This is a genomic window from Polynucleobacter sp. JS-Fieb-80-E5, from assembly GCF_018882015.1.
Taxonomy (GTDB): domain Bacteria; phylum Pseudomonadota; class Gammaproteobacteria; order Burkholderiales; family Burkholderiaceae; genus Polynucleobacter.
This window is the reverse complement of record NZ_JACVPH010000001.1, coordinates 57672-115342: the sequence shown is the minus strand read 5'-3', so window position 1 is coordinate 115342 and position 57671 is coordinate 57672. Positions and strand designations below refer to the sequence as shown.

Here is a 57671-nt window from a genome sequence, read left to right as displayed (position 1 = left end):
CAAGTAGATGCTTTCCCTCACAAACCCCCGAATAAAGCGATGGTCTCTGCGTTTGGCGGGACTTTTTATTCTGTTAGCCGCCTTTTTTTGGTTGGGAAGCCATTTGTTGCTGCCTGGGTTAATTAAAAAGTCCCTAACTGAATATGGCAACAAGATTGGTTATGAGATCTCCTATCAAGACCTCAGTCTTTCTCCATTGCGGTTGAGGGTGGAGCTTGATGGCCTTCACTTGGCAAAAGAGGGTAGTTCTAAATTACTGGAATTTAAAAAGCTGGCAATTACCCTCAAGTGGACAAAGCTGGCTAAAGGGGAGCTGGGCTTTGATGAGATTTTGCTGGAAGAGCCTAAGGTGTTGGTCGAGAAAAGTCTACCTAAGGGCATGCATACAGGGTCCTGGAATTGGCAGGAATTAATTGCTGCCGTTGAAAAGGCGATGCCTCCTTCAGAACCCAAAGCAATTAAGAAGCCTCTCAAAATATCGATCGATGAATTTATCGTCAGTTCAGCTTCTTTAAGTTTGGTGGATGATTCGAGCAAATTAAAAGAATCACTCAACCCGTTTACGATGAAGTTGCTTGATGTAGCCAATTACGATAAGAATGGTTTGGTAACCGGGGTCCGTGGTCAATACGACTTTAATCTTGGTGCCTTGCAGTTATTAATACCTGGAATCAATAAAACTATTGCGTATCGCCATGTTGCTATTACAGGTGGATTGGATAATCCTCAGCCAGGTAACTTAGGCGCGCAGCTCAACTTGAGGTTGGATGAGGGTGAGATACGATCACACTGGGATTTCAATACCGGCTCGAAGTCAGTTAACGGGAAGTTAGAAATTCACAGTCTTGCAACCGCGCCAATCGTCGCTCTATTGCCGGCTAATAAAGAGCTCATCGGTACCAGTGGCTTGATGAATGCCGATCTAGTCGTGAAAATAGGTGGTGAGACCGATTCGGTTGCGGGCGACATTCATATTGCAGACTTAGCAATACTGGAGAAAGGTCAAAAAAATCCACTGATTGTTTGGAAGATGGCGGATATTCGTCAGTTTGACTATAAATCCGTTAAGTCAAAACAGGGCTCCAACAATAGTCTCGCAATAGATGAGTTGGCTATTGATGCGCCAACCCTGCAATTTGAAATTAATGAAGAAGGGTTCTCAAACTTTAGAAGGTTATTTGCTAAGTCAACAACAGAATTAAAGTCCGAGCCTGTAGCTGGGTCTAAGGTAAGCACTCCCTCCACATTTAATTTAGATATTCGATCCACTCTTCTGAAGAATGGGGAAGTGTACTTTTCGGATATGGCGATGCGTCCTAATTTCAGGGTGGATGTGAAGAAGTTCAATGCCATTCTTTTGGGGGTCAGCAATACTCCTGGTCGATTTGCCACTGTGGCGATGGATGGTGTTGTTGCTGGCTCGGGAGGTATGCGAGTAAAGGGTCAAGCATCATTTGATGATCCACGACGCAATCATGACATCTTGATGAGTTTTAGAAACCTTCCGCTGACCGCCTTCAATCCAGCAGTGATGACATTCGCAGGCTATCAAATTGCTAGCGGCCGACTCAACCTCAATCTCAATTACAAAGCCAAAGATGGCGAACTTAATGGAAGCAACCAGATCATCATTAAGAAAGTGGTGCTGGGTGATGAGGTGCCAGACTTTACTGGCAAAAAATTACCGCTAGGCTTAGCAATTGCTTTATTAGAAGACTCTGATGACACGATTGACGTCACGGTTCGTATCGCAGGCAATGTCGACTCTCCAGAATTTAGTGCCAGCGGTTTGGTATGGCAGGCCATTAGCAATGTTCTAACAAACGTAGCAACAGCGCCATTTAGAGCCCTTGCATCTATCTTAGGAATGGGTGGTGAAGAGGGTGTTAATGCCGTACCTGGAGAGGCAGTCTTCTTGGTTGCAGATCAAGATCGCCTAGAAAAGTTTGGTGGGTATTTAGTGAAGCGACCTAACTCGAGCTTGGAGATCATTGGTACTTACGACCCCGAACAGGATAAACAAGCGCTTGCCCGAGCTAAAGCCGATGCTGCGATATTGATTGATGCTGGATTTAAGTTGACTCCAGGCGAGCCAGTGCCTACCCCATCATTTACAGACCCAAAAGTTCAGTCCGGCTTAAAAGCGGCATATGCGCAATACATTGGCCGCATCAAACTGGGTCAACGTCTTTTGACGCTTCCAGATGGCGAGAAGCGCAATGAGCAACTGCATGAGGAATTGATCGCTGGAATAGAGATCACTGATACTGAGCTTAAGGAATTGGCAAAAAATAGGGCAAAGACGGCCTTTGGTTTCATGGTTAAGGCTGACCCCAGCCTTAAGGAGCGTATTCAGCTGGGAGATGTGAAGACAGTAGAGGCGGGAAAAGAGGGTATTCCTCTCGATGTTGAGATCAGAATCAAGTAGACTCGTGGTCATGAATTCAACAAAATTGCGCATTATTTCTGTCGCCTCATTGATTGCTAGCCTTGGCCTAGTGGGTTGCGGCTCCATTGAATCAGCGGCTCAGGACGACTGTACTTCGATTGGCTGGCAAATCGGAAGTAAGGGCTATCAAGATTGCTACAAAGCCAGACTGTATGAGCGCAAGCTGGACTACTCGCTGCCTCCTGGTGACCAGCCTTCACCATCACTCCTGTAATAGGGTAAACCCTTAGTTAAAGTCCTTGAGCGCCGTCAAGGACATAGGGCCTTAAATAACCCAAAATAAAGTGTTATTTTGCGTATTGATGACCGGCTAAGTATTTGGCTTAGCAGAGTTTTTTATGTGCAAAGTGAGATAAGGCTCTGCATTGGTGTTGAGCACAAAATAGCAATAAATAGAAAATTAGAGACTACGAACTATGAATCATCCAAAGCCTTCTGGAGAAGTCAAAGCAGTTGCCGTTGCAACCGCAGATGATTTGAGGGAAACCATTCGCCGTAAGAGTAAGTTAAAAGGACGTCAAGCAGACGACGTTTCAGTTGCCGAAGTTCGCCAACTCATTGGTAATGCGCCACATCGTCGTGATCTATTAATTGAAAATCTACACAAACTAAATGATGAATACCGTGCTTTGCATGATCGTCATTTAGTCGCGCTTGCTAAGGAAATGAATCTGCCAATGGCGGAGGTGTATGAAGTAGCCACTTTCTATCACCACTTTGAAGTAGTGCGTGGCAACGATCCGGTAGCGGATATTCTGATTCGTGTTTGTGATGGCATCGCCTGTGAGTTAGCTGGTGCGCAAAATCTATTGGCTAAGTTGCCGAGCATCTTAGGTAATCCGAATATCAAAGTCGCCGCAGCTCCATGCGTAGGACGTTGTGAGCAAGCGCCTGTAGCAGTAGTTCATCAATATCCAGTTCTGTTTGCAACAACAGACAAAGTGCAAGCTGCCGTTAAGAACAAGCTGACCACTCAGCCAATGGCTAAAGATGATGCCGTCTTTGATCCTGCAGCCTTAGCAGAGCAGGGAGTTTCTCCTCAGGGTGAAATGCAGGCTGTTTCTCCTGACTATGTTGGTTACGAGTCTTATCGTGCTCAAGGCGGTTACGCTTTGGCTAAAGAAATTTTCGAAGGCAAGAAGGACGCTGAAAGCATCATCAAGGCAATGGAAAGCTCTGGCTTACGTGGCTTAGGTGGTGCAGGATTCCCGGCGGGTCGCAAATGGCGCATTGTGAAAGATCAAGTAGCACCTAAATTGATGGCAGTGAACATCGACGAAGGTGAACCAGGAACATTTAAAGATCGCACTTACTTAGAGCGCGATCCACATCGCTTCTTAGAAGGCCTGTTAATTGCAGCCAGCGTGGTTGGTATTGATGCTTGCTATATCTATTTGCGTGATGAGTACCACGGCTGCCGTGAGTTACTTGAAGCTGAATTAGCAAAACTCAAAGCTAATCCGCCTTTTGCATTGCCGAATATTGAATTACGTCGTGGTGCTGGTGCTTATATTTGCGGTGAAGAATCTGCCATGATTGAAAGTATCGAAGGTAAACGTGGTGAGCCGCGTATGCGCCCTCCATATATTGCACAAGTCGGTTTGTTTGGACGCCCAACCCTAGAGCACAACTTTGAGACGCTGTACTGGGTGCGCGATATCGTTCAGCGAGGGCCTGAGTGGTTTAGCTCATTTGGTCGTCATGATCGCAAAGGCTTGCGTAGCTTCAGCGTGAGCGGACGTGTGAACAAACCTGGCGTGAAGTTGGCTCCAGCCGGCATCACGATTCAAGAATTGATTGATGAGTATTGTGGCGGCATGCAAGATGGCCACAAGTTCTACGGTTATTTACCTGGTGGCGCATCGGGCGGTATTTTGCCGGCGACCATGAATGACATTCCACTCGACTTTGACACCTTGCAACCTTATGGATGCTTTATTGGTTCTGCCGCAGTGATGGTGTTCAGCGACAAAGACAAAGCGCGCGACATGGCATTAAACGTGATGCATTTCTTTGAGCACGAGAGTTGCGGTCAATGTACGCCTTGCCGAGTAGGTACAGGCAAAGCTGCTAAGTTGATGCAAACCAAATCTTGGGATCAAGAAACCTTAGAGGATCTAGCAACGGTGATGGTGGATGCTTCTATTTGCGGTCTAGGTCAAGCTGCACCAAACCCTATTCGTTGTATTCATAAATATTTCCCAGAAGAAGTGAAATAAGCCACTTATAAAAAATAGGGAATAACGAGACAAACATGAACGCACCCACAAATCCTAAAGAACTCGAACTACAAACCGTTGAGTTCAAGCTAGACGGCAAGACGATCGTTTCCTACGAAGGCGAAACGATTCTCAAGGCTGCTAAACGACACGGTATTGATATTCCACATCTGTGCTTTAAGGATGGTTACCGTCCAGACGGCAACTGCCGTGCTTGCGTAGTAGAAATCAATGGCGAGCGTACTTTGGCGCCTAGTTGCTGCAGAAGCGCTACGCCTGGCATGGAAGTGAAGGCTAATAGTGAGCGCGCTGTAAAGAGTCAAAAGTTAGTTCTCGAGATGTTGCTCTCTGATATGCCTGATGAAGGTTTTAAGTGGGTAGGCGATAGCAAAGAAGAAGAGCAACAGAATCAACATGGTGAGCTCAGCACTTGGGCTGCCCGCATGGATGTGACTGTGCGTCCAGAACTCAAAGCGTTGCGTCGCGACAAGGTCAGCAGTGATATCTCCCATCCAGCAATGGCTGTGAACCTCGATGCTTGTATTCAATGTAATCGTTGCGTACGTGCTTGTCGTGAAGAGCAGGTCAATGACGTCATTGGTTACGCCATGCGTGGCGGTCATAGTGAGATCGTATTTGATCTGAATGATCCAATGGGCGAGAGTACTTGCGTGGCTTGTGGCGAGTGTGTACAAGCTTGTCCAACTGGTGCTCTAATGCCAAAAGGTTTGATTGGTTCGCAAACGGTGGATCGCAAGGTGGATTCCGTTTGTCCATTCTGTGGCGTTGGTTGCCAAATTACTTACAACGTCAAAGACGAAAAAATTGTGAGTGTTGAAGGTCGTGATGGCCCAGCAAACCACAATCGTTTATGTGTTAAAGGTCGCTTTGGTATGGATTACATCCATAATCCACAACGCCTTACTAAACCATTAATTCGTAAAGCGGGTGTTGCTAAAGATGAGTCTATGCTTGAAGGCAAGCAAGACTGGTCTAACATCTTCCGTGAAGCTACTTGGGAAGAGGCATTAGAAGTTGCCGGTGGCGGGCTGAAGAAACTCAAAGATCAATACGGCAATAAAGTATTGGCTGGCTTTGGCTCTGCAAAGGGCAGTAACGAAGAAGCTTACTTATTCCAGAAACTGGTTCGTACTGGTTTTGGTAGCAATAACGTAGACCATTGCACACGCCTTTGCCATGCTTCGTCTGTAGCAGCGCTTCTTGAGGGTGTTGGTTCTGGTGCAGTAAGCAACCAAGTGAATGATGTTGAGCACTCAAGCATGATTTTCTTGATTGGATCCAATCCAACCGCTAATCATCCTGTTGCTGCTACCTGGTTCAAGAATGCTGCTAAACGTGGCGCAAAAATTGTGTTGTGCGATCCTCGTAAGACCGAGATTAGTAAACATGCTTGGCGCACAATGCAGTTCAAGCCGGATACCGATGTGGCGATGCTCAATGCCATGATCTTCACAATCATTGAGGAAGGTTTGGTCGATAAAGAATTTATTAAAGACCGCTCTAATAACTTCGAGGCTCTCAAAGAAAACATCAAAGGCTATAGTCCTGAAGCGATGGCACCAATCTGCGGCATTTCGGCAGAGACATTGCGTGAGGTGGCAAGAGAGTTCGCTACCACCAAGTCGGCCATGATTTTGTGGGGCATGGGCGTAAGTCAGCACGTGCATGGCACGGATAATGCGCGCTGCTTAATCGCTTTGGTCAGTATCACAGGCCAAATTGGTAAGCCTGGCTCTGGATTGCATCCATTGCGTGGTCAGAATAACGTGCAGGGCGCTAGTGATGCTGGTTTGATTCCGATGATGTTCCCGAACTATCAGCGCGTTGATAATCCAGAGGCGCATGCTTGGTTTGAAAAGTTCTGGGATATGCCATTGGATAAGAAGCCTGGTTATACCGTTGTGGAGATCATGCATAAGATCACTGCACCTGATTCTGATCCAGACAAGATTCGCGGCATGTTCGTCGAGGGTGAAAATCCTGCGATGAGTGATCCGGATTTAAATCATGCGCGTCACGCATTAGCGGCCCTTGAGCACTTAGTTGTACAAGATATCTTCATGACTGAGACAGCATTGCTTGCTGACGTAGTCTTGCCTGCAAGTGCTTGGCCTGAGAAGGTTGGTACCGCTAGCAATACTGACCGCATGGTTCAGATGGGCAAGAAAGCAATCAATCCTCCAGGTGATGCAAAACCTGACTTGTGGATTATTCAGCAAATCGCTAAGGGCATGGGCTTGAACTGGAATTACCAAGGCCCTGATGCTGGTGTTGCTGAGGTTTATGACGAAATGCGTCAAGCAATGCATGGCGCAATCAACGGCATTACTTGGGAGCGCCTAGAAAAAGAATCTAGCGTCACCTATCCATGTTTATCTGCCGAAGATCCAGGTCGCCCAATTGTGTTTAATGACAAGTTTGATACCAAGGATGGCAGAGTGAAGTTAGTGCCAGCCGATATCATTCCGGCTAACGAGCGCCCAGACACTGAGTATCCATTTGTATTGATTACTGGACGTCAGTTAGAGCACTGGCATACCGGCAGTATGACGCGCCGTGCCACTGTGCTGGATGCGATTGAGCCTATGGCTACCGTATCGATGAACGGTGAGGATATGACCCAGTTAGGCGTATCTGCTGGCGATGTCATTACAGTTCAGTCTCGTCGTGGCGAGGTTGGTATTCACGTCAGAAGGGATGATGGCACACCAAGAGGCGTAATCTTTATTCCGTTTGCCTACTATGAGGCTGCGGCTAACTTGATCACCAATTCAGCGTTAGATCCATTTGGCAAGATTCCAGAATTTAAGTATTGCGCTGTGAAGCTAGCTAAAGGCGGTGAAGTGGCCAAGATCATGGGATATGGTACGAATGCTCCAGGCGGATCTAAGGAAATGTCTAACGTTTAATTTGAACAGCCCCCTAAAACCCCGTCCTTGTGGCGGGGTTTTTCTTTTTGGCTTGCTTGAATTGGGTGATGTAGATACAATGTAGATACATTAAGAGGGATTCATATGCAAACAATTATTAAAAAGTGGGGCAACAGTCCGGCTTTGCGTTTAAATGCTGCGGTGATGAAGTCCGCCCAATTGAATATTGATCAACTTGTTTCTGTAAAAGTGCAAAAGGGTCGAATTGTGATTGAGCCAATGACTAAACAAGAGTATCCACTGGATGAGCTATTGTCCGGAATTACCGCTAAGAATTTGCATGGTGAGGCCGACTTTGGTGGGCCCGTTGGCAAAGAGCTTCTCTAATGGTTAGGGCTTATGTGCCAGAGGCTGGTGATGTAGTCTGGCTAGTGTTTGACCCTCAGGCGGGAAGAGAGCAGGCTGGTCGTCGACCTGCTGTTGTGTTGACCCCAGAGGGTTACAACAAAAAAACAAATTTATTGGTTTGCTGCCCATTAACAACCCAGATTAAAGGCTACCCCTTTGAGGTGTTGGTTGAGATCGATGGGGTGCAATCTGCTATCTTGTCTGACCAAGTGAAGTCTCTGGATTGGAAAATAAGAAAAGCAAAGTATAAAAATACAGTGAATCCAAGGACCCTCAGTGAAGTAAGGGCTAAGGTGAAGTCTTTGCTCTCAATCGGTTAGGCAGCAAGTACCCAATGTTAGAGCGGAATTTATGTAGTTACGTGAAGACCATCACTGCTGAGAACGGTTATTCCAAGGAAGAGCAGGCTCAATTCTTGGCGCGATTGGAGCGTGCGTGCATAGATAATCCAGAGCTACCACCCACCTTTGTAGCTAACTGTCTTCTATCGCTTTCTGAGTCTAAGTTTGACGAATTGCTTCCTTTTGCGTCGTACGACAAAGGAATTTAACGGCAACCCCTATTTCTAATGCCAGTTAGAATGAACCCCCTATGGCCAGTTCCAAACCCTCCTTAAATACCACTGCAAACGCCGATCTTCCTGTCCTTATTATTGGGGCTGGATTAGCCGGCTTAACCGTTGCCCTCCATATGGCTGAATCTCAGCCAGTGATTTTGATGGCTAAACGGGGCTTAGGAGAAGCTGCTACAGCTTGGGCACAAGGCGGCATTGTTGGGGTCGTTGATAAAGAACATGACAGTATTGATTCTCATGTGGCCGATACCTTAGACGCAGGTGCAGGACTTGTAGTGGAATCCACTGCACGCTATATCGCCGAAGAAAGCGCTGATGCAATTCGTTGGTTGGTAGATCAAGGCGTTCCATTCACAGAAGATAAATCCGGTCCAATGGGTTTGCACTTAACGCGTGAGGGCGGGCATAGTCATCGCCGTATTGCTCATGCCGCGGATGCTACTGGTAAAGCCATTCATGAAGTGCTGTTGGATAAAGCCAAAGAGCATAAAAATATTCAGATCTTGGAGCATTGGATTGCCCTCGATCTCATTACCAATCGTCAGCTAGATGCTAAGACGCAACGAACTAAACCAAATCGTTGTTATGGTGTGTATGCACTCGACATTAAAAACAATCGTGTAGAAACCATCGAAGCAAAGTCAGTGGTATTGGCTACAGGTGGCGTTGGTAAGGTCTATCGCTACACCAGCAACCCCGACACTGCGACTGGTGATGGTATTGCCATGGCTTGGCGTGCAGGTTGCCGCGTGGGCAATATGGAATTTATTCAATTTCATCCGACATGCCTCTATCACCCAAGCGATCGTACCTTCCTCATTACTGAGGCCATGCGCGGCGAGGGCGGATTGCTGAAGTTGCCTGATGGCACGCGTTTCATGCCAGAGCATGATGACCGTAATGAATTAGCTCCACGTGACATTGTTGCTAGGGCCATCGACTTTGAAATGAAGAAGCACGGCTTGGACTATGTCCATCTAGATGCTACACATTTAGGCGAAGCTTTTATTAAAGAACATTTCCCGATGATCTATGCGCGTTGCATGAGCCTTGGTTTAGATATCACAAAAGAGCCTATTCCGGTGGTGCCTGCTGCGCATTACACCTGTGGTGGAGTAGTCACAGACCTCAAAGGGCGCACTGATTTACCAGGATTGTATGCGGTTGGCGAAGCAACCTATACCGGCCTACATGGCGCTAATCGTTTGGCTAGCAACTCCTTATTGGAGTGTGTAGTGATCGGTAAGGCAGCCGCAGAAGACATATCCAATCTCAAGACCCCAGCGATGCCTGCTCTTCCTTTATGGGATGAGAGCCAGGTTGAAGATGCCGATGAACAAGTCGTTATTGCCCATAACTGGGATGAGCTGCGTTCACTCATGTGGAACTACGTAGGTATCGTGAGAACCAATCGCCGTCTTGAGCGGGCCTTACATCGCATTAAGCTGCTGCGCTACGAGGTTCAAGAGTATTACGCCAACTTCAAAGTAACACGCGATTTAATTGAGCTGCGTAACCTACTGGAATGTGCTGAGCTCATCGTGCGCTCAGCTTTAATGCGCAGAGAAAGTCGTGGACTGCATTACAGCCGCGACTACCCAGGTACTTGGGCGGTTTCTTATCCGACCATCTTGACCCCTCAAGCCGAGGGCTCTGAGAGCGATTCAACCACATAAAAGCCCATTTCAACTGCTAAAAACAGGGTTTTTGATGATAAGCTAGCCATATCTTAAGAGGATTTTCATGGCCAGTTTTAAAGAAGAAGTCAGCGAACATATCTCTGCTGTTTACCAAACGGCAGCAGATGAAATCAAGAATTGGTTTAGTGCTTTAAGAGAAGTCTGGCCACTTGTTTTCTTATTAATTCTTGCCTTATCTATCCTGGTTTGGTATGCAAAGCCTGCGCCACCGAACAAAGTATTAATGGCGACCGGTACCGGTGGCTCCTACAAAGTATTGGGTGAAAAATATAAGACCTATTTTGAGAAAAAAGGTATTGAACTTAAATTAGTAGAAACCCACGGATCGAAAGAGAATCTCCAACATCTCATGGATCGCAAAGATCCAATTCAAGCAGCCCTGGTTCAGGGCGGAATGATTGCTGTAGATAATCTCTCTGGTGTCGAATCCCTTGGTAGTGTTGACTATGAACCATTTTGGATGTTTTATCGTAAGAATGCCTTCAATGAAAGTATTCACGTATCCGATAGAGATATTGCCAAACTCAAAATCAATATTGGCCCGGTGGGGAGTGGAACGCGTACGCAGGCTCTCGGAATATTTAAACTTAATGGCTTAAATGGTGATGCCCCTAATTTACTTAGTCTTGGGAATGCCGAAGGTGTAAGCGCTTTGGAGCGTGGCGAAATTGATGCCGTGATTTTGGTAGATGGTTTTGATTCACCAAATGTACAGAGACTCATTAAAAATCCAGCAATTAAGCTAACTTCATTTACGCGTGCAGACGCCTATACCCGTTTATTGCCTTACTTCGAGGAAGTGACTGTGCCCATGGGCGGCTTTGATCTTGGGAAAAATATTCCCGATCACCCCATACAGTTGATTTCGACTACAACTAATCTTTTAATAGATAACCGCCTCCACCCAGCAATCCAAGTTTTATTCCTCGAGGCTGCCCGAGAAATTAACGGTAACAAATCCTATTTTTCTAAAGCGGGAGAGTTTCCAGCCTATATGAATACCGAAGCGCCATTGAGTGATGAGGCAAAGTTCTTCTATGAAAAAGGCACTCCGACATTAATGAAGTATTTGCCATTTTGGCTCGCAGAGTTCTTAGAGCGCATGTTCTTCCTTTTGCTTCCTTTTGCAGCTTTTGCTTACCCAGTCATTAAGTCAATACCGACTTACAGAACTAATCTTGCTAAGAAGCAAATTAACTCAATTTATAAAGAGCTGGATAAATTTGAGCAGAACACGATTCAAACCTTTGACCCTAATCGTCGCAGTGAATATATTGAGGTACTTAATGAGATGGAGCGAAGGGTGCTTGGCTCGAAGGCGGCCAAGCTAGCAACTGCGGATTGTTATAGCCTGCGAAACAATATTGAATTTATTCGCAACGCCCTGGAGAAGCAGGTTATATATAAGGGTAGGGAAGGGTAATTTAGTGCGTTTGCTCGCAAGCGTAAGTAATGTATTAAATCCCAGGGCACCCTGGCCCATTGGGTTTCAGGATTGTGTCTTGGGCTCTAGCTATATCGTCCAAAGCCCTTGCTATAAATTCAACATCTCCATTTGATTCCTCAATGCATGCTTGAAGATAGAGGGCCATCTCCTGGGGTGTGCGCAAATGTTCTGCCACATCATAGGGGCTTGTAGTTTTGTTTTTCATCTTCCCTCTCGCGTTGTAGATGCCAGGCTTCTCACATGACGCGCATAGCTTGTGTCATTTAACTCTATAGATTTGCGCGTAATTCTTCTATAAATGCCGGTTACTTGCAACCCTAATCCATTGTCGGATACAATGTTATAGCACTGAGTGCTATATATTAAAATCTCGACTATGAAAATAGTCTTAAAAACAAAAACATTCGATCGTTGGGCAAGAAAAATTATTGGTGCTATAGAGCTTTGTAATGCTGCTAGAGAGATAGAGCGGGGAGTTTATGAGGCTGACTTAGGTGGTGGGGTATGTAAAAAGAGAATCCCACTTCCAGGTCAGGGCAAAAGTGGGGGCATTCGCACTATTGTTGCCAAGAAAAATAAGGAAGCAATTATTTTTATCGTTGGCAGGGAAAAGAGTTATCCCGGCTCTGACTTTAGTAATGTGGAGCAAGAGGCGGCAACGATTATTGCTAAGTCATTCGAAAAGGCGGATAGAAATAGATTGCGGGTACTAGTTAGGGCTGGGATATTGAAGGAGCTAAATTGAAATGAGTAAAAAATTAAAATCTGAAGATAGAAGGGTGCTTGACGAGCTATTGGAAATGGCGCAGGCATTGGAGGAGCACGGTCTTTTAACTAAGCATGATTATGCAAAAATGAAGACCCTTTGCTTAGAAAAGCCACCTTTATTTACACCTAAAAAAGTGACGGATATACGCATTCATCAAGCAAGAATGAGTCAATCCATTTTTGCCTCACTACTAAATGTAAGTGTCTCTACAGTTCAAAAATGGGAGTCGACAGGTTCTGGAAAACACCCTAGCGGTGCCGCTGCCAAGCTACTTCAGCTAATTGAAACTAAGGGTATTCAAGTGCTATTGGTATAGCCAAATTGCTACAAAATGCGCATCGAGAAATCAACCGCATTCACATCCTTGGTGAGTTTTCCAAGGGAGATGCGATCAACGCCAGTGCTTGCAATGGCGCGCATTTGATCTAGGTTGATACCACCAGAGGCTTCCAGCAAAGCACGTCCAGCGGTAATGGCAACAGCTTGCTTCATTTGATCGGTATTGAAGTTATCAATCAAAATACTTTTCGCACCCGCAGCTAAAGCTTCTTCAAGTTCGGCAAAGTTTTCTACTTCAATCTGAATATCCACTCCAGCATTAAGTGCTTGAGCATTCTTTAAGGCTGCCGTAACACTGCCAGCAGCAGCAATATGATTCTCTTTAATCAAAATGCCGTGCCACAGTGCTAAACGTTGATTTTTCCCGCCACCAACGAGCACTGCATACTTCTGAGCCTGACGTAATCCCGGAACGGTTTTACGTGTATCCAATACCGCGCAGCCCTTTGGATTCGGGCTAGCACCTGCAATTGCATCAACGTGCTGACGTGTAATGCTAGCTGTCCAAGAAAGCGTTTGCAAGAAGTTAATACAGGTACGTTCGGCAGATAGGAGTGCTTGTGAGTCAGCTTCAATATCGCAAACCTTGGTATCGGGCTTCATCATGTCGCCCTCTAGGTAATGCCAAGTTACTTTGGAGTTGGGATCAAGCTTCTTCAATGTGCCTTCAAACCAATCCACACCACAAAGAACGGCTTCTTGGCGAACGATTAACTGAGCTTTAACAGGTTTACTGGGAACAAGCTTAGCAGTCCAATCACCAGTGCCAATATCTTCCATGAGCGCATCATGAATATTTCGTTGGCGTGCTTGCTCTAAGGTTTCGTTGTAATTAAACATATATAAATATAAAAATTAAGCGGCGCCAATATTTTTTACAAAGCCATGCTGCGCTTTAGTTAAAAGGTCAGGATGGTTTTTGGTGAAGTCGAGCATACGCTCAATGCAACCTAAAGCCTCAACACGAATAGGTTCTTCGATGAAGATTTCGCCAGAAGCATTTCCTAGGCAATTCAATATTCCTTGTAAGCCATTCATGGCCATCCATGGGCAGTGAGCGCAACTTTTACAGGTTGCACTATTGCCAGCAGTTGGCGCTTCAATCAGTTTCTTATTGGGGGCTAGTTGGCGCATGCGATGCAAGATGCCGTTATCAGTAGCCACAATGTACTCAGTAGCAGCGCCTTCAACCACGGCCTTAATCATGGCAGAGGTAGAGCCCACAACGTCTGCAAGGTCAACGACTGCTTGCGGTGACTCTGGATGAACCAAGATCATTGCGTTGGGGTGGGCGGCCTTTAAAAGTTCAAGCTCAACAGCTTTAAATTCATCATGAACAATGCAAGCGCCATTCCATAGCAACATATCCGCGCCAGTTTGCTCTTGAATGTAGCGACCCAAATGACGATCGGGTGCCCACAAGATTTTTTTACCTTCAACTTTGAGTTGATGCACGATCGCTAATGCACAAGAGCTGGTCACCATCCAATCGGCTTGGGCTTTTACTGCCGCTGAGGTATTTGCATAGACCACGACAACACGATCAGGATGTGCGGCTCTAAATGCAGCAAAGTCCGCAGCATCGCAACCAAGATCAAGCGAGCAGGTTGCATCGAGGTCGGGCATGAACACGCGTTTTTCTGGGCTAAGAATCTTTGCAGACTCGCCCATGAAGCGAACGCCGGCAACAATCAGATTTTTTGCTGAATGATTTTTACCAAAACGTGCCATCTCTAGTGAGTCAGCAACATAGCCGCCAGTCTCCATTGCTAAATCCTGAATATCGCCGTCGACATAGTAGTGGGCGACTAAAGCAGCATCTTTCTCAACCAATAATTGTTTAATGCGGGCAATGACGGCAGCCTTTTCGGCGCCATGAAGCTGGGGAGGGGTTTTTGCCCAAGCTTGGGCGGTACAGGTGGCGCCAGCAGCATTTTGCTGGGGGTAATCAAAGGCAATAGGTGAGCTCATAAGCAATTTTAGCGTGCATAAAGAATTGGCAAATATATTCAAAATGCCGAGTTTTTGCGGAAATTTGCACCAATGGGTCGGTCATTCTTCCCGCTCTCATCAGCCTGGAAATGAGGCCAAAAAAGTTCTAAAAATAGCCCCTTTTGGAGACTTTTTCCTGCCTAATTATTAAGCATCCACAAAAACTATATAAATCAATGAGTTATAACGTTATCAGGGTGCTATTTTTAATGACCGGATAGCCCTTTAAAGTGTCAAAAATGGCGTTTTTAAAGTAAAATCACGCAATTGCGTGAACATGCCGCTTGGGGTGAGGTTCCCCAAGTTCAAGATGTTTCTGTTGGAGCTGGGGATACTCATGCTCCTGGCAAGCCGCTAGTTCACTAGAGCCCTAGTAGCCATGGAAAAGACGATCAATAGCGGCTATAACAACATGCTGTTGATCCCTTAAGTTTCCGATTTCTTTTGTTAGATACTTAGAGGGAATTGCCGCCATTTTTGGGGTATCCAGAATAAAGTCTCTTCCCTGAATGCTAAAACGAGGCATTAGGTCTTGCGTTGTGTTTAAGTGTTGATATCGGTCGCTATTGCGAAGTGGTATTACGACACGCGTATTGAGATCGCTCAAAAGATCGGTTTGCACATCAAGAACGTAGGGGGTGGTTTTGGTGTGATCGTCCGTATTTTTATAAATGCTAAATCTTGCCATTAAAAAGTTCTCCACTTATCCAGTGGAAGACCTTCTTCTTCGGTGATTTGATTGTATTCGCTGATAAATTTTGCATTCTCTAATTTCCAAAGTCGCTCTTTTTCTTGCTTTACAAGCGACTCTAAAAAGGCATCACATGCCTTAGAAATGTTGATGCCCAATTTCTTCGCTTCTGCCAAGACTTCGGTATTGAGCGTTAGATTGGTTGCCTTTTTAGGGGCTTTATCTTTGTTGTATGTGCGGATATTGTCATGAATGATCATGACTAAATTATAGGCATAATTTATACGCAGTCAATATGCGCATAAATTATGTGGGTATTGCAATTAGAGGCTAAAACGGCAGCTTTGCACCCGGCTTGGCTGCCAATAGTACGGCCTTAAACTCGGCCTGAATGCGGGCAATCGCCTCTTCACTATCAGCCTCAAAGCGCATCACGACCACTGGAGTCGTATTGGACGGTCTAGCCAAGCCAAAGCCATCGGCGTATTCCACGCGCACACCATCAATCGTATTGATGGATTCAGAAGTGGGGAACTTGGCATTTGCTTTAATGGTTTCTAGCAAAGCAAATGGCTCACCTTCGGCACAAGCTAATTGCAGTTCAGGAGTGCAAATGGCATTTGGTAAGTCATTAAGCGTTTGATTTGGATCTTTTTCTTTAGAGAGGATCTCAAGCAAGCGTGCACCTGTGTACAGGCCATCATCAAAACCAAACCAACGGTCTTTAAAGAAGATATGGCCGCTCATCTCACCGGCGAGTGGTGCGCCAGTTTCTTTAAGCTTTGCCTTAACTAAAGAATGACCCGTTTTCCACATCAAAGGCTCACCACCATGTTTCTTTACAAAAGTCGCTAGATTACGCGTGCATTTGACGTCATAAATAATCTGTCCGCCCGGATTGCGTGAGAGCACATCTTTAGCAAAGAGCATCATTTGGCGGTCTGGGAAAATCACCTGACCATCTTTAGTAACTACGCCCAAACGATCGGCATCACCGTCAAAGGCCAGACCTAATTCATTATCAGTAGTTTGCAGGTTTTTGATGAGATCTTGTAGATTTTCAATATGCGCAGGATCTGGATGGTGATTCGGAAAATGACCATCAACCTCACAGAAGAGCTCTTGTACTTCGCAGCCTAAGGCCCTGAAAAGTTTTCCAGCAAAAGCACCACCAACACCATTGCCGCAATCCACCACAATCTTCATAGGACGAGCTAACTTAACGTCGCTCACAATACGCTCTAAGTACATTGGAAATATGTCAAAGGTAGATCTAGTTCCTTGGCCCGTAGCGAATTTCTTATCTTCAATACGCTTACGCAATGCCTGAATTTGATCGCCATAGATTGCAGCGCCACCCAGAACCATCTTGAAGCCGTTGTAATTCGGTGGGTTATGGCTACCGGTAATCATGATGCCGGACTTTGGTTTCTTGCCATTGAGTACCTGGTTGGCACCAAAGTAAACCATTGGCGTAGCAACCATTCCTAGATCAATCACATTAATACCGGTAGACAGCAACCCTTCAGTCAAAGCCTCAATCAAGCTAGGACCTGATAAACGACCGTCACGTCCGATCACAATTTCTGTTTCACCGAGCTCACACATCTCCGTACCAAATGCCTGGCCAATGAGTTTGGCAATTGAGGGATCTACAGTCTCATCAATAATGCCGCGAATGTCATAAGCTTTGAAAATGGATGGAGAGAGTTGCATGAGTCTTCTTTCGATGTCTAGGCTAATGCTAGATCTATATAGCTAGTAATAAGCTATTGATCAGCTATTGATTAAATAAGTTAATACGAGCGGCTGTCACTTCATCAATGCCAGCTTCAGCTTGTACCGTGCCACCATTCTTTAGGGCAGCTTCGATTGGTTTAGCCAAGACTTTGCCGAGCTCTACACCGGGTTGGTCAAAGCTATTGATATTCCACAGGGCGCCTAATGCAGCTGTACGATTCTCATACAACGCCAAGAGTGCGCCCAGATAGAAGGCATTGAGCTTAGGCAGAATCAGCAGGTTGCTAGGGCGTTTGCCTGGATAAGTATTGTTCGGGTTTTCAGTCTTTTTGCCATTGGCCAAAGCTTGCGCTTGTGCCAGGCAGTTGGACAACAGAATGCGGTGATGCGCCTTTGCCTCAGGCAAATTGCTCATCGGCTCACGTACTGCGATGAAATCAATCGGAATGATTTCGGTACCTTGATGCAATAACTGGAAGTAAGAATGCTGCGCATTACTGCCGGAGCTACCAAACACTACAGGACAAGAAAACTTGACTGGCTTGCCATCGCGGTCGACGCTCTTGCCATTACTTTCCATATCCAGCTGTTGTAACCACTTCGGAAACCAATCCAATGCATCCGCATACGGAATAACAGCATACGACTTGATGTTGTTTTTCTCTTGCTGATAAAGAAGGCTCAGCGCCATGATGACCGGGAGGTTTTCTTCAAGAGGAGCAGACTTAAAGTGCTGATCCATTGCTTGAGCGCCAGCTAAGAACTGCTTGAAGGTATCAAAGCCATACTGCAGGGCAATTGGTAAACCTACGGCAGACCATACAGAGTAACGGCCGCCGACCCAATCCCAAAACGGATAGATATGGTCTTGATTAATGCCAAATTCTTCAGCTGCAGGCACGTTTGCTGTAACCGCAAAGAGTGATTTGCTTACTTGACTATAGGTAAGGCCATTATTTTTAAGCCATTTCACTACCGCTTTGGCGTTCATGCCGGTCTCAAGCGTCGTAAATGACTTCGAAACAATAATGACTTTAGTGCTATGCGGTAAAGCGCGTTGCAATATGCGAGCCAAATCAGCGGTATCGATATTCGCCAAGAAATGCATCCGCATGCCACGACTTTCAATATCGGGAACATGAGCCAAGGCTTCGATGGCGAGGCGCGGACCAAAGTCGGATCCACCAATACCAATGTGAATGACATCGGTGACGCCGACCCACTTATTGCATAGAGCTTCAATGCGGTGCCAAACTTGAGCAACGTCTGGCATGACATCTTTGCCATTTACCAATACGGGAGATTGGTCAAGGTTGCGCAGAGCAGAGTGCAGGGCAGGACGATTTTCGGAGTTATTCACTGACTTGCCAGCGAAAAGATCGGCAATAAATTGTTCTAAATGAGCAGCTTTTGCCTGCTTAAAGAGGGATTTCCAGCTGGTAGCATCAATGCCTTGATACGCGCTATCTAGAACGATATCTTGGGCGCTAAATAGGGTTTTCAGCTTATCTGCAGCAGGTTTTGAAGACATTGATAGATTTTATCAAGAACTACCCCAAAACCCACTAAAACACTGAAAATGTTACGATTTCAGGATGCAGAGAACAATAATTCAAGGCTTGGGCAGATAGATGGATCAAGTCGACTGTGTCGTCATCGGCGCTGGGGTGGTTGGTCTGGCCGTTGCAAGAGAAATGGCCCTGCAGGGTCGCGAAACAATTTTGCTCGAGCGGGAAAGCGCATTTGGCACGATTAGCAGTGCGCGTAATAGCGAAGTCATTCATGCCGGTATTTATTATCCCAAGGATTCGCTTAAAGCCAAGCTGTGTGTCGAGGGTAATCGCATGCTCTATGAGTATTGCCGCACCCACCATGTTGCCACGCAACCTTACGGAAAATTGATCGTTGCCAGTGATGAGTCCCAATTAGACGATCTGCAGGCAATTCTCTATAAAGCGCAGCAAAATAATGTTCCTGAAATCAAAATGATTACTGGTGAGCAGGCGAAACTCATGGAGCCTGAACTTCACTGTGCCGCAGCAGTGTTCTCAGCAACAACAGGCATTGTCGATAGCCATGGTTTTATGTTGTCTTTGCTTGGCGGGTTCGAGGACGCTGGCGGCATGATTGCCTATCAATCCCCGCTCATCAGTGCAAAACCGATTGGCGAAAATGCTAAGGACGGATTTGAATTAGTAATCGGTGGCGCAGATGGTATGAAGATTCAAACGAAACTGCTGATTAATTGCACGGGTATGAGTGCTCCAGCAATTGCGCAAAAAATAGAAGGTCTGCCACAGCAGCAAATTCCGAAAGCGTATTTCGCTAAAGGCAATTATTTTTCTCTTTCTGGAAAATCACCGTTCAAGCATTTGATTTATCCAATTCCTGAACCTGGTGGGCTAGGTGTACATCTAACGTTAGATATGGGCGGGCAGGCCAAGTTTGGGCCTGACGTCGAATGGCTTGAAATCGATGAGGAAAGCCAAATCGATTACACGGTAAATCCCAAGCGTGGTGAAGGCTTTTATGCGGCTGTCAGACGCTATTGGCCAGGCCTTAAGGACAATGCATTGCAGCCCGATTACTCCGGCGTAAGGGCAAAGATAGTCCCACCAAATGCCCCTGCAGGCGACTTTTGCTTCAATACGCCCAAGGACCATGGCCTGGAAGGACTCTTTAATCTATATGGCTTTGAGTCCCCAGGATTAACCTCCAGCCTAGCTATTGCCAAGCATTTAGAAGGTTTAATTAAGAGGTCTTAATCTACTTGAGCTCGATATTCGAATGGGTTCAGTAAATTAATTTTAAATCGTTTGAAGTCTTTTATATTTCTACTGACCACAATGAGTTTCTGATCAATAGCTGTCGCTGCGATCATGGCATCTTCCCAAACGGTATTACTTTCTTTATGCATGAGCTTTGCCCACAATCTAAAGGTTGATCCCGTCATCGGTAAGACATGATGTGCATTTGAAACTTGTTGCAACCAACTCTCCAAAGACTCTGCTTTATTTTTATCTTGCTCACGAGTCAACTCAATGCCTGCTTGAATTTCACCGATCGAGACTGCGGAAATATAAAGATCATTATCTGAAATGTTCTCATACCACTCTAATACTGCTCCATGCGGTTTTGGTTTACGTAGTTCTGAAATAATATTGGTGTCTAGTAAGTACATGAGCAGTCTTACAGTTTGATGGATTTTCGAAATACACCTTGGCCACGCTTTGGCAGCACTAGGTCACCCTTGGCTTGCTCTGAAAGCAAAAGCGATTTAAGAGAAGGTTTAGCTAACTTTTTCAATGTATTCCACTCCTGGATGGTGATTAATACGGCTGCTTCATGCCCCCGCTTAGTAACCACTTGTGGACCTTCTTCAAGGCAGGCGTTTAGTAACTCGCTAAATTTTGCTTTGGCATCTTGAACTGCCCAGTGCTTATTCATCACCCGTACTCCTGACTAGTTATCTGACTAGTTTATCAGAGAAAAGGCTATATCGGTTGGTGCACATAGAGTATTTAAGCCAATGGAAGCAATCTTTAGAAGGGGGCTTATTGCATTTTTAAGTAGTGGCTCACCGAATTCCTTATAATCTAGGACTGAAATCGCAAAGGAAGAGTGGCAGAGCGGTTGAATGCACCAGTCTTGAAAACTGGCGAGGATGAAAGTCCTCCGTGAGTTCGAATCTCACCTCTTCCGCCATATACGACAGCAGAGCCTCTAACCATGGGGCTCTATGTTTTTGGGGCTCCTCTACCCACCACTCTACCCACCACACAAACAGCGTCTCAATTTGGACCTAATTAGATCCCTTTAGGTTATGTATTTGCGAGCTACGTTCAGCAAGGTATTCGTAGACATCAAAAGAGCGTAGATTCTCGGCGCCACTGATGGTTGGGACATCGCCGTGATACAGAAAGTCAGCAACTAGCTGGTTAGCACTTTCGGCCACATTTACGCGAGAACTCAAAAAATCATCAACTACCTTTTTGCAGCTATTGATGGCTTGGTTCAAATCTTCGAATTCACCTATGTGCAGCCAAGGACTTTCACTTAGAGGGCGCCGTTCGCTAAACACATCTACTGAAAATTTTTGAGAGCAATTGGATGAAGAGTATGTAGTCATACCTCCATTATCCAATTACCAACCCCCTGAGAATCCTCAGAGGTTATGAACCCCTAAGAATTGCCCGTCCTTTCACGCAAGTAAGCTTGAACCTGCTCAATCGTCCAAAAAGATGATCTGCCTATCTTGATGGGCTTCGGAAACTCACCTTTCTGAACCATCAGCCAGAACTTAGATTTTGAAACTGGCATCACCTTTAGTATTTGCGGAATTCTCATCAGGGTTATTGGCGGCGTTTGTGGATTCGTATTACTCACAGTTACCCCCATTTCGGGCGCGCTTCATATTTTTTCGATACACCTGCAAAGCCATCTTCGCAGAACTCATTTTTGTATATCCATAAGAGCGATACAAGCTGTATAACCGAATTGCCACCATTAAATTCATCTCCTGTTGTGTGTTGTTGTAAGCGAATCTGTGTGCTACTGAGTTGCAATGTAGTCAATGAAATTTTGGTGGTCAATCAAAAATCAATACCCACTTTATAAACACAAATTAATTTTTGACTACAAAAAATATTTATTCATAGAAGTACCAAAAGCCAATTAAATAAAGCACTACAGCCCAGTCAGTAAATTCTGATAGAGCTAAGAGAGCAGTGGACACGCGTAGATCAATTAAGACTTCGACTCAAGAAATAAATTCCCACGAATTTTTCAAAATGGGATTACAGACATTTGTTATATAAATAAATTAAAAATAAATTCAGAAAAAACGCGTTTGACGATACGCTTTCCGATTGTTAGATTCATCTCTTGCATAAATTATTTCATGCAAGAAAAGAACAACGCGGAGACAGTATTAAATGAACTACTACGAGCATCACATTGGAGATTACGCAGAAGCCACTGCACATTTGACCTTTATCGAAGACGCTACTTATAGCCGTTTAATTAGAAAGTATTACGCCACAGAAAAACCATTGCCGATTGATGTAAAGCTAGTGCAACGATTGATCAATGCACGATCAAAAGAAGAAAAAAATTCAGTTGTCTCCGTCCTAAATGAATTTTTTACTCTCACCGAAGATGGCTGGAGACAAGAGCGCTGTGATCATGAAATAGCTCGCTTTAAAGACAAGCAAATCAAAGCCAGGCGCAGTGCTGAAGGCCGTTGGCAAGCATTTCAGTCAGATGATTTGCGCCAAGAAAATGACCCTCACAATGCATGCGTTCGCATTGCGACCGCATTGCGAACGCAATGCTCACCAGACACCAAACACCAGACACCAGTCACCAATCTCCATACACCAGACAAACAAAACAATGGGGGTGAAATCGAAAAAGTTTTACAGGGCGATGGTGAAAGGAAAAAACAAATTAAAACTCTTTTTGAAAAGGAGGTTTTAAATATTGGAGAAGACGATGAGCGTATTGCCCAGTTGATTCAACAAGGCCTAACCGTTGAAGATGTTGAGGTGGCTATTGCCCAGGCAAAGGAAATGCGAAGGAGGGCATCAAGCTCTACCCCGATCAATGCTGGATTTGTTCTGGCCATTCTCAAAGGGATACGTAGGAAAGCCCTAGATTCTTCCGAAGATACCTGGTGGAAATCGAATGAGGGAATCGACCTTAAAGGACGAGAACTCGGAATGCGAGCTCAAGGCTCGGAGAGTTATGACTCTTTCAAAACCAGAATCTTTGCTGAACTGCGAAAAAGAAAAGAGATCCCAACTACAACGGAGGCTTCCCATGCAAGCTAACCCATGTATAGCCGGAATCATTGATCGACCCGATATGGAGGATTTCCCAATTGGATCGATCGTTAAAACTCCAAGTGGCCGCGTAGGCACAGTTGTAAAGCATCGCGGGGCTCAAAGTCGTCATGATCTGTTCCAGAGAATCATCATTGAGTTTGATGAGCCCTTTGGCGATTCAGTAGCATTGCAACCTCATCTTTTGAAGATGATCAGAAGACCAGAAGCATCATCATGATTGAAAACAATCAAAAGAAATCAAAGCCAACAGCAAAGCCGGCAAATAAAGGAGGAGCTAGGCCAGGAGCAGGGCGTAAAGAGGGCAGCCTCACCAAGAGGACTCGTGAAATCGCAGAGGTAGCTGCTGCACAAGGCATCACACCCTTAGAAGTCATGATGAGCACCATGATGGCGCTTTACAAGGAGGCAGAAAACTACAACAAGCATGATGATCATGCTCATGAAGGTGTTGGTCATGACCATAACATCATGATCACCGAGAGTCGAATCAAACTCCTGAACATGGCTGCCACCATCGCAAGACACGCTGCCCCCTATGTTCACCCGCGCCTATCTGCAATCGAGCATACGGGTAAGGATGGGGCGCCACTACAAAGTGGCGTCTTGGTAGTGCCAAGCGCCATGAGTATGGATGATTGGGAGCAGGCCGCCCAAGCAAAACACTAGTCCATGAAAACCATCTGGGCACCATTGCCCGGTAGTCAGACTTTGTTTCTGACTTGCCCAGTGTATGAAGTATTGCTAGAGGGCACCCGAGGAGGGGGTAAGACCGATACCTTGCTCATGAGCTATGCACAGCACGTAGGCAGAGGATTTGGCGATCATTGGCGCGGTACATTATTTCGCTTAACTTACCCGCAACTAGCTGACGTAGTAGCCAAGAGTAAGCGCTGGTTCTATCAAATCTTCCCTGGTGCCAAGTTCAATGAATCTGACTATGTCTGGAAGTGGCCCACAGGGGAAATGCTGTACTTTCGTTATGGAGCTAACGAAGACGACTACTGGAATTACCATGGCCATGAATACCCTTGGCTAGGATTTGAAGAGTTAACTAACTGGCGCAACCTCTCGTTCTACGAGGCAATGCATTCCACCTGCAGGTCATCCCATCCTGGGATGCCAAGAATGGTAAGGGCAACATGCAATCCATTTGGAGTGGGACACGCATCAGTAAAGGAAAGATTTCAGATTGGGGCAATACCGGCAGGACAGATCATTAAGCAAGAAGGCGCATTACCCAGGGTCCGAATACATTCGACGATTTATGAGAACACTCACCTACTCAGAAATGACCCCAACTACCTCATGAGCTTAGAGTCACTAAGCGATCCAAATAGGCGTAGGGCATGGTTAGAAGGTGACTGGGATATCCATGTGGGAAGTTTCTTGGAAGGCGTATGGCAGCCCTCTAAACACGTTGTAGAACCCTTCGCAATTCCACCAACATGGAAAGTATGGCGCTCAATGGATTGGGGTTATGCCAGGCCATATGCCGTCTATTGGTTTGCACTATCCAATGATGGAGTCTATTACCTATGGAGAGAGCTCTATGGATATGGCGATAAAGAAAACACCGGCACTAGAGAGGATGCGACAGTAGTTGCTGAAAAAATTAAGAAGATCGAGATCCACGACCAGCGACTTGGATACGAATACCGCATGAACCTAGCCGACCCATCCATCTTTTCCAAGATAGGAGCGGAGAGATCCATAGGGCAAATCTTCAGGGATAAAGGCGTGAAATGGACGGAAGCCTACAACGCTCCCAGAAGCAGAGTAAACGGCGCTCAAGAAATCATCCGGCTGCTAGCTGAAGACAGGCTCAAGATTTTCTCAACCTGTAAGCACTGGTTAAGAACTATTCCTCAACTACCCCCAGATTCATTAAACCCCGAAGACGTAGATACCGATGCTGAGGATCATGCTTGGGATGCAACTAGGTATGGAGTGATGAGGGCCAGACGAACGCCTGAAATTGATTTACTCCATGGATCGAGGGGTTAACAGTATTTCTTGGTTTTGGAAAGCTCAAGGTGACGATATTTATATTGGTGGGGTCGGGCTGGTGAGATTCGTACTCGCGACCAACGGATTAAAAGAAGTCGTGGCTCTTTAAAACTCTATATAAATCAATGGTCTTAGGGGTCAAAAAATGACTGTGCGATTGACTGTGCGATTGAATAATCAAATTAATCTCTTTGCAACACATTTTTATAAGCAAAAAATGCATGTCTATATAGGTGCTCGTAATACTCTCTACCCGTTAGATTTGCATCTTGAAGTGATTGGCTGGCTTCAGGGTGGACTCTAAGATAGTCATATAAGAATGCAGCTGAATTTCTGGCAATTTTCGTTTTTGGTGGATGCATCACTCTTTCATCATCTAGGTGGGCTATAAATTTATCTCTATATGTCCGTACCGCTTGGATATAAGTGGAGAACTCTTCAGGAGTGATTTTTAAGAAATTAAGTAATTCTGATTCAAAATTTTGATGATCTCGGATTACCTTGTGCCAATGATGATTGCCTTTTAGATCTGCAAAGAGCTTGCACCATTCCAGGTACCCTATATCTATAAATCCGCTATTTGCCGTACTAAGGAATTGTGTTTTAGCTTGTAGGTGAAATCCTTTCCATCCTGCCCGATAGAAGGCAAAATTGCGGAAGCAATGAGTGCAAAGAAGCGCAACTCTCCTGATGCGTTCTTGAGGTGACAAGGGGGTATTCATTGGCTTAGTCTAACCAATTTGTTTCGCCAACCGTTACTTACGTAACACTTAGAATATCTATATGGGCACCAATGACCTTGAAATCGTCGGAACGATGAATCCCCAGCGATTAACTTCACTGGAAGAGGATCGCAAGAAGGATCAGGCGGAGATTATTGCTGATCAAGCACATTGGAAGAAGCACGGCACCAATAGGCGTAATGGCGCTAGCAAACCTGAAATCATGGAAGAATTAAGTCGTGAAAGATTCCCCTTGGAAGAGTAAGCCTGCGGTAGAGTTACCGCTAAATGACAATCGAGTCATTACAGGCGAGAAGCTGATTGAGTGCGATAGATTGGTGAAAAAAGAGGCTGAAGCTAAAATCTCTATTCAACCAAAAGACAACGGAGTTACCAAGTGGAATTAATGAATCAACTGCTGTTTGGAATATTCGGACTAATCCTATTTGGAATATTCTTGACCGTGCAAGTTGATAATCAACTCCATAACTCCTTAGAATCCTCTCTATTCTGGCGATATACAGTTTTGCTGAGAAGCATTGCTTATTTTTTTTGGTTTTTGGTTCCGTTTTTTGGTTCCGTTTGTTTACTTCCTGCAAACTATTTATACATAGCATCTGTTGTGTTGCTTGCTCTCTTCTTAAGCAGTTGGAATGCTCCTATTAAGAGGTCGGTGATGTATATCCTAGCTATTGGCTATGTAATATTTTGCTTTGTGTTCCTTCATTTTTTTCTAAAGGAGAATAGCTTTGTTGCTCGCGTAAATACGGTGGCAGGCACACAAATTCCATTGATGATTTGGGAGTTTTTTTCCATTGCATACTACCTACGGAAAAAAAGAGATTACGTTGTTGGCGTGTTAATTTTCTTCTTGGCTTTACAAGTTACCGCCTACTCATTCAGAATAATTACGGTTAATCGGAGCCCTCACTTAAATATACAAAATATCGTAAACGCTGATCTATTGTCCAGCATGATGTCATGGACATCAAATGGGATTAACGTGATAGTTTATATATTGATCAACGCTTACCTTTACCGCAGACTGTGGAAAAAAGAGCGTGAATCAACCTATAAGTATGACATTGCATCAAAAGAGCGGACGAGAATACAAGAGCTTTTAGTTGAGCGCGAAAAATTAGTCTCTTATCTACTGAAGTCCAACAAGACTGCTAGCACCGGCGCTTTAGCTGCATCATTAGCGCACGAGTTAAGTCAACCACTTGGCGCATCTCTTTTAAATGCGCAGCATCTTAAATCCCTAATGGACAGAAATGTAGTTAAACTCGATCTAGAAAAGGATATCGTCAATTCTATTGAGGCTGATACAAGAAGAGCGGGACAAATCATTCGCTCACTGCGCGCACTGTTCTCCGGTGATGCGATTACGTTAGAGAGAATTGATTTGATTGGGCTCGTCTATTCAATAGCCCAATTGGTAGAGCCAGAGTGCAGAGGCTCGAATATTGAATTATTAATTGAGATGCCAGAGCGGTGCTACATCAATGCTAATTCGATTGAGATTCATCAGACCATTCTCAATGTTTTAAATAACGCTATTCAGTCCCTGAAAAGTAAGAACAATATAGAGAAAAAACATATCCTTATTGCCATCAATCTTCAGGGCGAACAAGTCACAATCAATATTAGCGATAACGGTCCGGGTGTTCCTATTGAAAGAGAGCATTCATTATTTGAGTTACTAGACTCACAGAAAGAATCGGGCATGGGCTTGGGCCTTTGGTTGTGCAAACACATCATGACTAGACATGGCGGAGATATTTTTTATAAGCGCGGGTCAAATGCTGGCGCAACTTTTAGCCTCGTCTTCCCCCCCCCAATCCCAGTCGATGATTTGAGGATTTAGCGTATCCCGCGATCGAGGGATATTGATGGGCAGTATGTTTGTCATAATCCGAGAGAGTAATTTTTGGGCAACAAGTAACAATGACCGGTAAAGCTGCAATCCATGATGTTTTGAAACATGTCTTCTTAATAGAGGACGATGCTTCGATGCGAGCTACTTTAACGAGTCTTTTGGAGTTTCTTGGATACCGGGTTTACCCCTTTGCTTCTGCTATAGAGTTTTTAAAGATTCCACTTCACGTTGCGCCAGCAGTAGTTATTACTGATATGCGCATGCCGGATATGACTGGGGTAGAACTACAGGCGGAGTTGATAAAGCGTGGTCGTGAGGTGCCAATTATCTTTATTAGCGCCGAAAGCACTGTTGCACAATCGATTACAGCAATGAAGCAGGGCGCTATTGAATTTTTAGTCAAACCATTTGAGCGAGACGCCCTTTTGGATGCGGTAATCAAGGCTTTAGATATAGATGCTAACAATATGCGCAGCTATGTTGAGCAAAAAGCTTTTGAGGAGCACGTTAAGGCCTTGGCTCCACGGGAGCTTGAGGTGCTTGAATTGCTTGCTTTAGGGTTTAGTAATGCAGAAATTCAAGAAAAACTACAGATTTCACTGTACACGGCCAAGCAGTACAAGGCGCAGGTCATGCGTAAACTGCACTTGCGCTCGCTAGCCCAGCTCATTGCTTTCAAAAAACGAGCTAAATAAGTCGGTCAGTTAGCCGTAAGGCTATCCCTCATTCGAGGGATTTTCAGCTTCTAGATTTAGCGTTTTAATGTCTGCTCAATTATTAGAGACGACAAGATGCACCCTCACATTCGCCATTCCATTCAATCTGGCACTGCCGTAAAGCATTCACCATTTAGCGCCCCTGCTTCTGCACGTCGTGCAATTGCATTAGCGGCAGGTTTTTTGGTCTTGAGTGGTTCGGCATATTCACAAGTTGGCCCTGATGCTGGTGCATTACAGCAACAATTACAACGTGAGGTTGACCGCGATCGCCAAAATGTTGCGCCGGATAACCTCATTAAGAAGCCCACAAAACCAAGTAGGCCAAAATCAGGTGACAAAACAATTGAGGTGAGCTCCTTTAAGGTGGTTGGTATTACGCTGATTACGCAAGAGCAAGCACAGGAAGCTCTCAAGCCTTTTACTAATCGCCAGTTAACTTTGGATCAAATCAAAGAGGCTGGAGATGCATTAACTAATCTTTACGCTCAGATGGGAAGAATGGCCCAAGCCGTCATCCCACCTCAAGACGTTGTTAATGGCGTTATCACCATCAAGATTATTGAAGGCAAGGTAGGCAATGTCATTATTGAACTCAATAAAGAATCACCAAGTCGCCTCAAGTCTGAAGTTATTCAAAAGTTCATTACCAACAGCAACGAGCCTGGCAACCTTATTGACCTGAAGGGTTTGGAGCGAAGTTTAGCCATCCTCAATGAAACGCCAGGTAATGAAGTTAGCGGAGAGTTAGCGCAGGGTGACAAGGAAGAGACAACGAATATCTTGGTCAATGCCAAAGATACGGGTTTATTTGCAGGTAGGGTAGATCTATCAAACTATGGCGCAGCCAATACAGGGCCTGCACAAGCAACGGCTAGCTTAAGCTTGAACAACCCTAGTGGTAATGGCGACCAAGCCACTTTAGATGTGATTGGCTCACAAGGCTCTGTCTATGGGCAGCTTAGATACGGTTTGCCAGTGGGTTATGATGGCTGGAGAGTATCTGCAGGCGTTAGCGCCTTGGATTACAAAAGCTTATCAAGTTACTCAACAACGATTTCACAAGGTACAGCACAAACCTACGGAATTTACTCAATCTATGCGCTAGAGCGCACTGCACGTTCCACTAAGAATGTGATCATCAACTTTGAAAATAAGAACTACAACAACCAAACTAACGGTATCGAGAGCAGTAACTATCAGCTCAATGATTTAAGTCTTGGCATCAACGGCACTAACTTTATTGGTCAAGCTTATGCAAGCTGGGGCGCTACAGCTACCTTGGGCTCTTTAAGTATTAATAACACCAATCAAGCTAATAACGACGCACAGGGTGCCGCAACAAAAGGTACTTTTGCAAAGCTGGGCTTTAATGGCTCGATTACACAGCCACTGCCGATTGATAAAACCAATTTAGTGGCTTCTATCTACGGTCAATTGGCTAATAAGAACCTCAATAGTGCCGAGCAGATCTATATGGGTGGCCCTTATGGTGTACGTGCTTACCCTGTAGCCCAGGGAGGTGGTGCACAAGGAGCAATTGCTTCTGTAGAAATTAACCATAACTTGATTCAAGACTTGCAAGTTGGTGTTTTTTTTGATGCTGGACTAGTTCAGCAATATGTAAGCACTTATAACAACTGGCAAGGGCAGACCAACGCTAACAATACCTATTCTTTATACGCAACAGGTTTGTCAGCAAAGTATCAGTACGAAAAAGTTCAACTTTCTGGTTCATTGGCATGGCGCGTAGGCAACAATCCGCTCTATACACAAAGTGGCCAACAGTTAAATACAGACAACATGTACAGATCGGTACAAGGTTGGATCAAGGGCACAATCTTTTTTTAAGAATGTATAAGAAATTGCAAAAATATTTACAAACTCCCACGATCGAGGGATTTTTTTATTAGAGAAATTTCGTTAAATTCTCTAGCACTTAAGTGAAATACCAAGTTTGATACCTAAAATTACGCAACCATCGCATAGAAAGAGCTGTGAATCACAGTTCAAAGCCGCTAAGTTATTAGCGGCTTTAGCTATTGCTGGTCTGGCTGGACAGGCGCTAGCTGCCCCTCCCGCCGCTAATGCGTTGCCAACAGGCGGGAAAGTTGTTGCTGGTACAGCAGCCATCTCCCAGGCGGGTAACACTATGAATATCAATCAATCCAGTCAACGTGCTGTGATTAATTGGAATAGTTTTGATGTAGGTTCAAAGGCAACTGTGAACTTTAATCAACCCAATTCCTCTGCATCAACCCTCAATTACGTCAATAGTGCTTCAAAATCGATGATCAATGGCGCAGTCAACGCCAATGGTCAGGTGATTTTTGTAAATAACAATGGCGTGGTGTTCGGTAAGGGCGCTGAAGTGAATGTGGGTGGCATGGTGGCAACCACCATGAACATCTCTGCAACAGAATTTATGTCTGGTAAGGACACTCAGGTTTATGAGGGTGGCACTACTGGCAAAATTATCAATAAAGGCCATATTACTGGCAATAATATTAATAGTTATATTGCATTAATGGCGCCACAAGTAGTTAATACTGGCGTTATTACTGCAACAATGAGTGGTAATAATGCGATTGCATTAGTTGCCGGTCAAAAAGTGACTTTGAAATTTTCTGGCAGTCAATTTGTCAGCGTTTCAGTTGATGCTTCAGTAGTAAATGCATTAATTTCAAATAAATTATTAATTAATGCAGGTAGTGGTCAAGTAATTATTGGCGCAAATGCTGCACAGAATTTAATGGGCTCACTCATTAAAAATACCGGCACTATTTCTGCATCCGATATTAATACTTCTGGTGGAAAAATCTCATTAACTGCCGACACAATCGAGCAAAGTGGTGTGATTGAAGCCAATTCTGCACAAGCAACGGGTGGCAATATTAGCCTTAAAGGTAATAACATTACTTTAGCAAGCGGTTCAAAAACCACTGCCACTGGTGCAGCAGCCGGCGGAACTATTAATGTTGGCGTAAACAACGCAAACAATCAATCAGTTCAAGACGCTATACAAAACAATTCCTTAGCAAACACAGTTTCCGTACAAACTAACGCAACTGTAGATGCATCTGCTACCCAAAACGGTAACGGTGGAACCATCAATATTTGGTCTCAAATCAAGACCTTAATTGCTGGAAACCTCTTCGCAAAGGGTGGGGCACAAGGCGGTAATGGTGGCTTCATCGAGACTAGCTCTAAGGGCAACGTCTCCATTGCAGCTAGCTCAATCATTGATACATCTGCCCCAAAAGGCAAAACTGGCATGTGGACAATAGATCCGCAAGCCTTAATTATTGATAGCGCAGCAGCATCCGCTATCAGCAATGCCTTGAATAGCACCAGCGTGACATTAGATGCAACGGGTAGCGCCTGCGCGTTTGGTTCATGCACGGCCAGTCAATCTGCATTGATTCGTATCATGGCTGGTGCCGATATCTATTCAAGCAATACAGCAACCTCATTGAACTTGATCGCTACTGGCGGTCAGATTGATATCAATAGCAACATTACTGCTGGACAAGTATATGCAGTAGCCCAGGCTATTAATGTGAATGGTTCTATTAATACCAACGGTGGAAATAATTCCAATATTTATTTAGCTGGTGCCATTATTAATATTCTCGGTAATATTAATTCCAATGGCAGCAACAGTAATAATTCGAATAATACAAATTCAAGCAATTTAAATTCTGCAAATACGACTACTGCGAATAATCGTCGCAATGGTCAAAATGGTTTAAATGCAGACAGTAATACTTATACAAGTAACGGCGGTTTAATTAATATTCTGGCAACTGGTGATATCAATATCGGCAGCAATAGTTATATCTCAGCAAATGGTATTAATGGGGGAATAATCACGATTGTTTCAACAGCCGGCAAAACAACGATTAACGGTATTGTCGATTCAATCGGTAAAGCAACTAACGGCGGCAATATCGCCATTGTTGGCAAAACCCAAACTGACATCATTGCAGCCCTCATTGGTTCCGAGGGTGTAAGTCAGGGCGGCGTGATTAATCTTGGCCAAGTAAACAACTTGGGTAATGGCACCATCCTTGCGCCACCAGCAACTGCACCTCCAGCACTCACAAATTTCGTGAACACAGCATTAGCGGCAGCAGTAGATTCAAACAACAGCATCACTAGCAGCAACATCAATCTTGATAGCCAAACTGGCATCAATGCACCAAACGGCACTATCGTCGTCTTCGGTGACCAGATCCAAATCAACAATTCATCTCTAGCAGCCATCAATGGCGACATTGCTATTGGCCGTCCTAGTTATGGGCAGGGTGGCATTGCAAACTTAGTTGCAGTGGCTTATTCATCATTAAAGGCAAATAAGGTTGAGACATCTGGCGTTCTACTTGCTACAGAGGGCAACACTGTTGTAGCAAATGAGTGGTTGCTTGATCCAACTAACGTCACAATTTCAGCGGCAACGACAACTGGTGGCGCGGCAGCTACTCCTACGAACTACGCATCTAATTTAGCTGCGTTTGCAGCACAGACCGGTGTAGCAACTTTAAATACAGCCGACATTCAAAATGCAATTAATGCTGGCACAAGCGTCAATGTTGTAGCAAGCGGCACTATTACTCAATCGGCGGCATTGACTTTTGCGGTGACGGTAGCCAACTCAACCCCAACTCTTACACTAAACAATAGTAGTGGCTCAAAGCAATCCATCTCCTTGGGTGCCATAACGGATAGTTCGACTGTTACTGGTGCTAAGGTGAGCATTTCAGCAGTATCTGCTGGCGGCGCAATTTTAAGCAGTGGAATCATTAACATAAAGGGTTCAGTCTCTCTGGACAATACATATCAGGTAGGTGGTAGCACCTCTGGATATATCACCGCATCTAATGCAGCAACATTAGCAATTGGGGCTACAAGTACAAATGGTGTGAGCGTAACCGCTAACTTAACTGCTGGAACTGGTATTACATTGAATGGCGCTGTTGGCACAAGTGGTAATTACGGCCTTAATGTGGTGGCGGCTGTTCTGACTAATGCTGGGTCCATCAATATCAAGGCCATTTCAAATACGCAAGCTGGATTTGGCTTGGCTGTGCCAGGCGCCGGAGGTACCTTAACAGCCTCAGCTGGCGATATTAATGCTATTGCATACACTACAACTGGGCGCTCTATGTTCATAGGTGGAGCAGTTGCTGGAAATAATGTAAATTTCACTGGCAGCTCTGCAAACACTACATCGGCTAATGGGGCATCTCTTTATATTAGTGGCGTCGTAACCATTAATAACGGCAATTATGTTGTTAGCAACACGATGGCTGTTATAACTTCAGTGGGTGGGATTCAGAGCTTTGGTGGGATTGTTCAAAAAACCAGTGGTGGCAATATCTCCTTCTCAAGTAATAGCTCCATATTGCAATCTGGGACATCCACATTAGTTGCAAATGCCAGTGGAACCACATCAGCCATTACATTTGATACAACAACTGGAAATCAAACATCCTCTATTTCATCCGGGGTCTTTACCGTTGCAGCGGGCTCTGCATCGGCTGTTAATTTTATTCAAAAGGCCAATGGGGCTGACCTGACAATTAGTGCAACAACGGTACCTGGTTACATCACCCTGGATAACACGTGCTCTTCTTGCGGAACTCCATTAACCCCGGCGTCAGCCACAACTGCATTAACAACTGTAGCAGGTATTACTGTTGCTGGCGCACTAAGTTCTGGTGCCTACATCAGCCTCACAGGCATTAATAATAGCGCCTCAGTAGCGGCTGTTGCATTAGCTGCAAATACACTTACTGTTACTAGTGCTGCCTCATTCCCGACTGCAGGTGTAAAAGCAATTTCGGTAATTGGATATAAAAACACAGCAAATATTGGCAATCCTGGAATTACTTCTACTGGCGCAATTGCAATTCAATCGAATGGCGGTGATGTGCTGTTTCAATCAAATGGCGATATTACTCAAACGGGCGGCCTTACTTTAGCTGCCAACACCACAACCCATGCACAAAACGTTAAATATGACACTACAAGCGGTAATGGTGGTAGCGCAATAACGATTGGAGCCATTACTTCTCAGGGCGCCTCAATCAGCGCGCCAGTTAACGTTACGGTAGTAGCAACAGGCGCAATTACTCAGACTGGCGCTTGGGCGTTTGCGCCAGCTACAGGCATCACAGGCACCTTGATTTTGGATAACCATTTAACTCAAGGGTCAAGCATTACCTCTTCAGGCGGAATTACTTCTTCAGGGGCAGGTACGGTTAATTTGCAATTCCTGGCTGGCGGTCAATCACTCGTTAGTGGTGCAATCACAGCAAGCAGCGGCCCAATAAATGTGGTCATGCAATCTTATTGGAAGACTAACACTACCAATTCTGGCTCAGGAGCTACCGTTTTAAATACTGCCCCCATAACGACGAGGGGTGGATATGTCATCATGGACGGTACGGGCGGTACTATTGATTTAGTTAATCAAACCATCACAATGGGCACAGTCAATGTTGGCTATCTACAAAACATTTATCCCCAAGCAAGCATCAACACCACCACAAATGCTGGAGTAGTAAGCGCTACTTCAACAGGTGGCAACTTTATTGGTGCCGGTTACGATGCCGTATCCGGAGGAAGCATGGGTGCCTATGAGAGTAGTGGCGCCACCTTAAATATTGGCGGCTTCGTTAATATTCAAGCAAAATCTGCAGGTACCAATATGTACGGTTATGTAATTGCCGGTTACGGGGCTGGACCAATTAATGCGGCTGGCAATATCACTATTACCGCCAATAGCTCCTCAACTGGAATAGTTGGCCAGGATATCTATCTCAGTGCTGGTACAACTTTAACTTCATATACCGGTAGCGTAAATATAAGCAATACCAGCACCGGCAATGGAGGTGGAATAACAATTTATGCAGCTATTTCTGCGGCCACTGGCATCACTATCAACAATACTAACGTTGGTGCTATAGGCGTACAGAGTAATGCTGCTGGAACTCTTACTACAACAGCCGGCACGATTTCTATTACCAGCACATCTACTGGCTCTGGTGTTTATGCTGTATCGCTCGCTGGTCTAATTACAGCGCCAAAAGTGACTATCACTGGAACTAATAGCACTGCAGGTGGATTGGGTGCGTCTGTTACCGGTGGAGTTACGATTACGAACGTGGCTGGAACTTATCCATCAGTAGGGGATGCATTAAATATCACCACTACTGTTGGTACCAACGGAACTACCGGCGGCATCAACGTTACTACAGGTGCCATCACTAATAACTCCAATGGCGGTGATGTCACATTTAAGACCAATGGCGACATTACAGCAACATCTATTGTCAGCTTTGCAACAGCAAACACTACAAATCACGTACAAACCTTAACTTATGACACTCGTACTGGTAATTTAAATAGTCAGATTACAGCTGGCATATTTACCTTTAACGCAACCGGCGCCACAAGTAAGGTCAACTATCAGATTCTGTCTAATGGTTCTGCATTAACTATCCCAGCTGTAACCGTGTCTGGAACAATCTTGCTGGACAATACTTGCGCATCAAATGCAAGTTATACCTGTTCAACACCACTAACCGCTTCATCTGCTACAACAGTTAATACCACTGCATCTATTGGTATTTCCTTAACAGGTGCGCAGATATCAGGGCAGGGCATTACTATCAACGGTATTAATGCCAGCACTACAAATGCAGCTGTAGCAATGGGCACAAGCTCATTAACGGTAACCAATGCTGCATCTTTCCCGAATGCAGGCGTAAATGCTATTTCAGTAATCGGCCTTAAAAATACAGCCAATATCGGCAATCCTGGAATTACTTCTACTGGCGCAATTGCCGTTCAGTCAAATGGTGGCGATGTGTTGTTCCAGTCTAATGGGAAAATTGTGCAGACAGGATCTGTAACAATAGCAGCTAATACTTCTGGACACATTCAAGCCGTAGCTTACATAACAACTTCTGGCAACAGCGCCTCTACAATTTCTTCAGGTTCATTGTCGATTACGGGTACATCAAGTGACGCCATAAATTATTCTGCAATTACCTCAGGCGCCTCGATTACAACTCTTGCAATTGGTGTTCCTGGTTATATTTTGCTTGATATGACAAACGGCGGGGTGGTTGCTGCTTCCGCCTCAACCTCTTCTATAGGTATTACAGTTAATGGTAATTTAAGTGCTGGTAATTTATCTTCAGCTACAAATGGAATAGGTTTATTTGGCCTATCTACTACCGCTACCGCTGTGAGTGTTGGCAGTTTCTCAATAACGAATGGTGTGGGTAATATCGTTGTAAGTGGTTTTGAATCTTCCGCTGGTGGGGCTACTGGCGTAACGATTGCTTCAGGGATGGCGTCAACATCGAACTCAATTATTCAAAATGCGAATGGTGGAAGCATTCTAATTAAGTCAAATAATGCTATCACTCACGGTGGCAATATTTCGATTGCTCAAAATACTAGCGGCATAGCTTCAAACATCATCTATGACACAACTTATGGTAACAAGCTGTCTACGATTAATGCTAGTAACGTAAGCTTTAATGGTACGTCCACAAGTTTCATTAATTACAGTAATATTGCTAGTGGTGCGCCAATCATTATTAATAGCGCATTGGTAGTTCCTGGCTCAATCACCTTTGACAATACCTATTTAGCAGGTGTACAGGGCGGAATTAATGCTACAAATGCTTGGCAGTATGGAACCACCGCATCAAATGGCTTGGCAATTACTTGTGCAACTACAGCAGCCTGCGGTAGCTTAAATGCGAATTTCGGTATTTATTTGCGTGGAGTAGTGGGGGCGTCCACTTCATCCGCTAATCAGCTATTTGATGCTGTATCGATTTATGGTGTAGCTCCTCTTACTTTTGTCACTACAGGCACATTTGCAGCTGGACAAGACGCCATTAATATCGTTGGCATCACACCTCAGTTTGTAGTCACCACAAATGCCTTACCCACAAGTACGGTGAAGGGTAATGCCATTGGGATTTCAGGTGCGGTAACGATCACCAATAATTCAAATGGCGGTAATACCAACATCATTGCCTATAATGGCCGCTATAGTGATGCGGTATCAATTACAAATGCATCTACTGCAGGCGCTATTGAAGTGAGTGCTATTGGCACTACTGCTGATATTGTTACGGTAGCGGGTACGATCTTTACGCAAAACTCAAATGCAGGCGTATTTATTGCTACTACCAATAACGGTAACGTAACCCCACCAAAAATTGTTAATAACGGCACTGGCCCAGTAGTTATTGAAGCCGGTGCTTACCTTGCGGTTGGCACTGTTTCAACATCATGCGCTGCCACTGCTTGTGGCCAGATCACGGCTGTTTCTGGTAACAACATCACGTCGCCAAACGGTAACGTCTATTTGTATGCCGGTTCGCCTGGAGTTACCGCCGGAACAACTTCCACAGAAGCCTCCTTAGGATTACTTTCTCCTAGCTTGGGTGATTTCACACTCAGCAATACATTGTTTAGCCAGGCTTATGCCGCTGGTAACGTTGCAGCTACATCATTGCCTATCTTTACATTAGGCGGCATTAATACTGCAAACGTAGCAGGTGGTACAGGCGGTACTAGCTGGAATACTGGTGCAATTACTTCTACAAATACTGGCCCAGTAATTCAGTTCCGTATTTCACCAAGTTACACAGCCACGTTATCAGGCAACGTGACTAAGGTTTATGGAACCAATGATCCATTGGCTAGTGCTGGCAATATCAATACAGTTGGAAGTCTAGATTATCAGTTGCAGGCACTGTATGACAAAACAGCCAATAACTCAGGTTGGGTTTCTAATGGTACGGTAGTAGGAACAGGTTCTTCGGCGATTACCTGTGCAAGTACAGCTGGATGTGCGTTGATCACTGTTAATAGCGTGAACTTTGTCGTTCCATTGGGCGCCTTTGTTAACTCTTTGCAGGCTTTGCCCCCAACTCCACGCGCAAGTTATGGCACGCTTGCGGGTGAGCAGGTTAATACCAATAGCACAAGCTACACCTACAACATCACAAGCACACACGGCATTAGCGTAAGTTCTGGCGTGACTATCAATAGCTCAAGTTTTGGCAATGTTGGACTGGTTATTACACCTGCACCTCTGACTATTACCGCATCGAATCAGGCTGTGCAGGCAGGAACAGCCTTGCCTTTGGGAACCACCGCTTTCACTAGCACCGGTCTCATAACTACAGTTGATGGAGTAACTTTAGGGGATTCCATTACGAGTTCAACCTTAACATCCAATGGTTTAACCACGGTTCCGACAACCTTGGCGTCTGGAGTTTATGCTCCTCCAAACGTCAATAGCATCACCCCAAGCGCTGCGGTATTTGCCCCGGTTTCTGGATCACGTGGTGCTGCGAATTATGCAATTACTTATGTGGGCGGAACCCTTACATCTTCTGCAAATGCAATCGTCACCATCACCGCACTTGCTGACACCAAAATTTACGGTAATAGTACAACTACTAACGGCGTAACTTATAACAGTAATGGCTTGGGAGTGGTAACTATTGGCGGAACAAGCTATTCCATCAGCGGCTTGCCAGTTGGCGACACATTAAATGGACTGTCTTTAACTAGCTTGGGTGGAATAGCAACAGCGCCAGTAGGTAGTAGTTACCAAATCACCCCATCTGCAGCAGTGATTACCGGCACTGTTCCTTACACGCTGAACTATGTTTCTGCGCTAATGACAGTTCAACCTCGGCCAATTACGATTGCTGCCGTTGGTATCACCACCACATATGGCACGCCGGTTACAGTTTCACAAAATCTAACAACAGGCTACACAATAGGCGGCTCTGGTTTGGGTGCAAGCGACACATTAACAAGCGTTGCCGTCAATTACTACAATGGCACTACGAATTCCACAACCGTACCCGGTTCCACTGGGGCAGCTACTTATAACGCTGCGATTACTACAAGCGCAGCGACTGGTACCGGCGGATTTAACTCTACCAACTACAACATTACCTATACGCCAGCCAACTTGGTGGTTAATAAATTGGCTGTATCCCTTACTGCCAATTCCCAAAGCACTGTATATGGAACAGCGCTAGCATTAGGAACAACGGCTTACACTAGCAGCCTGTCAAGCTTGCCGAATGGCGACACAATTTCTGGGGTGACATTGCAGTACAACAGCTCCGCAACTGTTCCTGGCACTACTAATGCGCAAACTTATACCGGTGGAATCGTTGCAAGCAGTGCAACAGGTACTGGCGGCTTTGGCGCAACTAACTATGCCATCACTTACAGCCCAGGAAATCTCACCGTTACCCCTGCTAACGTAGTGATTACACCAGCGGACGTTTCCGCATCCGGTCAGACCGTGATGTACAACGGAGCAGCTCAAACATTTAATCCATCTACTGGATTTACCGTAACTGGTATGCAGAATAGCCAAGCCCTAGTATTTAGCACTAATGGCCTGGCATCTGGATTAAATGTTGGAACTTATGCTAATACGATTACTACCTCAGGAAGCAATCCAACCGTTACAGGCGTAACGAACGGCGGGTCACTTAGTAACTACAACATTAGTGTTTCAGCACAAGGCTCACTCACGATTACCCCAGCGCCATTAACTGTTGCAGGCGCTACAAGCAATGTTGCTTATAACGGTAGCTTGCAAAATAACGCTAATCCAGTAGTGACTGGTTTGGTTGGTATTGATACGCAATCCGGTAATGGCGTCACCGTCACTGGTAAATCTTCAGGTACTAATGCTGGCACCTATAACGATGCTTTATCCGTTACAGCAGCTGGCGCAACTCAGCTCTCTAACTACACCATTACCAAGACAAATGGTTCATTGGTGATTTCAAAATTGGCTGCCACTGTTACTGGTGCAACTACGGTTAATCCATATACCGGGCTTCTACAAACCAATACCTACACAACCACCGGTATTTTGAGTGGTGATACCGCCAATGTCACTATTGCCGGAAGCGCTGCTGCGACCCACGTATCCCAAGGCACAGTGCCAGACGTATTCTCGGTATCGGGTAGTGCAGCAGGAAACTATGCCTTCACTTATGCGCCTGGCTCAATCACGATTACTCCGGTAGCACTCTCTGTTGTTGGCGCTAATACCACCCAGGTCTATAACGCGACTACTCAAACCAATACTGTAGCAACCGTTACTGGACTAAAACCTAGTGATACAGCCACTATTGCTGGTTCTTATGGCGCCGGTAAAAATGTAGGTACTTATGCTGACGCCTTAACTGTTAGCCTTAGCAATCCAAGTGACTACACAATTGGTGTAACCAATGGATCGATTGCCATTACTCCAGCAACTATTTCGATCAGCGGTATCACCGCCAACAACAAGGTTTATAACGCCACAACTGCAGCCACTTTGAATGTTGGAACGATTGCCTATAGCGGCGTATTTGCTGGTGATACCGTTTCGGTAAATACCTCTAACTTATCCGGTACCTTCGTAGATAAGAATGTTGGAACAGCTAAAACCGTCAATATCAGCGGAGTAGTGCTCGGTGGCAGTTCATCTGCAAACTACCAACTGTCTGGTGGCGCTAACACTACGACTACAGCCAATATCACACCTGCACCATTAACGATCACTGGTAGCAACTTAACAACGACCTATAACGGTGCAGCACAATCGTTAACATCACCAACCGTTGCAGGTGTAATTGCAGGCGATAACGTGGTTGTAGCAACAACTGGTGGTACTGGCACAAATGCAGGGGTCTATGCTACTAGTTATGCTGCTAGCGGCACAGACGCTGGTAATTACACCGTTACATCAAATACACCAACGCTAACCATTAATAAGGCGTCGTTGGTTGTGGCGGCAAACAATAGCGGCAAAGTGGTTAACCAACTTGATCCAACCCTGAGTTCTACAGTTTCTGGATTGCAGGGATCTGATACTGCCTCGAGCGTATTCGTATCACCATATGGTGGCTATACAACAACACGTGCGACGGGTGAATCTGCTGGTTCATATGCTATTACTGCCTCAGGTCCAGCCACCTTGCAAAACTATAACGTGACCTACACACCAGCGACATTCACAATTGCTGGAGCAGGGCAGTTGTTAATTACCATGAATGCGGCAACAACTACATACGGTACTGCTGCAACACCAACAATTGCATCAGTTCAGTACGGTAGTTTGGCAAACTCAACCCTCTACACCTTGACAGTTGCCTCAACTTCGGGAAATGCCGTTACTTACACTGATGGTGCTGGCGGCACTATTACAATTACCCCATCTATTACTGGAGCTAGTGTTGCATCTAACGTTGGGTCTTACGCATTAGCTACGGCTAATACCAATACAGGAACTGCGACTTCAGCCGGTAATTTCACTAGCGTATTGACGGTAGCTAACACCCTGACGATTACTCCAGCACCATTGACGCTGACAGTTGCTGATGTATCTAAAACCTACAACGCCAATGCCGTAACTGCAGCCCAAATTACAGCGGGAAGCCTCACTGGCGGTGTGACTACGGGTGTAACTGTTACTGGCGGCGCTTTGATGAATAGTCAAACCATTGCTGGTCTGGGTGGTGTTGTCTATACCGGTGCTGCTGTTGGCGCAATTAATGCGAGCTCAACACCATATGCAATCAATGGTTCAGTAGGTAGTGGATTCTCAAACTATGCAGTGACTGTTGTTCCAGGTGCGCTGACTGTTAATACCGCTCCGTTGGTAGTGAATGGTGCATTGACAACCCGTACCTACAATGGCGCATTACAAACTAATGCAGCAGCTACAATTGCTGGATTGCAGGGTAGCGATACCTTGACGGTAGCTGGCTTAGCTACTGGTACTCATGCTGGAACTACGGCTGATGCATTGGTAGCGACTGGCGCTGCCGCAAGCAACTACAGCATTACCTACAACAATGGTGCATTGACTATTAACCCAGCGGCATTGCTAGTTACTGGCGCTAATAATCAATACGCTTATAACGGCGCATTACAAACCAATACTGGCGCATCTGTCAGCGGCCTCAAAGGGTCTGACACAGCAACTGTTGCTGGTTATGCAACTGCTACGCACGTAGCCCAAGGCATTGTTCCTGATGTATTAGTGGCCACCGTGTCTAGTCCGTCTGACTACGCCGTAACTTATGTACAAGGCAGCTTGCAAATTACGCCAATCGTGATTACTGCTGCGGTCAATACTGCAACCGTGATGTACAACGCTGCCTCACAAACTACTGGTTTTGTGGTGACAGGCCTCAAAGGTACTGACACGGCAACTGCAGCCTCTGGTACGGCTACTGGTACTAATGTTGGTACCTACACCAGTAACCTCGTTCTCAATACGTCAAGTGATTACACCGTTGGCGCTATTACAAATGGTACTTTGACTATTACACCAGCGCCTTTGACTATTAGCGGCGGTTTAACTGCTAACAATAAGGTGTATGACACTACCAATGCTGCAACTATTGGGGTGACTGGTAATCAAACTCTAGCCGGCGTGCTCGGTACAGATGCGGTTACTGTGTCATCAACTGGCCCATACACTGGCGCTACGTTTACCCAATCTAATGTTGGATCTGGCTTAACAGTTACTCCAGCAACTACTTCATCAGTTATCAATGGCGCTAGCTACACAACGATGGCTGGTGTTACCTTGGGTGGTGCTGCAGCAGGTAACTACTACGTAGCTGGAGTAGGGCCACAAACCTTAACAGCGAACATTACACCGGCACCATTAACAATTAGCTCTGGCCTAACTGCTAACAATAAGGCTTATGACGGCACTACTGCAGCTACTATTAGTTCAGCTACCCAAACCTTGGCAGGCGTATTGGTATCTGATGTTGGTAATGTCGCTATTAGTTCATCTGGCCCATACACTGGCGCGTTTAGCCAATCAAACGTCGGTACAGGCTTAGCAGTAAGCGCAAGTACAACGCCAACTACGATTGCTGGCGGTACTTACAACGCGATGACTGGCGTAACCTTATCTGGTAGCGCGCAAGGCAACTACTATGTCGCTGGCTTAAGCGCACCAATTGCTGCCAATATCACGCCATACATCATTAATTTCGGCAGTGGTTCGGGTCCTAATATTGCTGCTGTGGCAAATAACAAGGTTTACACCTCGACTACTGCAGCAAACGGTAGCTTGAGTATGGTGAACCTGTTTGGTACGGATTCAGTATCAGTAAGTTACACCAGCGCTGCATTTGCAAGTCCGAATGTAGCTACTGGCGCTACCGTTACCTTTAATGGCGTCACTTTATCGGGTGCATCTGCAGCTAACTACAGCATTGGCTCTACTCCAGTGACAGCGACTGCAAACATTACTCCTGCATTGCTGACCATTACTGCGGTGGATAAGTCCTCTTTCTATAGCCAAGGCTTGGCAACATTAACTCAAGCGCCAGCAGTAGGGCTCTTGGGTAGTGATGCAGTAACTGGCGCAGCGATTGCGACTACTGCAACCACTACAGGTGCAAATGCTGCTGTTGGCACATACCCAATTACGATTAGCGCTGCAACCGGTTCTGGTTTATCGAACTACAGCATTAACTATGTGCCAGCAACCTACACAATCGTAGGGCCTGGCGCCTTAGCGATTACCACTGCTGGCGTTACCACACCATATGGCACGGGTACATCCGGCAATATCGTCGCCCCGGCATTGCCAACAGCCACATATACCACTGGCGGCACTAATATCAGCTCTTTAACTTATGTAAGCTCATCAACTACTGGTGATGTAACGAGCTATGTATTCAGTGATGCTGCACAACATACGGTGACTTTTAACTTAAGTCCATCCAATACAAGCACTAGTACATCTAACAATATCAATGTTGGTAGTTACGCCTACGCAGCTTCAAACTTATCTGCAGCATCTACCGGCTTAACTTCAGCTATTGCATCGGGTAATTTCACGGTTACGCCATTGGCTGTAACAATTACAGCCCCTGCAGCTACTCATGCCTATAACGGCGCCGTACAAACTCAACTGGCAGCAACAGCATCGCCTGCAATTTTGACTAATGATCTAGTCACTGTGAGTGGTGCGGCTAGCGGTAAAAACGTGGGTGTTTATGGTTCAAATCTAGCGACAAGCGGATTGGATGCTGGTAACTACAACTTTACCTATGTGAATGCCAACCTCACTATCACGCCATTCATCATCGGCTCTGGTGGTAGTGGCGCTCCAAGCATTGCAGCTACAGCTAACAATAAGGTCTATGACACTACGACTGTTGCCTCTGGCGCACTGGCGATGACGAACTTGTTTGCTGGTGATTCTGTATCGGTTGCCTATACAAGCGCAGCTTTCGCAAGCCCTAACGTGGCTAACGGCCTAACAGTAAGCTTTAGTGGGGTTACCTTATCGGGCGCTGCAGCTGCTAACTATTCAGTTGCAAGTGTGCCTACTGCAACAGCCAATATCACTCCTGCGCCATTAACCATTAGCGCTGGCTTGACTGCTAATAACAAGGTCTACAACACAACCAATGCCGCTACGATTGCCGTAACGGGTACGCAATCTTTAGCTGGGGTGCTGGGTACAGACGTGGTATCAGTAAGTTCTACCGGCCCATACACGGGTGCAACATTTAGCCAGTCCAACGTAGGCTCAGGTTTGACAGTGACACCGGCGACTTCTGTTGTGAATGGCGTAACAACCATGACCGGCGTAACCTTGACAGGCGCAGCAGCAAATAACTACTACGTGGCGGGAGTAGGGCCTCAGACATTAGTGGCTAACATTACACCGGCACCTTTGACCATTAACGCTGGCTTAACTGCAAACAATAAGGCGTACGACGGCACAACTGCAGCTACCATCAGCTCGGCCTCTCAAACGTTAGCGGGTGTATTGGCGGCGGACTTAAATAACGTGGCTGTAAGCTCATCCGGTCCGTACAACGCTACCTTTGCAAGTAAAAATGTGGCTAACGGCATTACCGTTACACCAAATACCACCCCGACAGTGATTGCTGGCGGCACCTATAACGCTATGAGCGGTGTAACGCTCTCAGGTAGCGCTGCGTCGAACTACTATGTCACTGGTACAGCGTCCCCAATTACTGCCAACATCACGCCATACATCATTAATTTCGGTAGCGGCACAGGCCCGAACATCACCGCAGTAGCAGATAGCAAGGTCTATACCTCTACTAATACTGCAAACGGCGCATTGTCGATGGTCAATTTATTCCCGGGCGATTCAGTAGCGGTTAGTTACGCAACTGCTACCTTTGCTAGCTCAAATGTGGCTAATGGCATTACCGTTACATTCAATACGCCTGCGCTGTCTGGCGCAAGCGCTGCTAATTACTCGATTGGCTCAACTGCAATTACTGCACCAGCCAATATCACTCCAGCGCCGCTGACAATTACAGCAGTAAATAAATCAAGCTTCTATAGCCAATCTTTAGCGACCTTAACCCAAGCCCCTGCAGTAGGGCTGTTAGGTAGTGATACCGTTACAGGCGCAACGATTAGCACAACTGCATCAACTACTGGGGTGAATGCCTCGGCTGGTGCTTACCCAATTGCAATTAGCGCGGCTACTGGCGGCGGCATCGGTAACTATTCGATCACCTATATTCCTGCGACGTATACGATTGTTGCCCCCGGTGCCTTGATGATCACAACCGCTGGTGCAACTACACCATACGGCACCAGCACATCTGGCAATATCATTACTCCAGCACAACCAGTTGCCTCCTATAGCACTGGCGGCTCCAATATCAGCGCATTAACATTTGTTAGTGCAGCTACAGTTGGTAATGTCACAAGCTATGTATACCGTGATGCGACTAGCGCTTTAGTGAGCTTTAATCTCATCCCAACCGGTACAACCACCAGCACTTCCGGAAATATTGTTGTGGGTAGCTATGCCTACGCTGCAAGCAATTTGGTTTCTGCCAGCTCTGGATTGACCTCTGGTTCTGCGATCGCCAGCGGTAATCTGACTGTTACTCCGTTGGCTGTAACAATTACTGCGCCAACCACTGCTGCACTGACTTACAACGGTCAAGTTCAGACCCAGGGTCCAGCAGTAGCATCACCAGCAATTTTGACAAATGACTTGGTAACGGTTTCTGGCGCAGCTAGCGGTAAAAACGTCGGTGTATATGGCTCGAATTTGGCCGTAAGTGGTGCAGATGCCTCTAATTACACCTTCACCTTGGTGAATAAGAACATCACCATTACGCCTTACGTCGTTACACCTGGCTCTACCACCGGCCCTCGTTTGACAACTGCTGCCAATAGCAAGGTCTATGACACGACTACTGCTGCTACAGGTAGTTTGGCGATGGCTGGATTGTTCCCGGGAGATTCTGTTGCTGTTAATTACAGTAGCGCTGCCTTTGCTAGTGCCAACGTCAATCTGCCAGCTAGCCCACAAACCGTGACATTTAGTGGTGTGACTTTGTCTGGTGCATCAGCAAGCAACTACAGCATTGCTAGTGGGGCAATTACTGCCACTGCGAACATTACGCCTGCGCCAGTCAGCATCAGTGGTTTGGTTGCAAATAATAAGGTGTACACATCCACCACTGCTGATGTAATTTCAGGCACGCCGATTGTGACTGGCTTGTTAGGTTCCGATACCTCGACCGCTACTGGCACAGCAGTCGGAACCTTCGCATCACCAAATGTAGCTAATGGCATTTCAGTGTCTGCTAATTTAACTGGAATGACTTTAAGTAACGGTAACTATGTGATTACAGGCTTGACGGCGCCTTTGGCTGCTAACATCACACCGGCACCATTGACGATTAGCTCTGGCTTGGTAGCTCAGAATAAGGTGTACGACACCACGGCTGCAGGAGTTATTGCGGCAATCGGTACACAAACATTGGCTGGTGTCCTTGGCTCTGATGCAGCGAATTTAGCTGTCAGCTCTTCGGGCCCATACACTGGCAGCTTCAGTCAGGCAACCGTTGGCAATGGATTAACAGTTTCTCAAGCTACAGTCACAACCGTCATCAACGGCCAAAGTTATACGACTATGGCAGGCGTAACCTTATCTGGCTCCGCTGCAGGTAATTACTATGTGACAGGCCCAACGACTGCATTAACAGCAAATATTACTAAAGCGCCGTTAACCATTACCGCTATTAATCAGGCCTCATTTGTCACTCAGCCAACAGGGGCATTAACTTACGCATCCATTGGCTTGCTAGGTAGCGACACAATTTCTGCCGTAACCCTGGCAACGGCTGCATCGAATATCCAACCGGCTGGTCAATATGCCATTTCCGCATCTAATGCAACTGGAGCAGCAATTGGTAACTACCAGGTAACCTACGTACCAGGTACATACACTATTGTTCCTGCTGGTCAGCTTCTGATTCAGAGTAGTGGGGCGGTGACGCCTTATACATCTGCAGCAACTTTTGCCAACCCAACGGTAGCTTATGCAACCTCTAGTGGCGCTGTGATTAATAATCTTTACCTCACAGCGAGCAGCACGGTAAATGGTATCACTACCTATACTTATTCTGATGGAGCAGGTGCAAGCTTGAGCTTTAACTTTGCGCCTACTAACCCAGTTATGAGTGGTTCAAATAATGTAAGCGTTGGCACCTATGGCCTATCTGCAGCCAACTTTGTAATCACCGGCAATAACATCACCAACATCTCTCCAGTGGTCACTGGGGACCTAACGGTTACTCCACGGGCAATCACAATCATTGCGACACCTGCCACCTATGTATATAACGGTACCGTCAGAGTATTGGCTAATAACGCCGCCACCGCTGGTATTGTTGCGGGGGATTTGGTAACTATTTCAGATACAACGGCAGGCAAGAATGTCGGTAATTATTTCTCTGCATTAGCAACGGCTGGCGCAGACGCTAGAAACTACCAAACAAGCTTTGTAAATGCTAATTTGGCGATTACTCCATACGTATTGGGCTCGGGAGCAGGCGGCCCGGCAATTAGCGCTTCTGCAAATAATAGGGTCTACAACACAACTACTGACGCAACCGGTAGCTTGGCGATGACTGGTTTATTCCCGGGTGATGTTGTTGCTGTTAATTTCACAAGTGCATCATTTGCTAGCCCTAATGCTAATAACGGTACGACAGTGACATTTAACGGCGTTACCTTGTCTGGTGCTGCTGCAGCAAACTATGTATTGGGAACAGCGCCGGTAACAACGACTGCCAACATTACTAAAGCACCTGTGACGATTAGCGGCCTACTTGCTCAGAATAAGTTATTTGATGGCACTACGGCTGCCATCATTACTGGCAGTCCTGTCATTGCAGGTCTCTTGGGATCTGATGTTTCTACCCTGTCTGGCTCTGTACTTGCTGGATTGTTTGCTAGCTCAAATCCTGCCGATAGAATTTTGGTTAAAGCGATCTTAGATGCTTTAATTTTAGGTAACCCTAACTATTACATAGCTGGCGTGACATTCCCCTTAGTTGCTGATATCACAGCTCCGCCGCAAGCAATTAACAACATGGCAATTGTGCAGCAGCAGGCTACGCCAGAATTTGTGCCAGAGCGCCCAACTTATCTCATCAATAAGGGCGACTTGATTTATGTCCGCGACAAGGACGACTTGCCTGAGTACTTACAGGCAATTGAGGTTCCACCATCAGGCGCTTTCAAATTCCCAGTACCGGATTCGATTATTCAAGACTTGATTAACTTATCAGGTGAGAATGCTGCATTGGCTAAACAGGCTGGTAGCTATAAGTTGCTGTTGCTGCCTAAGGGAAGTAAGTTGGTGGTAACCCTGCCAGATGGTGCAGCATTACCGACCGGCATTAAGTACGACGCAGGAGCTAACGCCTTTGTGGTGCCTAAGCTAGGTAACGTTACATTGCCACTATCGGTAAAAGTAACCTTGATGCGTGGTAACCAGACTTTGAGCCAGAAGATTATGGTAGTTACTAAGTAACCATCCCGATTGATTTCATGGTTTCAAGTAATACCCCGAAGCATGTTCGCAATCTAGGTAGGCAACTCAAAGAAGCCCGAGAATCTCAAGGTCATAACTTGGCCATACTTGCTGGGCAATGCGATCTTTCAGTTGTGCAATTAACAGCGATAGAGCGCGGTGACACATTGGCTTTTGCGCGCTCACAATCCAATCTTCTTGTGGCACTTCAAACATATGCCAAGGTACTGGGTATTAGCTTTATAGCTATTGATGGACTTAACAATAGCCCGGATGATGAAATCTACATTCCTGAATTTCTGAGAAAGAAGTAATGAAGTCTTTCTTGAGAAGGCTTTATATTGCCTTTCTACTGGCTTTCTTTAGTGGAAATCTATGGGCAATTGAGAGGGTAGCTATTGGTAATTGGATTGTTCAAACCTCCACTGGGTCTATTGAGGCCTCAACAAGTGCGGGCTCAACCTCTTTTGGAATGTACTGTCAGTCAGACCAGTGCATGTTCTACCTTCATGACAGCTTAAGATGCCATCCTGGGAGTAGATCACCTATCTTGATGAGTGGGCTAGGCAATGCGGCATCCCTTAACATGCAATGCGCCCAAATAAATGGGGTGCTCTTTCAGATTCTTGAGCCATTTAACACGGTACTGGATGAGGTTAGGCGAGGTGGCATCGTGAGCTTTGCAGTACCCCTGCAAAACAGTTCCTTTGGAGTTTCCCGCTTTAGTCTGAATGGCGGCTTTGAAGCCGTGAGAAAAGCATTGCAAGAAGCGGGCAACACTAAAAAGGTGATGCCAAAACCAGTAGATCCTAGGCCAGCTCAGCCTCTCCAGCCCTTACCGGGATCAAGACGTCTTCAAGACATCATGATCTAGGCTACCTTGTTTTACTGGGTAATTTTGGCGCGTCCACGCAGGTCTTTGACAGTCTCTACCAAGTATTGCTGGATAAAAGCTTGGTGAAGCTGGGGTTTAGATTCTTCAAAAGTAGGTAGTTTGTAATTGCGCTTGTCATCTAGCTTGATGATTGCCCAGCCACCTTGTACTTGAATAGGGGTGCCATAGATTGCCCCTTTATTCAATTTTGATACAAGCTGCTGCAGTTCGGGGCTAAGTTGTCCTGGAAATAGCCATCCCAATTGGCCACCATTGCTCTTAGCGCCATCGGCAATAGAATACTGCTGGGCTAATTTACCAAAAAGTTCACCTTTGTTGATGCGATTGATAAGGTCTATAGCATCGGATTCATTAACAACAATGATCTGGCTAACTCGGTATTGAAAACCAGTAGTGGCATCGCCAGTTAATTTTCGTTGGCGGTCGTATTCTTCACGTAACTGGGCGTCGGTAATAGGGGACTTCTTAAAGTGCGCTTCTACTAATGCCTGAATGAGTAGGGTTTGGCGTAATTGGGTGTATTGATCATCTAAATCAATGCCTTTTTCCAGATCCATGCGCTCAGCCTGTTGCGCTAAGAGCTCACGATTAATTAACTCATCTTTTAGGGTTTTTTGGAGCTCGGGGGTATTTTTCTGGCCCTGGGCAACAGCTGCTTTGATATTGAGATCCAGCAAGCCTTTTGTGAGCATGGTGCTATTCACTGTAGCAAAGAAGTTGATATTTGAGGCGCTGGAGCTACTAGCTTCTGGGGCGGCAATAACACCAAGGGGGTTTACCAAAAGTGTTGCAGAAAGTATGCAAAAAAGAGATTTTTTCATGTACTCATTATAGAACTCATGACCATATCGATTGCAGTCTCGGTCGAGTGGTAATTAAATTGCATAGGAAATATTCCAAATAAATTCAAGGGAATAAAGTAGGGACGTTATAAATAAGATGTGCATCAAGACTACAAAGCCCTTCAACAAAAATGGACTGCCCGTATCACGCATGCGCGTGCTCACTGGGCAACATTTCATAAGCGCGTAAGACACAACCGTAATACCGTCGCAGGCTTTAATTGGAATGCAGATCCGACTGGCAAAGACTTCTATACCCTGAGAGCCAACCTCATACACGGCACTATCTCAGCAGTCCTCCCCAATGTCTACGCTCGCAACCCGGAAATATCTACTACGCCCACCCACTCGGGCGCGGATATCAAGCTCTTCTGTAAAACACTAGAGAGGGTAACTAATAGAGCACTAGAGCATGCCCAATTAAAGAATCGAGCCAAGTCCACCGTAAGGGCAGCGCTTACCTGTAGCTTCGGAATTCTCAAAGTGATGTATCAAAGAGATCCCAGCAGGGATTCTTATATCCAGGGTCGCATTAACGATGCACAAGAAAACTTTCTAGCCATAGAAGACTTAGCGCGAGACCTTCAAGACGATGATCAACATCATCATGAGGTAAAGAAGGCAGAGCTAGAAGAGCTCATTAAATCCCTGCAGGAACAATCAGAAGTGCAATCTGCCGAAGGCTTGGTAATCGACAGAGTCCTTACAGAAAACCTCCTCATCGACCCCTCAATCTGTGAGTTCTGGGACTACACCGATGCCGATTGGATTTGCCAAATCATCCCGATGAAGCGCGGCCAAGCAGAAGCGCTTTACAAGAAGAATCTAGCTAATGCCAAGATCTACCAACCAGGCCAAGGTGAGCCATCTCACAAGAAAGCCAAACGCTTAGCCTCAATGCAAATGAATGCTGGTTCAGGCCCAGTCATTGATGATCAACAAATCGCAGTGCTAGAGATCTGGGATAGAGCAACTCAACGGGTATATACGATGGTGGAGGGCGCGACAGAATGGCTGCGTGAACCATATTCACCACCAAGGGCAGGAGAGCGCTGGTACCCATTCTTCTTATTGCCTTACCAAGTAGTCGATGGCCAATTCGTAGGCCCAAGCTTAGTTGATTTGACTGAGCGCTTGCAAGATGAGCACAACGAAGCGAGGGATCGATTCAATCAACATCGAGACCTATGTATTCCAGGATGGGTTGCATCAGCCGATATCAACGAAAAGACTATTAAGAAGCACTCAGATTCAAGATTCGGTGAGATCACGATTGTCGATACCGAAGGCAAGCCTCTTAACCAAGTAATCATCCCTAGAGGCCATCCCAAGATTGACCCCATCGTCTATGACACCAGCGCAGTGCGTTATGACTGGGAGCAGGTTACAGGTTTGCAAGATGCTGCGCGCTCTACAGTGGTAAGGCCTAAGACAGCAACCGAAGCCAACATCTTGCAAAGAGCCTTATCAGGGCGCGTATTTGAATTTAAAGACCAGATAGAAGATTGGCTCCAAGAAATAGCCCAATACAGCGCCCAAGTCCTTCTGCAAGAACTCAGCAAAGAGCAGGTAGAGCGCTATATGGGACCACCAAGCAATAAGACCACCATGGTTAACGGCGAACTAGTCATGACCATCGAGAAAACCTACGACTGGCCAGAGCTCACCAAAGACCGAATCTTTGACATGGTCGATCTACGCATCAGAGCAGGCACTACTGGCGCGCCAGACGGCATAGAAGATAAAGAGAGCTGGCTCAAGGTTTTGCCCATGATTACGAATCTATCAATCCAGATGCAAAACCTGCAGGCAAGAGGCATGGATTACGAGCATATCCGTAATCTCCTACAGGAGACCCTCTTGCGGTATGACGATCGCATCGATTCCAATCTATTTATACCGAACGTAGAAAAACAGCCGGAGGGATGGGCTCGTGATGACGATCCAAACATCGGCATTAATTTTTTCTCAGGAAGAAGGCAAAGAACAAGCACTGAAATAGGGCGCGATAGTCATTTTATAAAAGAGGAGACAGGCAATGACGCAGGTAGCAAATGAGGTAAGCAGTTTTAAATCAGAAGTGCTGACTAACGGAGGCTCGATTCAGAGAGTCCAAGATAGAGAGGCTAAAAAAGAACGTGAACGTCTTGAAAAAGAGGCTTATGAGAAACATGCAACTGAAGTTGCTGCAAGGCGAAAAAAGGAAAGGGAAGAGCGTGCCATTCAATTAGCTGAAAAAGAAAGGGCTCAAAAGCTTGCTGACGAGGAAAGAGCTAAAAAGGCTGAGGCACAAAAACTTTTAAGAGATCAAGAGGCTGAAATTCAGAGATCGAAGAAAGAGGCGCAGAAGGCATCTCAGAAGACATCTCAAAAAACGGATCCTAAGAGCCAAACCACTCACTTACTAGATGATTTAACTAAGGCCCCCAATCAACCTCTTACCAAGATAGCTGAAGATGTTGATGAGGACGAAGTATTGCCAGAAGAATCCGATACCCTCGAGCCTGAGCCGATATTGACACCAGTAAAAGGTGAAGTTCATGTACCAGCCTTTATGCCCGCTTTAGAGACTAAGACAGCACCACAAGCACACGATCTAGGCGAACTATTGCCTGTACCATTGGCGATTACCGTCGATACGCTTCCACAAGCCGAGCTTCAAACTGAAACAGCAATAGAGCTCATTAAGCGGGCTTTGAACCCCCGGTCTGCGGATTCGAGTCCCGATACCGAAGCCAGCATCAACCCAGAAGCCTCTAGCAGTATCAAATCTAAAAGGGGGTGTGAGCGTGTACAGAGAATCATTAATGAGAAGCGTGATTTAGAAAAGCGGGTTGAAGACTTACAGGTTACAGTCACCAGCTTGCAAGATGTCATCCGTAAATATGAAGTAGAAAGCAAGTTAGTGGGTAATGTCATGACGTTGGCTGATGCCAAGAAAAAACCATCGGCATTGGTTTCAGAAGCAAAGCTACAGATGCTCAATTTTTTAAATACACGCTCAGATGAAATCGATCACATTGATAAGGCCATCTGCTTTAACAAATACATGTCAGATCCTTTTTATATGCAGGTGTTTGTGCAAAACAATCAACCCGAGCAATGGCAAACCATGATTGAGTCAATTTATGAGGCAATTGAAAGGCCCACTGCTAATATTACCAATACAAGGCACTCAACATTCCAGAGTGTCCAACCTATACGGGCGCGGACAGCAACCCTAGGGGTGCCATTAGCTAATTCAGAACAGCCTATGGATCGAATTGCTCAGCACTTAGGCAATATGGGAATCTAAAACGGAGTGAAATGGCTCAAGAGATCTATTGAGCCATTTCCCCTGCTAGAAATTTAGTTAAGGGTTTAACGTCGCCATCAACGCTCGCTTTTTCAAGTGCGTTCATATAGCGCTTTCTCTCACTTACCCGAACGACTGTCCATGGGTAACCGCCTGATGCCAATAAAGCATTCATCAAGAAGCGTCCAATACGGCCATTACCATCAAAGTAGGGATGAATGAACACAAAGAGATGGTGACCTAAAACCGCCCTTACGCAGGCCTCTGGCTCATTTTCAATTAAATCAAACAAAGCTTCCATACTATCAAGTAGGGCCTCTCTTGGCAGAGGAGTGTGTAAGGAGTTACGAATAAACACTGGACCTGTCCGATAGCCTGCCAACTGATGGCGTTGCAAAATACCCGCGAGTACTGTTGGATTGAACATGGCGGCGTACCAGTCATGATGGCTTTTTCTGACAACATCACCAGAATTGGCTTTAGCCAAAATTAACTTAATGCTGTCTTTTACTTCGTTAAAGGCTAAAAAGTAGCCGCGAGCCGCTAAAGCATCTTTACTCGTTTTATCTTCTTCACTGATTTCTGGATTCCAACCTTCCTTGGCAATACGCTCAATCAATTCATCAGTAACTTGATAGCCTTCAATCGAGAGTGAGTTGTAGGCATCTGCTACATAACGTTCCTGAATTTGCTTCATATAGACTGCTGAACTTTTCGGAATGCCAGGAGCCTTTGGAAAATTCTGGATAACGTCATCACGCCACGTTGCCCACATCGAGCGAATGCGTAGAACATAGGGAGACTTTTCTCGGGACTGGCTGATAGTCGGTTCGGGTAGCTCAAATGGATTCTTGGGCGCGATGGCTTGGCCAGCCTTGTTCAGAGCCTTAATAATGCGCTCTCCGTCATCTTTCCTATTAGCAAAAGTAAGTGCGCCTGCCAAGCGAGCTGCGGCCGTTGGGAGGCAATTGCCCATCAGTAGAGTTGCCAGTAATTCTGCTGGGTCACTTACCATCGCCAATCCAATTTCCGCCTCCATGGGATGATTGATAAAGAACTGTGGCCCCACCATACAAAGTGCTTCAGCTATTGGTAAGACTTGTAAGCCTCGAATTTCTGTACGGGTTTTGGAGACGCGCTTCTCATCCTGATAAATAACCAGTGATGTATCAAATGGGAGTTTGACGATACTAGTACCACCATCTTTGCTAACAATAGTAATTTGCTTGGGAACAGTGGTGCTACCAGTATGTAGCAGGAGTGATGCCTCGGCATTTAAGCAGTAGCGCTTACCAAAACGCTTGGTAAGATACCCAGACATAAAGGCCCAATAATTGGCATACCAAGCGGTAGAGTCACCATCATGATCGCTAGGGTTTGAGCAAATGTACCAACCCTTCATTACCGAGCGTATAAACCCAGTTTCTAAAAGTAGGGCGCGCTGGGAGTCAGCGAGATCTTTTGATTCAATCACGCCATGATGCTTATCTTGGAGCTTTTTTAAAGCCTTTAAAGACTCAGAAAGCTTCAGAGAATCTGTACTTTTTTTGGTTGACTTAGTTGCCATTGATTGTCTTAAATTATTGATTTAAATAGATTTAATACAGATAATTACTTTGTTTTTCCATATAAATCTACTTTGTTATCTAGGTAAAATCTACTTTGTTATTGTCCCATAGTTGATGGCAAAAGTATGTAGTCCAATAGAGGGCTTATATGGACTATGGGCATTCATTCCGTCAAGGGCACCCCAAAGGGGTGGCTTGCGCACCCTTGACGGCCACGACCAAAGAAACGCTCATTTATGCCCAAGGTGGCGTAAAGACACATTGGGCATAAAGACCCATAGCGAGTTAATTAAGTAGCTCAACAAAAAACCCACAAATATCCCAAGCCCCTATCTGCCACCCCAATAATTGATCTCAGCGCTTCACACCACCGCGTTAAAGCTAGAGTCGCGCCTAGTAGCGTAGCAATGGATGGGTTCACGCTCCATCAACAGGTATTGAAGCCACCAATTTCTTAAATAACTATTGATGGGGTGGCATATGCCAATTTCAAATACAGATTTGCAAGAGTTAGCTAAGGTTTCCTTAGATGAGTACTTACGCAACCTACCAGTCGACCAAATCGCGGTAGAGAGGCCTTTCCTAAAAAAACTGATGGAAGGTCGTAAGAGCCTATTAGGCGCAAAGCAAAACGTTGTCGAGAACATCCGCAAAGAACACGGTAGTAACTTTAGCTGGGCTTTTGGCGAAGAGACGGTCAAGTTCAATAAACGTAATACGACTGAGCAAGCCTCTTTCCCATGGCGCAGAGCAGTTGACGGTCTTTATATCGACTATGACCGGCTTTTTAGCAATGGAATCAAAGTACGTGAAGGTGGGGCGCGAGGATTCCAGTTGGAATATAACGAGCGCGTACAGCTAATCAATCTCCTTGATGAGCAGTTAGAAGTCCTTAGAGAAGGCTTCCTTAATAAGCTAGATCTTGAGCTGCACCGCGATGGCTCACACGGCGCAGATGCGGTAGTTGGCCTAGATAGTCTTGTTAGCCTAGCGCCAGATGCCGGTACTGTAGGCGGTATCGATCGAGCCAAAGCAAGCTATTGGCGTAACTACGCCGTCAAGGACATTGCATCAACAGCGCCAGGTAGCTTAGTAGGTGAGATGGAGACTGCATGGCGTCAATGTATTAAGCATGGCGGTAGCCCTGATTTCATCATTGCAGGTGGCAAGTTCATTGATACCTATCGTAAGCAGGTGACAGTGACCCATATCGCTGGATCAGGTGAGACCAAGTACATCGATGCCGGCGTAGGCGCTGGAGTAAACACAGGCCTCGCCTTCAAAGGAGTGGAGATCATTTGGGATCCGCAGTTTGATGAGCTCGATGCTATGGCTAATCGCACGGTGGAGTGGAGTAAGCGTTGCTATTTCCTAAATACGAGATTTATGAAGCTGCGGGATGATGATCTAGACATCGTTGCCCCCATCCGTCCGCATGACACGCTAGCTATGTATGCCATGGTGAACCTACGATGCGCTTTATCCATCTCACGAGCGAATGCCCATGCGGTATTGGCGATTCAATAAGGAGGAAGAAATGAATAACAACATGAATCACAAAGAACTCATTCATAGCGACTTCCAAATTAAAGAGGTGGAAGCGGTAGTGCGCAGGGATGCTTTCACAACCATCCATGTGCATGTACCGCCTTATGAGACCAATATCCTTCGCAATCTCTTTGGGCGCGAGAACGTCACGGTGTTCGAGCGCCCATCAAAGACCACCATTACTCCAGAGCAGGAGTACGACCGCCTA

The 57671-nt window shown here is 45.7% G+C and carries 41 protein-coding genes and 1 tRNA gene (1 of these 42 only partly in view); 29 read left to right on the top strand and 13 right to left on the bottom strand.

Annotated features, from left to right (window positions below; all coding sequences use genetic code 11):
- Window positions 1-7: 7 nt before the first annotated feature.
- The 11 genes from ICN44_RS00455 (at window position 8) to ICN44_RS00405 (ending at window position 12773) form a co-directional block, all read left to right on the top strand.
- Window positions 8-2428 (top strand): DUF748 domain-containing protein, encoded by a 2421-nt coding sequence (locus ICN44_RS00455; protein ID WP_216261981.1) that lies wholly within the window; start codon window positions 8-10, stop codon window positions 2426-2428.
- A gap of 10 nt (window positions 2429-2438) precedes the next feature.
- Complete coding sequence (locus tag ICN44_RS00450; RefSeq protein ID WP_216261978.1) at window positions 2439-2663, top strand: hypothetical protein; 225 nt, start codon at window positions 2439-2441, stop codon at window positions 2661-2663.
- 202 nt (window positions 2664-2865) lie between these two features.
- A complete protein-coding gene (locus ICN44_RS00445) occupies window positions 2866-4668 on the top strand; it encodes an NAD(P)H-dependent oxidoreductase subunit E (RefSeq protein WP_216261976.1) in 1803 nt (600 codons plus the stop codon).
- 35 nt (window positions 4669-4703) lie between these two features.
- Window positions 4704-7598, top strand: coding sequence for a formate dehydrogenase subunit alpha (gene fdhF / locus ICN44_RS00440; protein WP_216261975.1), 2895 nt, complete (start codon window positions 4704-4706; stop codon window positions 7596-7598).
- Window positions 7599-7703: 105 nt separating this feature from the next.
- Entirely contained in the window at window positions 7704-7946 is a 243-nt protein-coding gene (locus ICN44_RS00435; RefSeq protein ID WP_072583581.1) for a PbsX family transcriptional regulator, read from the top strand.
- Complete coding sequence (gene mazF, locus ICN44_RS00430; protein WP_216261972.1) at window positions 7946-8287, top strand: endoribonuclease MazF; 342 nt, start codon at window positions 7946-7948, stop codon at window positions 8285-8287. Before ICN44_RS00435 ends, mazF begins: the two co-directional genes overlap by 1 nt.
- Before the next feature lie 41 nt (window positions 8288-8328).
- Window positions 8329-8517 (top strand): hypothetical protein, encoded by a 189-nt coding sequence (locus tag ICN44_RS00425; RefSeq protein WP_216261970.1) that lies wholly within the window; start codon window positions 8329-8331, stop codon window positions 8515-8517.
- A gap of 41 nt (window positions 8518-8558) precedes the next feature.
- Window positions 8559-10217, top strand: coding sequence for an L-aspartate oxidase (gene nadB, locus ICN44_RS00420; RefSeq protein WP_216261968.1), 1659 nt, complete (start codon window positions 8559-8561; stop codon window positions 10215-10217).
- A gap of 67 nt (window positions 10218-10284) precedes the next feature.
- Window positions 10285-11664 carry a TAXI family TRAP transporter solute-binding subunit gene (locus ICN44_RS00415; protein ID WP_216261966.1) on the top strand — a complete coding sequence of 460 codons (1380 nt, stop codon included), beginning with the start codon at window positions 10285-10287 and terminating at the stop codon, window positions 11662-11664.
- 400 nt (window positions 11665-12064) lie between these two features.
- A complete protein-coding gene (locus ICN44_RS00410) occupies window positions 12065-12433 on the top strand; it encodes a type II toxin-antitoxin system RelE/ParE family toxin (protein ID WP_216261964.1) in 369 nt (122 codons plus the stop codon).
- Window position 12434: 1 nt separating this feature from the next.
- Complete coding sequence (locus tag ICN44_RS00405) at window positions 12435-12773, top strand: DNA-binding transcriptional regulator (RefSeq protein ID WP_076024163.1); 339 nt, start codon at window positions 12435-12437, stop codon at window positions 12771-12773.
- Between the two features lie 8 nt (window positions 12774-12781).
- On the opposite strand, the gene nadC is transcribed toward ICN44_RS00405, so the two are convergent.
- The 6 genes from nadC to pgi all read right to left on the bottom strand — a co-directional run bounded on the left by nadC (window position 12782) and on the right by pgi (window position 18750).
- On the bottom strand, window positions 12782-13636 hold the full coding sequence (gene nadC, locus ICN44_RS00400) for a carboxylating nicotinate-nucleotide diphosphorylase (protein ID WP_216261962.1): 855 nt from the start codon (window positions 13634-13636) through the stop codon (window positions 12782-12784).
- Between the two features lie 15 nt (window positions 13637-13651).
- Entirely contained in the window at window positions 13652-14767 is a 1116-nt protein-coding gene (gene nadA, locus ICN44_RS00395; protein ID WP_216261960.1) for a quinolinate synthase NadA, read from the bottom strand.
- Between the two features lie 391 nt (window positions 14768-15158).
- Window positions 15159-15476, bottom strand: a complete 318-nt coding sequence (locus ICN44_RS00390; RefSeq protein WP_216261958.1) for a CcdB family protein — start codon at window positions 15474-15476, stop codon at window positions 15159-15161.
- Entirely contained in the window at window positions 15476-15739 is a 264-nt protein-coding gene (locus ICN44_RS00385; protein ID WP_216261956.1) for a type II toxin-antitoxin system CcdA family antitoxin, read from the bottom strand. Before ICN44_RS00385 ends, ICN44_RS00390 begins: the two co-directional genes overlap by 1 nt.
- A gap of 70 nt (window positions 15740-15809) precedes the next feature.
- On the bottom strand, window positions 15810-17195 hold the full coding sequence (locus tag ICN44_RS00380; RefSeq protein WP_215319945.1) for a phosphomannomutase/phosphoglucomutase: 1386 nt from the start codon (window positions 17193-17195) through the stop codon (window positions 15810-15812).
- 64 nt (window positions 17196-17259) lie between these two features.
- A complete protein-coding gene (gene pgi / locus ICN44_RS00375) occupies window positions 17260-18750 on the bottom strand; it encodes a glucose-6-phosphate isomerase (protein WP_216261954.1) in 1491 nt (496 codons plus the stop codon).
- A gap of 100 nt (window positions 18751-18850) precedes the next feature.
- On the opposite strand from pgi, the gene ICN44_RS00370 reads away from it, so the two are divergent.
- Entirely contained in the window at window positions 18851-19984 is a 1134-nt protein-coding gene (locus ICN44_RS00370; protein ID WP_216261952.1) for an NAD(P)/FAD-dependent oxidoreductase, read from the top strand.
- On the opposite strand, the gene ICN44_RS00365 is transcribed toward ICN44_RS00370, so the two are convergent.
- Both ICN44_RS00365 and ICN44_RS00360 read right to left on the bottom strand, forming a co-directional pair.
- Complete coding sequence (locus ICN44_RS00365; protein WP_071465898.1) at window positions 19981-20400, bottom strand: type II toxin-antitoxin system VapC family toxin; 420 nt, start codon at window positions 20398-20400, stop codon at window positions 19981-19983. The two genes, ICN44_RS00370 and ICN44_RS00365, sit on opposite strands and share 4 nt — an antisense overlap.
- A gap of 8 nt (window positions 20401-20408) precedes the next feature.
- Window positions 20409-20666, bottom strand: a complete 258-nt coding sequence (locus ICN44_RS00360) for a type II toxin-antitoxin system Phd/YefM family antitoxin (protein WP_071465897.1) — start codon at window positions 20664-20666, stop codon at window positions 20409-20411.
- Window positions 20667-20834: 168 nt separating this feature from the next.
- Between ICN44_RS00360 and ICN44_RS00355 the strand changes: the two genes are divergently transcribed.
- A tRNA-Ser gene (locus ICN44_RS00355) sits at window positions 20835-20924 on the top strand.
- Between the two features lie 97 nt (window positions 20925-21021).
- Here ICN44_RS00355 and ICN44_RS00350 read toward each other — a convergent pair.
- Both ICN44_RS00350 and ICN44_RS12380 read right to left on the bottom strand, forming a co-directional pair.
- A complete protein-coding gene (locus ICN44_RS00350) occupies window positions 21022-21348 on the bottom strand; it encodes a hypothetical protein (RefSeq protein WP_216261949.1) in 327 nt (108 codons plus the stop codon).
- A 53-nt stretch (window positions 21349-21401) separates the two neighbouring features.
- Window positions 21402-21566, bottom strand: coding sequence for a helix-turn-helix transcriptional regulator (locus ICN44_RS12380; protein WP_370624856.1), 165 nt, complete (start codon window positions 21564-21566; stop codon window positions 21402-21404).
- 587 nt (window positions 21567-22153) lie between these two features.
- Between ICN44_RS12380 and ICN44_RS00340 the strand changes: the two genes are divergently transcribed.
- Genes ICN44_RS00340 through ICN44_RS00325 form a run of 4 tightly spaced genes read left to right on the top strand, consistent with a single transcriptional unit; the run spans window position 22154 to window position 25069 of the window.
- The gene (locus tag ICN44_RS00340) at window positions 22154-23050 is read left to right on the top strand and encodes a YdaU family protein (protein WP_216261947.1); all 897 of its coding nucleotides are present in this window, start codon (window positions 22154-22156) and stop codon (window positions 23048-23050) included.
- Window positions 23040-23282: a hypothetical protein gene (locus tag ICN44_RS00335; RefSeq protein WP_071461902.1), complete on the top strand. Its 243-nt coding sequence runs from the start codon at window positions 23040-23042 to the stop codon at window positions 23280-23282. Before ICN44_RS00340 ends, ICN44_RS00335 begins: the two co-directional genes overlap by 11 nt.
- Window positions 23279-23731 carry a hypothetical protein gene (locus ICN44_RS00330; protein ID WP_216261945.1) on the top strand — a complete coding sequence of 151 codons (453 nt, stop codon included), beginning with the start codon at window positions 23279-23281 and terminating at the stop codon, window positions 23729-23731. The genes ICN44_RS00335 and ICN44_RS00330 overlap by 4 nt, the downstream gene beginning before the upstream one ends.
- Window positions 23732-23734: 3 nt before the next feature.
- Complete coding sequence (locus ICN44_RS00325) at window positions 23735-25069, top strand: terminase family protein (RefSeq protein WP_216261943.1); 1335 nt, start codon at window positions 23735-23737, stop codon at window positions 25067-25069.
- 185 nt (window positions 25070-25254) lie between these two features.
- Here the strand turns inward: ICN44_RS00325 and ICN44_RS00320 are convergent, their stop codons facing one another.
- Entirely contained in the window at window positions 25255-25794 is a 540-nt protein-coding gene (locus ICN44_RS00320; protein ID WP_216261940.1) for a hypothetical protein, read from the bottom strand.
- Between the two features lie 61 nt (window positions 25795-25855).
- Between ICN44_RS00320 and ICN44_RS00315 the strand changes: the two genes are divergently transcribed.
- The 8 genes from ICN44_RS00315 (at window position 25856) to ICN44_RS00280 (ending at window position 50189) form a co-directional block, all read left to right on the top strand.
- Window positions 25856-26059, top strand: a complete 204-nt coding sequence (locus ICN44_RS00315; RefSeq protein ID WP_216261937.1) for a hypothetical protein — start codon at window positions 25856-25858, stop codon at window positions 26057-26059.
- Window positions 26034-26201, top strand: coding sequence for a hypothetical protein (locus ICN44_RS00310; RefSeq protein ID WP_216261935.1), 168 nt, complete (start codon window positions 26034-26036; stop codon window positions 26199-26201). Before ICN44_RS00315 ends, ICN44_RS00310 begins: the two co-directional genes overlap by 26 nt.
- On the top strand, window positions 26201-27661 hold the full coding sequence (locus ICN44_RS00305; protein WP_216261933.1) for a sensor histidine kinase: 1461 nt from the start codon (window positions 26201-26203) through the stop codon (window positions 27659-27661). The genes ICN44_RS00310 and ICN44_RS00305 overlap by 1 nt, the downstream gene beginning before the upstream one ends.
- A gap of 80 nt (window positions 27662-27741) precedes the next feature.
- Complete coding sequence (locus tag ICN44_RS00300; RefSeq protein WP_071467889.1) at window positions 27742-28368, top strand: response regulator transcription factor; 627 nt, start codon at window positions 27742-27744, stop codon at window positions 28366-28368.
- Window positions 28369-28464: 96 nt separating this feature from the next.
- Window positions 28465-30240 (top strand): ShlB/FhaC/HecB family hemolysin secretion/activation protein, encoded by a 1776-nt coding sequence (locus ICN44_RS00295; protein WP_216261931.1) that lies wholly within the window; start codon window positions 28465-28467, stop codon window positions 30238-30240.
- 106 nt (window positions 30241-30346) lie between these two features.
- Window positions 30347-49315, top strand: a complete 18969-nt coding sequence (locus ICN44_RS00290) for an S-layer family protein (RefSeq protein WP_216261929.1) — start codon at window positions 30347-30349, stop codon at window positions 49313-49315.
- Window positions 49316-49332: 17 nt separating this feature from the next.
- On the top strand, window positions 49333-49629 hold the full coding sequence (locus tag ICN44_RS00285) for a RodZ family helix-turn-helix domain-containing protein (protein ID WP_216261927.1): 297 nt from the start codon (window positions 49333-49335) through the stop codon (window positions 49627-49629).
- A complete protein-coding gene (locus ICN44_RS00280; RefSeq protein WP_216261925.1) occupies window positions 49629-50189 on the top strand; it encodes a hypothetical protein in 561 nt (186 codons plus the stop codon). Before ICN44_RS00285 ends, ICN44_RS00280 begins: the two co-directional genes overlap by 1 nt.
- An 11-nt stretch (window positions 50190-50200) precedes the next feature.
- Here the strand turns inward: ICN44_RS00280 and ICN44_RS00275 are convergent, their stop codons facing one another.
- A complete protein-coding gene (locus tag ICN44_RS00275; protein ID WP_216261924.1) occupies window positions 50201-51031 on the bottom strand; it encodes a peptidylprolyl isomerase in 831 nt (276 codons plus the stop codon).
- A gap of 120 nt (window positions 51032-51151) precedes the next feature.
- On the opposite strand from ICN44_RS00275, the gene ICN44_RS00270 reads away from it, so the two are divergent.
- Both ICN44_RS00270 and ICN44_RS00265 read left to right on the top strand, forming a co-directional pair.
- Entirely contained in the window at window positions 51152-53110 is a 1959-nt protein-coding gene (locus ICN44_RS00270) for a hypothetical protein (RefSeq protein ID WP_216261922.1), read from the top strand.
- Window positions 53091-54347, top strand: a complete 1257-nt coding sequence (locus tag ICN44_RS00265) for a hypothetical protein (protein ID WP_216261920.1) — start codon at window positions 53091-53093, stop codon at window positions 54345-54347. Before ICN44_RS00270 ends, ICN44_RS00265 begins: the two co-directional genes overlap by 20 nt.
- A gap of 25 nt (window positions 54348-54372) precedes the next feature.
- Here ICN44_RS00265 and ICN44_RS00260 read toward each other — a convergent pair whose 3' ends face one another.
- On the bottom strand, window positions 54373-55914 hold the full coding sequence (locus tag ICN44_RS00260; RefSeq protein ID WP_216261918.1) for a Fic family protein: 1542 nt from the start codon (window positions 55912-55914) through the stop codon (window positions 54373-54375).
- 481 nt (window positions 55915-56395) lie between these two features.
- Between ICN44_RS00260 and ICN44_RS00255 the strand changes: the two genes are divergently transcribed.
- Entirely contained in the window at window positions 56396-57442 is a 1047-nt protein-coding gene (locus ICN44_RS00255) for a phage major capsid protein (protein ID WP_216261915.1), read from the top strand.
- A gap of 10 nt (window positions 57443-57452) precedes the next feature.
- Window positions 57453-57671, top strand: partial view of a hypothetical protein gene (locus ICN44_RS00250; RefSeq protein WP_216261913.1) — the 5' portion only. The gene runs 177 nt beyond the window's last position; the window shows 219 of its 396 coding nt (coding positions 1-219); its start codon is at window positions 57453-57455; its stop codon lies off the right edge, out of view.

Coding starts and splice junctions, on each gene's coding strand:
- ICN44_RS00455 (WP_216261981.1), top strand. CDS start 8: ATGCTTTCCCTCACAAACCCCCGAATAAAGCGATGGTCTCTGCGTTTG.
- ICN44_RS00450 (WP_216261978.1), top strand. CDS start 2,439: ATGAATTCAACAAAATTGCGCATTATTTCTGTCGCCTCATTGATTGCT.
- ICN44_RS00445 (WP_216261976.1), top strand. CDS start 2,866: ATGAATCATCCAAAGCCTTCTGGAGAAGTCAAAGCAGTTGCCGTTGCA.
- fdhF (WP_216261975.1), top strand. CDS start 4,704: ATGAACGCACCCACAAATCCTAAAGAACTCGAACTACAAACCGTTGAG.
- ICN44_RS00435 (WP_072583581.1), top strand. CDS start 7,704: ATGCAAACAATTATTAAAAAGTGGGGCAACAGTCCGGCTTTGCGTTTA.
- mazF (WP_216261972.1), top strand. CDS start 7,946: ATGGTTAGGGCTTATGTGCCAGAGGCTGGTGATGTAGTCTGGCTAGTG.
- nadB (WP_216261968.1), top strand. CDS start 8,559: ATGGCCAGTTCCAAACCCTCCTTAAATACCACTGCAAACGCCGATCTT.
- ICN44_RS00415 (WP_216261966.1), top strand. CDS start 10,285: ATGGCCAGTTTTAAAGAAGAAGTCAGCGAACATATCTCTGCTGTTTAC.
- ICN44_RS00410 (WP_216261964.1), top strand. CDS start 12,065: ATGAAAATAGTCTTAAAAACAAAAACATTCGATCGTTGGGCAAGAAAA.
- ICN44_RS00405 (WP_076024163.1), top strand. CDS start 12,435: ATGAGTAAAAAATTAAAATCTGAAGATAGAAGGGTGCTTGACGAGCTA.
- nadC (WP_216261962.1), bottom strand. CDS start 13,636: ATGTTTAATTACAACGAAACCTTAGAGCAAGCACGCCAACGAAATATT.
- nadA (WP_216261960.1), bottom strand. CDS start 14,767: ATGAGCTCACCTATTGCCTTTGATTACCCCCAGCAAAATGCTGCTGGC.
- ICN44_RS00390 (WP_216261958.1), bottom strand. CDS start 15,476: ATGGCAAGATTTAGCATTTATAAAAATACGGACGATCACACCAAAACC.
- ICN44_RS00385 (WP_216261956.1), bottom strand. CDS start 15,739: ATGATCATTCATGACAATATCCGCACATACAACAAAGATAAAGCCCCT.
- ICN44_RS00380 (WP_215319945.1), bottom strand. CDS start 17,195: ATGCAACTCTCTCCATCCATTTTCAAAGCTTATGACATTCGCGGCATT.
- pgi (WP_216261954.1), bottom strand. CDS start 18,750: ATGTCTTCAAAACCTGCTGCAGATAAGCTGAAAACCCTATTTAGCGCC.
- ICN44_RS00370 (WP_216261952.1), top strand. CDS start 18,851: ATGGATCAAGTCGACTGTGTCGTCATCGGCGCTGGGGTGGTTGGTCTG.
- ICN44_RS00365 (WP_071465898.1), bottom strand. CDS start 20,400: ATGTACTTACTAGACACCAATATTATTTCAGAACTACGTAAACCAAAA.
- ICN44_RS00360 (WP_071465897.1), bottom strand. CDS start 20,666: ATGAATAAGCACTGGGCAGTTCAAGATGCCAAAGCAAAATTTAGCGAG.
- ICN44_RS00350 (WP_216261949.1), bottom strand. CDS start 21,348: ATGACTACATACTCTTCATCCAATTGCTCTCAAAAATTTTCAGTAGAT.
- ICN44_RS12380 (WP_370624856.1), bottom strand. CDS start 21,566: ATGAGAATTCCGCAAATACTAAAGGTGATGCCAGTTTCAAAATCTAAG.
- ICN44_RS00340 (WP_216261947.1), top strand. CDS start 22,154: ATGAACTACTACGAGCATCACATTGGAGATTACGCAGAAGCCACTGCA.
- ICN44_RS00335 (WP_071461902.1), top strand. CDS start 23,040: ATGCAAGCTAACCCATGTATAGCCGGAATCATTGATCGACCCGATATG.
- ICN44_RS00330 (WP_216261945.1), top strand. CDS start 23,279: ATGATTGAAAACAATCAAAAGAAATCAAAGCCAACAGCAAAGCCGGCA.
- ICN44_RS00325 (WP_216261943.1), top strand. CDS start 23,735: ATGAAAACCATCTGGGCACCATTGCCCGGTAGTCAGACTTTGTTTCTG.
- ICN44_RS00320 (WP_216261940.1), bottom strand. CDS start 25,794: ATGAATACCCCCTTGTCACCTCAAGAACGCATCAGGAGAGTTGCGCTT.
- ICN44_RS00315 (WP_216261937.1), top strand. CDS start 25,856: ATGGGCACCAATGACCTTGAAATCGTCGGAACGATGAATCCCCAGCGA.
- ICN44_RS00305 (WP_216261933.1), top strand. CDS start 26,201: ATGAATCAACTGCTGTTTGGAATATTCGGACTAATCCTATTTGGAATA.
- ICN44_RS00300 (WP_071467889.1), top strand. CDS start 27,742: ATGACCGGTAAAGCTGCAATCCATGATGTTTTGAAACATGTCTTCTTA.
- ICN44_RS00295 (WP_216261931.1), top strand. CDS start 28,465: ATGCACCCTCACATTCGCCATTCCATTCAATCTGGCACTGCCGTAAAG.
- ICN44_RS00285 (WP_216261927.1), top strand. CDS start 49,333: ATGGTTTCAAGTAATACCCCGAAGCATGTTCGCAATCTAGGTAGGCAA.
- ICN44_RS00280 (WP_216261925.1), top strand. CDS start 49,629: ATGAAGTCTTTCTTGAGAAGGCTTTATATTGCCTTTCTACTGGCTTTC.
- ICN44_RS00275 (WP_216261924.1), bottom strand. CDS start 51,031: ATGAAAAAATCTCTTTTTTGCATACTTTCTGCAACACTTTTGGTAAAC.
- ICN44_RS00265 (WP_216261920.1), top strand. CDS start 53,091: ATGACGCAGGTAGCAAATGAGGTAAGCAGTTTTAAATCAGAAGTGCTG.
- ICN44_RS00260 (WP_216261918.1), bottom strand. CDS start 55,914: ATGGCAACTAAGTCAACCAAAAAAAGTACAGATTCTCTGAAGCTTTCT.
- ICN44_RS00255 (WP_216261915.1), top strand. CDS start 56,396: ATGCCAATTTCAAATACAGATTTGCAAGAGTTAGCTAAGGTTTCCTTA.